The organism is Methylocystis sp. (assembly GCF_050246715.1).
GTDB lineage: Bacteria > Pseudomonadota > Alphaproteobacteria > Rhizobiales > Beijerinckiaceae > Methylocystis.
Map to the genome: position 1 here is coordinate 1 of NZ_JBFWVN010000027.1, position 41,267 is coordinate 41,267.

Consider the following 41,267-nt stretch of genomic DNA (forward strand, 5'->3'; position numbering starts at 1 on the left):
ATTGGCGGGCGTGGCTGGCGCGGAATGCGCGTAAGGTTGGCTTAGACACCCGAATCCTACGCCGTATCAGCGCTCTATGCCACGCTCGCCAGCCTCAAACATTCGCTTCATGAATAATTGCGGCTAGGAGCTCTCTGCGGCGTTCAGCCGACCAGCACGCCGACGCACGTTTCGCGCGCCGCTTCGATGCAATCGCGGACGATGCGGGCGGCGAAGATTTCGCAATCTTTGTTTGGCTCGGGCGTCCACGGCTCTAATCAGTTCGAAAACCTCGCCGCTGGGCAGACGGTTCGCCAAGCCGAAGCCGTCGCCGTGAAGCATGGCGTCGATCGCCAGTTGCTTTCGAAGGTCGCTCGAAGACGTCCAATCGTTTGCCGCGTCGGCGATGACCTCAAACGCGGGATGATCGGTTGCTTCGACCTTGCCCTGCCCTTCCTCGCGGTAGAGCGCCAGCGGGAGCGGGAGCGGGAGCGAGCCCACGGCACCGGAGATCAGCGAGACCGCATTTTCGCGACGGCTCAGGGCGCGCTGGGGCGTGGCAGATACGCCGGCGAGCATCGGCTCCGCGAGTAGCGATTCCGGACAAGCAGCTAAAACGTGTAGACAATCTCGTTATGTTCCATTGGTTTTCCGTAGGCGTGTAGACACATTTTGTTACGCTAATTAACTGTTTTAAAAGAGATTATAGCGCGACTGTTAATCGCTAGGTCGTAGGTTCGAGTCCTACTCGGGGAGCCAATATCGTTAAACACTCACGCTACATTTTCAGGGCACGAGGGCTTCATCTCGCCAGCGGCAAGCGTGCTGTATGCGGAAATTGGATTTTCGGGCATGATGCTTTCATGGCGCTTTCACGGAGCGCTTGCTGTCGCCACGGTGAAATGCGGGGGACGCGCGCTGTGACGCGGACGATGGGGGCGCTGGTTGCGGGCGGCGCCGTTTGAGCTAATTTGGCCTCTTACCTCATATCGCCGCAATGGATTTGCTCGTTGTGCCGGCCATCGGTTTCGCCCTGCTCTATGCTTTCGTCGTCGTCCGGCTCGACCGGAGAATCCTTGTCTGGATCAATGTCGCCAGACATCCGACAGCGGACCGGATTGCGCGTCAGATCACCGAGGCTTTCCCGTGGGATGAGGCTCTCCGCTATCTGATCCGCGATCGGGATAGCGTCTTTGGCGCCGGCGTCACGCGTCAGCTACGCGCCATGGGCATACGAGACAAGCCGATTGAAAGCGCAATTCGCAAATGTCACCGTCGCGGACTACCAGCCAGGTCTTAGGCTCCCCGTAGGAGGACCAGATGCGCAGCCTAGCAAAGATGAACTATGCAGGGGCGCTCTTGTGGATAACGATTTCAGCGTCCCTCATGCCGGCCCAGTCATTTGCAGACCCGGCGCGCTCTGTGGCCAGATATTTGCGATGCTTCGAGTGTGCAGATTACGCCGCCGCGTGCCCAATCTGCAGGCCTCGCCCCTGCATTCGTGCCAACGGCGGTCTTGCGTGGTGTACTTGCAGCGCTTGGGACTACCTATACGACAGTCCGTTTTGGTCGAGCCCCAGCTTGTTTTGAAACTGGCTTGTTTTGAAAGTAAAGCCACCGTGGTGCGGGGGCCTTGCGGGCGGCTGCCCGCACAGTCGCCGTTAGCGCTCACGCATTTGCTAGCCCGATGACGCTCGAAAGCCGGCTCCTCATTCATGCCCGGTTCAAGGCCTGTTTCGCATCGTCGCGCCATAGCCCGAATTCGGAGCCTGCCGACATGCGCCATCCCGCCATCTTGATCTCCTTCACGCTCGCTTCCTGCGTCGCAACCGCCGCTCCCGCTTACGCCGCGCCAATCGAACGATCGCTGGCGTCCCACGCACAGATCGAGCTTGCGAGCGGCGGCAATCAGCGCTGCTGGATGGTGGAAACCCCGTGGGGACCGCAGCGCCGCTGCCGCGGCGGCGGGGGCGGTTACGGAAGGGGCGGCGGCTATGGGGGAGGCGGTTACGGGGGCTGGGGCGGTTATGACGACTCCGGACGCCGCGGCGGCTGGGGCGGCGCCTATGGCGGCTGGAACGGCGGTTATGGCTCTGGACGCGGCGATTGGAATGATCGCTACTGAGCGCGCTCATGCCATCGCCCGAAGCTCGACGGCCTCGAATGCAATCACGTCAAAACACGCCGCGCCAATCCCTGCGCGTGCGCTATCGCCACTGGATTTTCAAGCTGCCCCTCGCGCGGAGTTACCGCGGCATGGTGTTGGGACGAACGATCCTCTTCAAGGGCGCGGAGTCGGAAGTTTCTCAAACGCTCTTACGGCATGAACTCATTCACCAGGAGCAGATCGACCGGCATGGAATCGCGCGTTTCTATCTCATCTATCTGCGCGACTATTTCATAAACCTCTACCGCCTGCGCGATCACGACGACGCCTACCGCAATATTCCGTTCGAGAAGGAGGCGTTCGAACGCGAGAGCGAAGCCGGAAGAAACGATGATCGACGGATATGATCTTGCCCTGTCATTCTCGACAGGCCGAAGGCCTGATCGGGAATCCAGGGCCGATCCAACAATGCTGGTTTCGCGCTGGATTCCCGATCGCGCTTCGCGCGTCGGGAATGACATCCGAGCAATTCAAACGGTCATGGTATGATCTGAACTTCGGTTGATCGTTTCGCTGGGTCTGTCATTCCAGCGCCGATCGCGCTCCGTGTTGGGAATGACTGCGCGCATTTCAGGAGGCAGCGTTGCAAGCGCCGGAACTCGCCGTATCGCAATGGTTCAATACGCCCGCGCCGATCACGCTCGCGAGCTTACGCGGCCGCGTCGTCATGCTACACGCCTTTCAGATGCTCTGTCCCGGCTGCGTCGCGCATGGCACGCCGCAGGCGCAGCGCGCTGATGCGCTCTTTCGCAATTCCGATCTTGCCGTCATCGGCCTGCACACGGTGTTCGAACATCATGCTGCGATGACGCCGGTGTCGCTCGAAGCCTTCATTCATGAATATCGGCTGACCTTTCCGATCGGCGTCGATCAGGCGGCGGAAGACGGGCCGATTCCCCTCACCATGGCGCGCTATGAGATGCGCGGAACGCCAACCGCGATCCTCATCGGCCGCGACGGCCGCGTTCGACATCACGGCTTCGGACAAGAGGACGACATGGCGCTCGGCGCCATCATCGGCGCGCTGCTCGCCGAGCCCGCGCCCTGATCCTATCCGGCGCGCCGTTCGATCTCTTCCATATCGTCGTCGGTCAATCCGAAATGATGGCCGATCTCATGCACGAGCACATGGGTGACGATCGCTTCGAGCGTGTCTTCGCTCTCCGCCCAATAGTCGAGTATCGGCCGCCGATAGAGCCAGACCATGTTCGGCTGTTCGCCAGTCTCGGAAAGATGCGCGCCTTGCGTCAGGCCGCGACCGCGAAAAAGACCCAAGAGTTCGAACTCGGTCTCGCATTGCATGTCGTCGAGCGTTTCCTCGTCGGGAAAGTCCTCGACGCGAATGACGAGTCCTTGGCAGAGCCGAGTGAACCGCTGTGGCAAAGCGGCATAGGCCGCATCGGCGAGCGCTTCGATATCGGCGAGCGTCGGCGGTCTTAAGCGGCTCCATTCCTGTCGAGTCATCGTCACATCACCAAGCGCGCGAAACCGCGCGGCGCAGGAACAATCGGCGGGATGCAATGTTCAGACAATGATGATTAGGAGAGGAGATACTCATGACCAGATTGTTGATCGCCGCGCTCGCGCTTGGCGTCGCCGGATTCGTGAACTCCGCAATTTCGGCGCCCACCGCCGCGCGCCTGACGCCTAGCTCTGACGGTCTCATCCAACAAGCGGACAATCGCGAGCAGGACCAGAAAGTCAATCGCAATGATCAGGGCGACTGGTGGGGCCGCGCCGGTCCCACCTGGCGCGACACGCGTCCGTGGAGCGATGACGAATGGCGCCGCGGCCCTGATTGGAACGAAGAAGGGCCACGTACGGACGAGGACTGATCGCTTCTGCGTTAGCGCCGCCAGCTTAACGCCAGTTGCGCACGTCGACGAAGCGGCCGGCGATCGCCGCCGCCGCCGCCATCGCGGGCGACACGAGATGCGTGCGGCCCTTGAAACCCTGACGGCCTTCGAAATTGCGGTTCGAAGTCGAGGCGCAGCGCTCGCCCGGCGCCAGACGATCGGGGTTCATCGCCAGGCACATTGAGCAGCCGGGCTCCCGCCATTCGAAGCCGGCGGCGGTGAAAATCTTGTCGAGGCCTTCGGCTTCGGCCTGCGCCTTCACCAGACCAGAGCCCGGCACCACCATCGCATTGACGCGCTCGGCGACCTGCTTGCCTTCCACCATCTTCGCCGCGGCGCGCAGATCTTCAATGCGGCCATTGGTGCAGGAGCCAATGAAGACGCGATCGATCTCGATGTCGGTCATCCGTTCGCCGCCCTTAAGGCCCATATATTCGAGCGCGCGTTCGATCGCCGCGCGCTTTTGCGGCGTCTTGGCGCTCTCCGGTTTCGGCACGAAACCGTCGACCGTCGCCACGTCTTCAGGCGACGTGCCCCAGGTCACGATCGGCGGCAGTCTGCTCGCGTCGAGGCGGATGATCTTGTCGAAATGCGCGCCCTCGTCGGAGTAGAGCGTCTCCCAATATTTGCGCGCCATGCCGAAGGCTTCGCCCTGCGGACCCTTCGGACGATCCTTGAGATAAGCGAACGTCTTCTCGTCGGGCGCGACGAGGCCGGCGCGGGCACCGCCTTCGATCGACATGTTGCAGACGGTCATGCGCCCTTCCATCGAAAGGTCGCGGATCGCCTCGCCCGCATATTCGATCACATGGCCGGTGCCGCCCGCCGTGCCGATCTCGCCGATGATCGCGAGGATGATGTCTTTCGCTGTGGCGCCGTCGGCGAGCTTGCCGTCGACCTGCACCAGCATATTGGCGGCTTTCTTCTGGATCAGCGTCTGCGTCGCCAGCACATGCTCGACTTCCGACGTGCCGATGCCATGCGCCAGCGCGCCAAAGGCGCCATGAGTCGACGTGTGGCTGTCGCCGCAAACGATCGTCATGCCGGGCAGCGTGAAGCCCTGCTCCGGCCCGATGATATGCACCACGCCCTGGCGCTTGTCGTGCTCGTTGAAATATTCGACGCCGAATTCCTTGGCGTTGATCGCGAGCTGTTCGACCTGCGCCTTGCTTTCGGGGTCTTCGATCGGCAGCGAGCGATCGGTCGTGGGCACATTATGGTCGACGACGGCGAGCGTGCGTTCGGGCGCGCGCACCGAACGGCCCGCCATGCGCAGGCCCTCGAAGGCCTGCGGGCTCGTCACCTCATGAATGAGATGGCGATCGATATAGAGCAGGCAGGCGCCGTCATCCTGGCGGTCGACGACATGGTCGTCCCAGATTTTGTCATAGAGCGTGCGGGGCGCGGCGTTCGATGCCATAGACTGTCGCTTCCTCATGTCCCAACACTCCCCTCTAAGGGGAGGCGAGACGCATTCCTATTGAATTGAGGGTCTTCTACCCGTTACGCAAGCGCCATGGAAGAGCGCCCTTTTTCGAGGTCCTGGTGAGCCTCCCCTCTGCGGAGCTGCCTGCGCCGCTTTCGGCGGCGATCGAGGCGCGGCTCGAGGGCCGCGCGCAAACCATGCTGCGCGAAAGGGCGCGGCGGCTGTCGGAGGGTTATCGGGCGCGCCAGTCGACGCTTGAGACGATCCGCGACGAGGCCGACGCTTTGGCCTATGCGGCGACGCGCATGCCGGCGACTTACGCCGCGATCGTCACCGCGCTCGGACGACTCAAGGAGGCTTGCCCCGTTTTCGCGCCGAGGCGCATGCTGGACGCCGGCTGCGGCCTTGGCGCGGCCGCCGCCGCCGCCGCGACGGCGTGGCCCAGCGTCGACGAGATTGCGTTCCTCGACCGCAGCGCGCTGTTCCTGCGCTTCGCGACGGAACTGATGAAGGAAAGCGGCCCGGCCTCGACGATCGAAGCGATCCAGGCCGACTTCGCCGAAGCGCAGGCGATCGAAGCCGCTCCCTTCGACCTCGTCGTCGTCGGCTACGCTCTCACCGAGATCGCCGAATCCAAGCTGCCGGCCGTCGTCGATCGGCTCTGGGCGCAGACTAGCGGCGCGCTGGTCATCGTCGAGCCGGGAACGCCGCGCGACCATGCCCGGCTGATGGGCGTTCGGAGCCGGCTTCTGGCGCTCGGCGCAAATATCATCGCGCCCTGTCCGCATCAGGCGCCCTGCCCCTTGATGGCGCCCGACTGGTGCCATTTCTCGGTCCGGCTGCCCCGGCGGCGCGCGCACCGGCTGGTCAAGGGCGCCGACGCGCCTTTCGAGGACGAAAAATTCGCCTACCTTGCCGTCGGACGGTTCGGGCCGGATGCTCCCCCTTCGGCGCGGATTATCGGCCCGCGGCGCGCCAACAAGATCGGAGTTTCCTTAAAACTCTGCGCCGATAAAGCATTCCGCGAGACATTCATTCCCAAGCGCGACAAGCCGCGCTACGAACAGATTCGAAGAAAGGATTGGGGCGATCCGCTGCGCGCCCCGGCGGAGGAAATTTGATGAAACAGCCACGTCCGAGGGTTGCGCCCTATCTGACCGTCAGCCCCGCCGCGGCAGCGATCGCCTTTTATACCGGCGCCTTCGACGCCAAGCAGCGCGCCCTGATGCCGTCCGTCGACGGGCTGCGCATCGCCCACTGCGAACTCCTGATCAACGGCGGCTCCGTGATGCTCGCCGACGTTTTTCCGGAATTCGGACAGACCCGCGTGCCGATGCCGGGCGAACACGCGACCGTCTCCGTCAGCCTGGAATATGACAAGGCGCAAGAGGTCGACGACGTCTGCTCCCGCGCCACCAAGCTCGGCGGCAAGATCGAGACGGCGCCGACCAATTCCTTCTGGGGAACGCGCTACGCCTCGTTGCGCGATCCCTTCGGCCATCGCTGGATTCTCAACGCGCCGTTGGAGAGCTAAACAAAAACCGCCCGAAACCTCGCGGCTGCGGACGGCTGCGTTTCCCAACAATACCGGTGTTATTCGCTCGAGGCCGCCTTCGGCTTCGTGTCGACGCGCTCGGCGATACGGGCGGATTTGCCCCGGCGGTCGCGCAGATAATAGAGCTTGGCGCGGCGCACCTTGCCGCGGCGCACGAGCTTGACCGAGTCGATCAGCGGTCCGTGAACGGGGAACACGCGTTCGACGCCCTCGCCATAGGAAATCTTGCGGACGGTGAAGCTCTCATTGAGCCCAGAGCCCTGACGGGCGATGACCACCCCTTCATAGGCCTGAACGCGGCTGCGTTCGCCTTCCTTCACCTTGACGTTGACGACAACCGTATCGCCGGGCCGAAATTCCGGGATTTTCTTGCCTTCGATGAGCTTGGCGGCGTGTTCCGCCTCGAGCTGCTCGATGATGTTCATCACAAAAACTCCTGCCGTTTCGTCTTGGCCTTGTGGCTGACGAGCGTTTCGGGACGCTGTTCTAGTTGAGGCCCGCTCCATAGCCGAAAGCCCGCCGCTTGTCGAGCCAGCGGCCGCCGTCCGATCGATATGCTCCTGCTGCGCGCTTCAGGGGACAATCGTCACAGACATTCCTTATGATCATCATATATAGTCGCCCCGGGGGCGCTGGCGTTTCAAGCTAAGTCGGAGAGACGCGCATGACCCAACAGGAAGAGCGGCGCAACGAAACCCTGCAGGCCGGCGTAGCGGCCGCAGGTGCGAACGGCCGGAAGCGGCTTGAGGATTTTACTGAGGCGCGGGACGAGATCTGGGATTGTCTGAGGGACGCCAATCGCGTCTGGGTGGAGCGCATGCAGCAGGAGGCGAACCTGACTGCTGAGCTTGCCTCAAAGCTGACGGCGTCGCGTTCCCTCACCGATACCGCGACCGCGTTGCAGGATTGGACCAGCAAACATATCGAATTGACGACCGAGGACACGCGCCGCCTGTTCACCGACGCGCAACAAATGTTCAGCGCCGGCGCGCGATTCTGGTCAAGTTCCGCCCCGGTCGGCAGTCCTGAAACCGCCGCGCGGTTTGCGTCTTAGCGCACCACGAAGCTGAAGCCCTTGATGCTTCGCGCCCCTCGCCGCCGATACTGGCGCGCCGGCCGACCGCCGGCGCATCCGCGACCTGCGACTGAAGGCGAAGGGCGACTTAGCGCGCCCTCATCCTTGCCGGGAGATGTCGAAAGTTTAATCGGCGGCGCTTGCGCTAGGGACCTTGGCGGCGTTTTGTAGCGGGACCATATGTTGGGCGCCGCGCCTTAACGGGCGGCGACGATGGAGAAACCTATGTCACCGGAAGAACGCCAACTTATCGCTGGTCTGTTCGAGCGCACGAAGAGCGCCGCCTCGACCCCGCGCGACCAGGAGGCGGATACCTTCATCAACGAACAGATCAAGGCACAGCCTGCCGCGCCCTATCTTTTGGCGCAGACCGTTATCGTGCAAGACCAGGCGCTGCAGGGCGCGAATGCGCGCATCGAAGAACTCGAAGCGCGCGTGCAGGAACTTGAGTCGAAGCCTTCGGGCGGTTTCCTCGGCGGCCTGTTCGGGGGACCCCGTCCCGCGCCGCAGCGCCCGATGCAGCAGCAGGCCCGCCCCTCTGGTCCCTGGAGCCCGCAGCCGGGCATGAATCCCGCGGCTGGCGGTTACGCGCCGCAAGGCTGGGGACAGCAGCAGCCGCCCGTCTCTGACGGCGGCGGCTTCCTGAGGGGCGCTCTTGGGACCGCCGCGGGCGTCGCTGGCGGCGTGCTGCTCGCCGACGGCATTCGCAGCCTGTTCAGCCATGGCGCCGGTTATGGCGGCATGGCGAATCTTGGCATCGGCTCGGGATTCACGCCGACCGGCGGCGACACGATCGTCAACAATTATTATGGCGACCAGTCGGGCGCTACCGACGCCGGCTACGACCCCGGCGGCTACGACTCCGCCTATGACGACCGCTCGGGCGCGCAGGAGGCCGATTACGACCCCGGCTACGACGATGGCGGCGGGTTCGACGGCGGCTTCGATAGCGGCGGCGACGGCGGCTTCGACGTTTAGCGAGATTGGGCTCCCGGCTCTTAAAAGGCCGGGAGTTCTCGCATTTGGCGTCCTGTGCGCCAGCGCACCGCGACCCCCGCGCGGGCGCTCTAGGGTCCGATCATTCGCTGATGGAGCGGCAAGGCCAAAGCGCCAGATCGGCTCGACCGACGGGGGAAATCGAATGAACCGCAGGATGAACGGCATCGCCAAATCTGGTTTCGCGTCGCGACCGGTGCGCGTCGCTCTGGCGATGAAAATCACCTTCGCGATTCTCGCCGCCAATGTCGGCTTCGCCGCCGCCAAGGCGCTGATCGTCAAAACGCCAGAACCCCAGCCCGTGCGCGTCGTCGCCGACCACTCGCCGGTCAAGCCCTTCATCCTACCAATCGACTGGCGCGAGTCAGCGACTGTCGCGCAGTCAGACCCGACGCAGGGCTGTTACGGCGTCGCGGTCGATACCGGCGAAGGCGCGCGCGGGCAGGTCGTCCGCTTCGTCTGCCGCAGGGCGCTGTAGGCGGTCACGGGCGTTCGAGCTTCAATTCGCGCGTCGCCCCACGGCTACGCCGACGAGGCGAGCCGCGCCACCTGCCGGCGCAATTCGACTTGCGCACGCGCGAGATTTTCATGCGCGCGCCGATTCCAGAGCTTGCGCGTCTCGTCGCGCCTGTAGAGGCGGTCTCCGCGCGCGGCGAATGTGTCGATCATCTGCAGTCGGCCGAGGCAAAACAGCGGCTCGGACACCCAGCCATATTCGAACCGAATCTGCTCGAGATTTCGTGCGAATGTCGGCCACGGCGCGCCGAGCGAAGAGAGATCGAGATCGAGAAACAAATCGAGGTCGCTGGCGAAGCCTGGATAATACTCGGTCGTCGCGCGCGCATTGAGGTGATTGGCCGTCGCCATGATCAGATCGTGAATGGCGGCGGATTCCATATGATCGAATTTGGAATAGCGCTCGAACAGCTCAGCGCTGGCGCGAACATTTTCCGCGTCGGGACGAAGCAGGTCGTCGCTGTCGCGCGTGACGTAAACGGAATCGTGCCAGAAGATCGCCGCCGCGATCAGATCGGGCCGCGCAGCCAATGATTTGAGGTCGTCGAGCTTTTCGAGCAAATCGTCGACATGGCCCCAATCATGGTAGGCGCGTTGCGGTTCGCGATAGGCGGCGTCGAGCGCCGCGAAGGCGTTAGGGTCGTGACGCGATGCGACCAAGTCCCAATAAGTCTGTACCAGAGTTGAGATCATGCGCGAGTAGCGGTCCTGAGATGAAGACGTAATGCATGCGATGACACGGCGGAAAGCAGTCGCGCTTGGACGAAAACGTCACTTGCTCGAAAGATTCCATACCGAAGACCAGTTAACCTGCAACCCCTCCCGCGCCAGTATCCGATATCGCTCCTCCAAGGCGACATAGAGCGCAGGCCAGGGCTCCGGAACCGATTGCGCCAATGCCGAAGCGCGCTCGGCGGCGGCGTCGAATCCGCCCGATTCATACTCCTCGCGCATCAGATCATGCGCTTTGCGCCAGCGCACATACGAGTCGGAATTCGCCACGCCGACATCGCCGGCAATCGCAAAAACTTGAGTCGCCTCGCTTTTCCCGACCACCCGGACTTGACCGAGATCAATCCAGGCGAAGTCGGGCGCGGCGTCGCGCACTGCGGCTGACGCCACAATGTCGGTCTGAAAGGCCTTGCTTGCGCCTTCGAGCCTTGACGCGAGGTTCACCGTGTCGCCGAGGATCGAATAGTCGAAGCGCCGGATCGATCCCATATTGCCGACGCTACACGGGCCGAGATGGAGGCCAAGCCCCATCGCCGCCGGCCGAGCGTCATGGTCGGACGCCGCAGCGGCCTCGGCTCGCCGTCTGTTGAGCCCGATGAGAGCCTCGCGCATCATCAGCGCGGCCCGCACCGCCTTGCGGGGATGGTCGTCGATGTCGAGCGGCGCGTTCCAGAAGGCGAGCACAGCGTCGCCCATATATTTGTCGACCGTCCCTTCCTCTTCGAGGATGGCGTCGGTCATCGGCGTCAGATAATCATTCATGAACTGCGTGAGTTCGCGCGCGCTCATCCCCTCCGAAATGCCGGAAAAATTGCGCAAGTCCGAAAACAGCACGGTCAATTCGCGCGTCTCGCCGCCAAGCACCAGCCGATCCGGATGTTCCGCGAGACGATCCACGACGGCGGGGGCGACGAATTTGCCGAAAGCCTGACGCACATGGCGGCGGGCCGATGTTTCGGCGCGCCAGAGCGTGACGGCGCCGAAGACATAGCCTCCGATGATCGCGAGACTTGGATAGGCCGGATCGAGCAGCAGGCCGTGGCGGTCGAAAAGATAAAACGCGCCTGCAAACAGCCCGACGACGAGGAGCGGCGCGGCCGCCGCCGAGACCAACGGCGGCGCGACGTAAAGCAGGCCCATGACCAGCAGGAATGCGAAGGCGGCGACGACAAACTCCAGTCCCGGCGCCCAGTCCGGCCGCGCCAGCAGCGCGCCGGAAGCGATCGATTCGACGATCTGCGCATGCACGTCCACGCCGGGCGCCACCGGCTCCAATGGCGTGGCGCGGACATCGCCGAGACCGGTCGCCAGCGCGCCCACGAAAATGATGCGCCCCTCGATTTCTTCACGCCCCACGCCACCATCGAGAATGTCCTTCGCGGAAATATCTCGCGCCTCGGCGCGATGCGAATAGCGCGGCCGAACCTCTGCGTTGGGCCCGGTATCGATTTCGAAGGCGCCGACCTTGATCGCGTTCACGCCGGTCTGCTTGCCGAAGGCCGTTTGTCCACTGGCGTTTGAAGAGCGGATCACGATCGCAGACTCGCCCTGCGCGACGCGCAAGGCTTCAAGCGCCAGGGACGGCATGAGGATGTCGCCGGCGCGCGTGACGAGCGGCACCCGGCGAACGATCTGGTCGTGATCCGGCAGCCAATTTGTCGCGCCGAGTCCCTTGGCCGCTTCCGCGAGCCGCCGTTCCGGGCCGACCGCGCCGGCGAAGGAGACAAGGAAGGGCGCAGGATCGTCGCCGGCGGTCACGAGCCCCGATTTCGCCGGCAGCGGCGCGACGACCGCATCGGTAAGAGTGACGCCGAGGGTCGCCGGCGCCTGGGTCAGCGCCTCGGCAAAAATCTGGTCGCCGCTCGGCATCCTGGCGACGAGCTTGCCTACCTCGGCGCGGGCGCGGGCGTCGGGGATCGCGTCAAGAAGCTGAGTCGCTCCGGCGCGGTCAGCCTCCGCGAAGATGAAGTCGAAGGCGATCGACGCCGCGCCGAGTTCGCGCAGCCGGTCGACAAGCTCGGCCAGCCGCGCCCTCGGCCAAGGCCATTGCCCGTGCGCCTTCAAACTCTTCTCGTCGATGCCGACGACACGCGTCGGCGCCTCCGGATCATAGGCGCGCGGCGCGAGACGCTGGAAGGTGTCGAAGACGAAGTTGCGCAGATCGTCGAGCGCCCGAGGCTGAGCGACGCCCCAAGGGAGAATGAGAGCCGCAGCGGCGATAAGCGCGAGAAGATAAGCGCGAGGCCGCCTCAGCATCTGCGCCTCGCGTCGCGATCACGCGGTCGCGACAGCGCTCGGGGAAGCTGGCCAAGTCGTAAAAATGGAGCGCCCTGCGAAAAAGCCGATCCCGGCATATTGCGTAAAGAGCTCTCCAAACTTTTGAGATCAATCACGTTATCCGCCTTTGGGCGATTCCGCCCAATCGCAGCGTGATTTAGCCGCCAACTCCATGGGACGCAGCAGGTTAATCGAAGGGACCGCGTCCCTGACCCTCATTTTCGGTGCCGTTTCCGCCGCCGCCGCCTAAGCCAATGCCGCAGTTGCCTCCACATGGATGGCCGCCATAGCCGCCCTGCCCGCCGTAACCGCCCTCATAGCCGCCGCCATATTGTCCGCCGCCGCCATAGCCGCCTTGGCCGCCTTGGCCGCCCTCGCCGCCGCCATAACCGCCCTCGCCGCCGCCCTGGCCGCCGCCCTCGCCGCCGCCCCCGCCGCCTTGACCTTGATGGCCGCGATCTTGGGGCGCCGGCGTCAGGTGCGGCGCAGGCTGATTGTCCACATTGGCGCGGCTCTGCACCAGCGCATTGCCGAACCATATCGGGCCCAGCGCGTCGAGCCCCGGCGGGCTTACAACGTTCGCCGGACGATCATTGCCCAGCGCGAGATGCGCTTCTTCGCTCGTCGGCTGGCGCGTGGCGCCGCCGCGCTGCCTTTTGCCGCTCTCCAACGCGGCGATGATTTCCGCGATCTTCTCCGGCGGAACGAGGAAAGGCTCCGACACCGGCCCGCCGCGCGGCGCGCAAACGCCATAGCCGGCGCGGGTCAGCGTCTGACCGCCTACATCGATCGAGCCATATTGATGCACGATGAGCGTGCCGCACGCGCCGCCGATTTGTATCAGCGCCGTCCCGCCGCGCACGCCGATCGACGCTGTCGGGGTCCGCAACCTCGTTCCGCCCTCGTGGCTGACGCCGCCGCCGACGAAGCGCATCACGCCTTTCGCCATCGTCACGCCCTGCTGGCCGCGCCCGCCGGAATAGACGAAGTCGTCGACCGTGACCGCGCTGTTGCGGCCGACGGTCATCGTCGACGAATCGTTAAAGATAATCTGGGCGCTGCCTTCTGGACTCGTCTCGACGCGTTCGCGCCGCTGCACGCCCAGACCGACCGAAAGCGAACGTTTCGCGGCGCCTGGCGGCGTGCCATGCGCGCTTTGATTGACGGCGCCCACATTGCCGACCTTTTCAGCGAGGGCAGGGCCGGCGACCAGCGCCAGGACGGTTGCTGCGGTCACGGAGAGCTTTTTCATCTGTCGTCTCCGTCAGAATTTCGCCGTCGGCCCGAAGCTGACGGACAGGTTTTCAGTCTTGAAATTCTGGATATTCGAATCGTTGCGCGCGAATTCGGCGTTGCCGGCGAAACCGAAAGTGGCGGAGACCGGCAAGTCGACCAGCAAGCCGCCGATCCAGACATTGTCGCGACGCGCAGTGAACGGATTGATCAGCAGATTGGCGGCGTCGAAGGCAAGATGCGTGAAGCGGCCATATGGCGCGACGCTCCATCGGCGAGGGATGATCTCGAACGGCGGATCGAATTCGTACCGCAACATCGCTTGAACGTCGACCTGATTTGAAGATTGTTGCGGATTGCCTGCCCAAGCGCGGGAATAGGCGACGCGACTCTCGAAACGGAGATCATTGGTCAGCCTGTATGATCCGCTCAAATAGCCGGTCACGACGTCGCCCGTCGCTAAAGTCGACACAGTCTGGTAGGGCGACGCGCCCAGAAAGTTGAAGGAGCCCGGCAGGGGTTTGACGCTGATCGTCCGCCATTCGGCGCCCGGCTCGAACCAAATATCCGGGTTGAGTTGGGCCCCAAAACTCACGCCCCCGCCGCCGGCGTTCAGATAATTGTTCCCGCCGAGCATAGACACGGCGCCGGTCAGGTAGGGCTTGATCGACAGGCCCGGATAAAGATCAGGCGCGATGTGGATGCGCGGCCCGATCGAGCCGGCGAACAGCGCGACGCTGTATTGCGGCAGGCGAAACTGCTCGGTGGCGTAGCCAGTGACCCGCGTCTCGAGCTGGTCCCCACGCGCATTCTGAAAATCGAGATCATGCGCGGCCTGCACCAACTGGAAGCTGTTGACGTCGGACTTGCGCGCGGCGGCCGACGCCACGCCGACGCCGCCGACCTGGAACAGACTGTTGGTCGGAAAGAAATTGGCGTTCGATTGCGCCCGCAGACCGGTGTGAATTCTCAGATAGAGCCGGTTGGCCTGGGTGCGCTTTTCAATATCGGGCAGTTGCGCTTCGATCTGCGCGACCTGGACCGCATCGAGGCCGCCTTCGGCGAGCGCCTTGCGCAAATGCTGGGCTGAAAGCTCATAGGACCCAAGCCGCGCATAAAGGAAGCCGAGCTCCTTCCTGGCGCGGGATAGATTGGGGTTGAACATCAGGATGCGTTCGAGCGCGCTGATCGCCGCCTCATAGTCGCGCAGCTCGGTCGAAAGCAGCACATAACGATAGGTCGCCTCATAGTCAGTCGGATTAACCTGAATATGAGCCGCGAGGCGCGCCTGTTCGGCGCGCTGGTCTTCCTGCGCGATCGCCGGACCGAAAAGTGCGAAGGCAAGCAAGACGCCAACGAGCTTCGTCGCCACTCTAGATGCGAACATCAAAGGCAAGCCCCTGAAAGTTTGGATGAGCGGCTCCCGCAGCCTGACCGTCAACTCAACGGGAAGCTGACTCATGTCGCCTGGAGCGGCAAGCTTTCGCGCGGCTCGCGCCTTCGTTCCAAAGCGGGGACGGCGCGACGCCCGAGCTGCAGATTCCTCGATGCAGCAAATACTTACCACTTTATCCAGCGTCCTTTGCGCCCAAGCGGCGGACGAAACAAATTCTCCGGTGTTGCGCTAAAATCACAGACGGCGACCGCTCGGCTAGCGGCGCTGTCGCCCGCTATCGGAGAAGAGGACGATTTCGCCGCCTCTCTTCGATGATTCCTGCGCGAGGGCGGACGGATCAGTCGCTCGGCGCCAGCGGGCCGAAGGGATTCGCCGACGCGGGCGAGCCGCCGTCCGGGAATCGTCGAGAGACGCTCCCGGGGCGAGTAGCCAGCGCAGCACAATCAGCAAGTCGGCGGCGCGCCGCGCCGCGCCGATTTTTACGGCGCTGCGAATCTCAGCGACGACTAACCCCCTCGCCGCATCGAGCGAGACGGCGCGGCGGTAGAGCGCCAGCATGTGCTGGTGCTTGTCGCTCGGGCTCACGCCCAAGACAAGTTCATGGCTGCGTAGACCAGCCATTTCCGCGCAACGCCCGATCGGCATCAGTTCGGGATTCATTTGGCCTCTCCCAATCGCTTGCTCTGCCGTGGGTCCTTCGCCTCTAACCGGCAGCATAGCGACGGTAGCTCGCCGTTCGTCATCTGTTTGTGCGAGAGCGCACACGCTTCATTCGACGTCGTTGAGCGCCTCTTGAACGCGCTTTTCCAGGATCGACGGCCGCAAAAGCACGAGCCCGCCGCGGATTTTTTCCGCAAGGCCTTCGTCGATCATCGCCGAGAGTTCGCGGCTGACCTGCTCTCGCCGGCAGCCGATTCGCGCGGCGAGATCGTGCTGAAAGGGCGGCGGCGAGACGATCGCCTGCTCCGACGCGCCTTTGCGCGGCGCCGACATGCGCAACAATTCCGAATAAAGCCGATGCTTGAGGTCGAGCACCGAGCGCTCGAAGAGCCGCGTATTCAGCTCGCGCACCCGCAAGGTCAGCAGACGCAACAGCCGCTCGCATATCTCCGGCTCGCCGAACACGATCTCCTTGAAGACCGCCGGCGGCACCAGCAAAAGTTCGGCGTTCGTAAGCGCTGTGACGTTGGCGGAGCGCTTCGCCCCGTCGATCGCCGCCATCTCGCCGAAGAATTTGCCCGGTCCGAAGTCGCCAAAAATCATTTCCTTGCCGGCGGCGGTCCGAATGAGCACCCGAACGTCGCCGCTGACGATGAAATAGACGTCGGTCGAAGGATCGTCGAAGTCGAGGACCAGTTCATGCTCGGCGTAACGCCTGCGCACGCATTGTCGCGCAAGCTGTTCGCCGCGGGCGAGGTCGAGGCCTGCAAAAAAAGGGATCCCGTCGAAAAGGGACACGTCGCGCTCCCGGATTGGAAATTGCGACGATATTGCCGGTAAACTTCGATGCCGTCGAGGCGCAATCTGCTGGCGCATGCAGACAGTTCGGGCGATGATCGCCAATGCAGGCGTTCCGGCTCGCGACGTTCAATCTTGAAAATCTCGACTGGTCGGCGACTAGGCCGGACGCTTTCGCGCGGCGAACCGGCGCGCTGCGCCCGCTGCTGGAGGCGCTGGACGCCGACATCCTGTGCCTGCAGGAAATCCATGCGCAGCGCCTGCATAAGCACGGCGCACGGCAATATATCGCGCTCGACCAGCTGCTCGCGACCACGCGATACGCGGCCTTTCATCGGGCGACGACGGTGAGGCCCGGCGCCGACGCCCCCGCCGACGTGCATAATCTCGCGATTCTTTCCCGTTGGCCGATGCGCGCGCAAAGACAAATCCATCACGACATTGTCGCGCGGTGGGACTGGCGGCCGCCGCGCGAGGCGGACGGCTCCGAAGCCGAGCCGGCGCCGATCGTCTGGGACAGGCCCCTGCTCTACGCTTCGGTCGAACTTCCCAATGGACTCGCGCTCCACGTCGTCAATCTGCATCTACGCGCGCCCCGCGCCATTCCTGTCGCGACGGCGCGCGGACTGGGGTCAAGCCGGGCGCAGATCGAAGGCCAGTTCGTGGCGGCGCTCAAACGCGAGGGCCAGGCGCTGGAAGCCCGGCTGTTCGTCGAGACGCTGTTCGACGCTGAGCCGGACGCGCTCATCGCGGTTGCGGGCGACTTTAACGCCGACGAGCATGACGCCCCGACGAGGCTCCTTCGCGGCGGGCGGGATGAAGGCGCGGCGGGCGCGCGCGTTCTCATCCCGCTGGAAGAACGGGTCGAGCCGTCGCGGCGCTTCACCGTCATCCATGCGGGCCGGCCGACGCTGATCGACCATCTCTTCGCATCGCCTGCGCTCGCCGCCGCATGGCGCGAAACCTCGATCCTGAATGAAGGGCTTCAGGACGAAGTCTATGCGCCCGATCCGATCGACGCGTCGCTTCACGCGCCCGTGGTCGCCAAATTCGAGCTGTCCTCGAAGTAAGGTTCGAACCCGATCCGCTCGATGCTAAGGCTCCCGACGATTCAACCAGGACGCGCACCGCATAGAGAGCGCCGCGAAAAAGTGGATGCCGGTTTTTCGCGCAAACCGCGCTCCAAACTTTTAGAATCGATCACGTCATCTGCGTTTAGGCGATTCCACCTAAACGCAGCATGATCTAGCCGCCGAGTAGCGCGCGCAAGTCTTTCATCAGGAGGAAGAGATGATGCGGATCGGTCGGGCTCCGCTCGAAGTCGAACGCCTCATACCAGGCGCGCGCCTGATCGTCTTGGGCATGGACGAGAAGCGCTCGAATGCCGGCAATGTCCGCCGCCTGGCCGGTGCGGAGCAGCGCATTCTTGAGCAGCGCCTTGCCAAGGCCGCGCCGCTGGTGGCTCCTGTCGATCGCCAGCCGGGCAAGAAGCATGACTGGGACTGGATGGCGTGCGAGTCCTTTGCCGACGCGGCTTGGCGCCGCCGCGTGTTCGACCGCGCCTACGGAGAGGCTGTAATAGCCGACGACCCGCCGCTCGCCGAGACAAACCACATAGGTTTGAGCGCTACCGGCCTTTTGGTTGACGAGCGCGTAGCGCTTTAGAAAACGATCGAGAGATTCCTGGCCGCATTCGAAAGAGTCAATTTCATGCTGGGAGTTGAGTTTTTGGATTGCCGAGAAAGTTTCGTCATCCGCCGTCACTCAAGCACACTCTTCTTGGCGAGAAGTTCGGCAAGACGCGGCTTGACGGTCACTGGAGCGTCAAGACTGTCGAGAAAGGCACGCCACCGGGCGTCGTCGAGCCGAAATAGACGACGATCGATCAGCGTCTCTTCGGCTGCGTTAATGCCGGCTTCGAGCAGAAAGTCCGTAACATTTCTGTGCGAGACGCCGGCGGCGCGCTGCAGCAGCGCCTTCATGCTCGGCGTCGTGCGAATCTCAATTCGCTCAGTTTTCTGAGCCTTCGCATCGAGCGTCCGCGGCTGCCCCGATTTGATCGCGCCGCGCGAGTTTCGTCCTTTTAGAGGCATAGGGGACGCTCGCGTTTTGGTCTCCCGCCGCTTGTCCTGATTTTTCATTGCCGACGCTGCATCCCCTGCAATAGCTATTTATCCATAACATCCGTACAGCATCCGGACAATATCTTAGACCCGCCTTGGCCTTTCTCCTCTCGGCATTTCTCGCCAACGTGCTCGGCGCCTTTCTTGAATGACCCTCATCGGGCGATCGGCTGGCAGTCATGGCGCGCTTCATATCTCGCCACGTCACGAGCCTGCGATCGAACAGCGGTAGAGCTTTGGCGATCGGCGTCGGTCGCGCAAGCATGAGAGCCAAATGAACGACAAGCGCATCTTCGCGTCATCGACCGCGCGCAATCGAGGACCGATTCTGGACGTTCTGCGCGAAATCCTGCCCACGACGGGGCTGGCGCTCGAAATCGCAAGCGGCGCCGGCGAACACGTCACATTTTTTGCGGCGGAATTCCCCGACCTGACCTTCTATCCGTCGGACCCGAGCGCCGAAGCGCGCGATAGCATCGCGGCCTGGATCGCGGCCAGCGGAGCCGCCAATGTCCGCGCGCCGCTGACGCTCGACGTTCAAAAATTTCCCTGGCCGATCGGCGCCGCTGACGCCATGATCTGCATCAATATGATTCACATTTCGCCGTGGCGCGCGACGGAAACCCTGTTCGAGGGCGCGCGCCGGACCTTGCCTGCAAACGCGCCGCTCTATCTATACGGACCATACAGACGGGGCGGCGCCCACACCGCGCCAAGCAACGCGGAATTCGACGCGAGCCTTCGCGCGCGCAACGCCAACTGGGGCATCCGTGATCTTGAGGAGGTCGCAGAACTCGCACGCGGGCAAGGATTCGGGGACCCTCGGGTCGTGGAAATGCCCGCCAACAATCTTAGCGTGATCTTTCGCCGCGGCTCCGAAGCGGCATGAGCGCAGCCATTCCGGTGGCGCTCAATAGCGCCATCGGCGTTACGCGTCAGCGTCAGTGAAGCCTGAAGTGAAGCCACTTGGAGAGAAACCATGCAACGTCGTGAATTTATTGCCGTCGGATCCGCCGCCGCGGTTGCAACCGCCACTCAAGCGTTCGCTACTCAAGCATTCGCCGAGACCGCCGGCGGCGCCAAAATGGAGGATATGCATCCCGCTCTCTACAAGCCGCTCGAGAAGGCCACGATCGACTGCGTGTCCACCGGCAATGACTGCCTTCGGCATTGTCTCGGCATGTTCGCGATGAAGGACACGAGCATGGCGGAATGCGCGGACGCCTCAATGCAGCTTGTCGCCGCATGCAACGCGCTCGCAACGCTGGCCGCGATCAACTCTTCGCATGTTCCGGCGCTGGCGAAAGTGGTCGCCACGATTTGCGAGGACTGCAAGAAGCAGTGCGACAAGTTTCCGAAGATCGCTGAATGCGTGGCCTGCGGCAAGGCGTGCCAGGAATGCGCCGACGAATGCCGTAAGGTCTAACTGACGCCAACAGGGATGGGAGCTGCGATGAAGACCATGCGCTTTACATTTTGGCTCGTCGCGGCCGGCGTCGCCGTTTCCTTTGGTATCGGCGGCGCCTACGCCAACGACTCGGCCAACTCGGCGGGCCCCAAGGCGCCAGCCTTCGTCATCGCCCAGGCCGCGGAGGCGGGCAAGACGACCGGTCACGGCGACGGCGTCATCAGGGCCGTCGACGCTGACGAGCGACGGATCATGCTCACGCATGGTCCGGTCTCGGGACCCTTGGAAATGTCGCCGATGACGATGGCGTTTCGCGTCGCGCCGAACGTCGATCTCTCAAGCCTGTCGAAGGGCATGAAGATCAAATTCACGATCAGTCGCGACGCAAAGGGCCTTTACGTCATCGAGGACATTCAGCCCGAGAAGCCTTAAATCGCGCTTTCGCTTCGGCGTTATTTGCAGACGCCGTCGATGCCGATGCGATGCATCAAATAGCACAGGCAGTCATGCTCGACCGCCCGGCGGTCGATCGTCAGCATCGCGGGGATCGCTGAACGCGCGAGTCTGATTTCGCCGTCGGCGTAATCGAAGTAGTCGAGCGGCTGCGTATCAGAACCGTCGCCCGGCAAGACTTCGAGCCGCGCATCGCCGTCGCCGAGCGCGCCGAACGAGGCGCCCGCATTCAGTTCGCTGAAGTTGAGATGATCGATGTCCGGACGGAAGAGAAAATCCGCCGGCGTTCCGTCGAATGAGAAACTCGCGCCGGCCGGCGGCTTCACGATGGCGTGCGTGCGCAGCAACTCCACATCGTGCGACGCCGGCGGGTGGCCGGGAAGCTCCGCAATCGAGAGGCAGGCGTCCAGCAATTCGATGGCATGTTCGGCGCCCGCTTCCAGTCCAGACTTGCCGCATTCGACCGTGATCGCGGGGCAGAGCTCAGCGAAAGCCGCGGCGCAAGTGCCACGCGGGCGCTGAAACAACACCACGATGCGAGAATAGAGCTGCGCCAGCGCGACATATTTCGCGTCGAGCTTGCTGATGCAGCTGTAATGGGGATTGAAGCCGGTGTTGTTGTGGATGTCGACTGCGGCGAAAGCGTCGCGCTTTGCGACATAATCGTAAATCCATCGCATCATATGCGCGAGCGGATCGTCCGGAAACGCCGTGCCCGGCCATACCCGGTTGAAGTCGCGCTGACCGGGCAGCGTCCGCACATTCTCCGCGGCGGCTTCGACATTGCCGATGAACAGAATGACCGATCTGCTCAGCCCGCGCTCGGCATGCCGGCGCAGCGCCTTTTGCACGGCCGCTAGGCCGCTGGTTTCGTTTCCATGCAGCAGGGTCGACACGAACAGCGGTTGCGGATTGCGGCCTGGGAGGTCGAACAGCGTCGGTCGAGGCAGGATGTCCTTCAGGCGATTGGCGGGACAGTCGAGAAATCCGTCAGGCAGCCGGTCGAGCAGGGCGCAGGGCGCGTCAGTCACATTACCTCTCATATTTCCCACTGATGGACGGGCGCGCCGCTCCGCTGGCGCTCGCAATAGGCCGCCATCAGGCCATAAAGATCGCCGCCGCGCGCCTCAAGAGCTTTTCTCTGCCAGGCTGCGCCCGTTTGGCGCGTTCGCACCCGCGCCTCGATGATGTCGAGAAAGCCCTCTTCGGCGACCCCGAGGTCGCGAAGCCCCGCGCTGGCGTCAGGAATGAGACGCTCCAGCAGCAGTCGATCCGCTGCGATTTGCCCCACCCCTGGCCAATTGAGCTTCGCATCCAGGCCAAAACGCGCCGCGGAATAGAAGTTGCGTTTGGCGTCATTGAAAGAAAGGCCGCCGGCGCCGTCTCCCGACATGGCGAGCGTGCGCGCAAGACCGAGATAAAGCGCCGCATTCGCCATCATGTCGATAAAGGTCGGCCCCGCCGGCAGAATGCGGTGCTCGATGCGCAAATGCGGCGCGCCGCTCTCGTCGAAGCCGATCAGCGGGCGATTCCAGCGCCAGATGACGCCATTATGCAGGCGAAGATGCCGCATCGCCTCGGGCGGATCGTCAAAAGCCATCGGCAGAAGCGCATCATAGTCGCGCAAATTCTCCTCGAATATTTCGATAAGAGATCGCGTCGCATAGTCTGAGCCCATGGAGACCCTGGCCGGGCCAGGCACTTTCACCGCCTGTTCAAAGAGCGGAATGCGCGTTTCCTCCCATAGCGCCCTGCCGAACAGAAAAGGGGCGTTGCCGCAGGCCGCGAGAATCGGCCCGGAAGCCGCTACCGAGGCGTTGTAATAGAGATGCGCGAGATCGGCCGGCGCTTTGAGATGAATTTGAAACGAGGTCGTCGCCGCCTCGAGCATCACATCCTTATGGACGGAAGCGAGCCGATCGCGGCCAATGATATTTACATGCAGCGGTTGACCGCCGCGAAGCCGCAGCACTTCCTGGTTCAGCGCATAATAGCGATTGAGCGGCGACATATTGGCTAGCGTGAGATCGGAGTCGCGGATCGTCGGCAGCGTGCCGATCAGCACGAGATTGGCGTCGAGCTGGTGGGCGACGTCATTGCATGTCGCCCAGAGGCGCGTCAGAGATTCATGGGCTTGCGTCAGCGCGTCGCCCGTAAGGCGGAAAGGCGGGCAGTTCAGTTCGAGATTGAATCGCGACAATTCCGGCACGACGAGCGGGTGATCGAGAGTTTCGAGCAAATTCTGATTAATCGACGAAGGCGCATAATTATGGTCGACGATCCAGGTTTCGATTTCGAACCCCACCATGTGGCCGTCGCGCGAAAATCCATCCTCCTCGTAAAGACGGCGGGCGATCCCGGTTTCCTCGGCGAGGCGGTCCGCAAAACGCGCCTTGTCGGCCGGGGTGAAGCCGGTCGTCGTGATTTCTTCGCCCAAGGCGCCCCCTTCCGGCCGTATGCGCGGCGGCGTTTCGCGACCACGGTCGCAAGGCGCCTAAGGCTGATCGAAGGCCGATTCGCCGCGGATCACTCTAATGTAGGTCGTCAGCCTTATCGATAAAACCAAGCGCATGCGCGCGACAAGCCGCAAGCGCTGCGGTAGATTTGCGCGCATTCGCCAGGAGCCGAACTTGTCTGACATCGCATATGTGAATGGCGCTTACCTTCCTCTTGCAGAGGCGCGCGTGTCGATTTTGGACCGTGGCTTCCTGTTCGCGGATGGCGTCTATGAAGTCGCCGCCGTCGTCGGCGGAAGGCTCATCGACAATGACGCGCATCTGTCGCGGCTTGAAAATTCGCTGCGCGAACTTCGGATCGACAACGCCCCTCCGATACAGACGATCGCGAATGTCGAGGCCGAACTCGTCGCAAGAAACGGGTTGAGCGAAGGCCTCGTCTATCTGCAGATCACCAGAGGCGCCTCCAACGATCGCGACTTCGGCTTTCCCAGCGGGACGACGCCGACAATCGTCGCCTTCGCGAAGAAGAAAAACATCGTCGCCTCACCCGCCGCCGAAACCGGCGTGAAGGTCCTCACCGTCCCCGATTTGCGCTGGGCGCGGCGCAACATCAAGACCGTCGCGCTGCTTGCCCAGGTGCTGGCGAAACAGGCGGCGCTCGACGCCGGCTGTCAGGAAGCCTGGATGGTAGATCGCGACGGATTGGTGACCGAAGGTTCGTCCTCGACCGCCTTCATCGTCACCAAGGCGGATGCGCTCGTGACCCGTCCGAACTCGCCCGCGATTCTACCGGGCTGCACCCGCAAAGCCGTGCAATCGCTCGCGGCGCGCGAAGGTCTGACCATTGAGGAGCGCGGCTTCTCGGTCGCCGAAGCCTATGAGGCGAAGGAGGCCTTTCTGACAAGCGCCTCCAATCTCGTTCTGCCGGTCGTCTCGATCGACGAGCGTCCCATCGGGTCGGGCGCGCCAGGCGAGAGGGCTCGCCTGCTTCGGTCGCTCTATATCGAATGGGCGACGAAACCTGTCGCGACGCGTTAGCGCTGAATTTGTAGTTCGTCGTAGTCGGAGCTGCGCTCTTCCTCGATCGCAAACGCGATGACCAGGCTGAAAACCGCCGCGGCGAGACACCAGACGGAATACCAGGCCGGACGATTGAATGCGAGCGCCAGGAAAAACGTGATCAACACCGCGACTCCAAAAACATTGATCGCCCGACGATCGCTGAGCATGAGCGGCGTCACGGTCAGCAGCAGATAGAGAAAATCGGCGATGAGCGGCGGCCGTTCAAATAATGGGTCGTAAGCGAGAGAATGCCGATAAACCGACAGGTCGATGCCGTCGGCGCCGGCAAGCTTGGCGATGAGATAGGCGGCCAGAACAAAGCCGACGCCGCCCATGGTCAGCCAAATGCGCTTTCGTTCCGGATCGAATTCCGCATAGGCGGCGGCCAAAGGCGTCAACACCGGCCACATCGTAAAGGCGATCAGCGTATAAAGATAACGAAACGGCTGGCCCGCGATCGGATCGCTGCGGGTAAGCCACACCGCGGCCTCAACGAATTGATGCGCCGAAAACACCACCGGAAACAGAGCGAAGAGCAACATGCGCCGATCATGGCGCAGCGATTTCGAAACCATGCCGTAGCCGGCCAGTCCCAGGCCAAGCCCAGCGGTGATGCTTGCCTCAAGCGAATAGCACATGACGTCCAACAGCAAGTGATGTTGATCAAGAGCGAGCGACGTTGATGCTTTGAGCTATATTAACGCCGATTTCGGCGGCGTCGAGACCTGAGCAATGCGCCCCGCTGTTCCGCGTCCTCTGGCTTTGGAACATCTGTGCAGTAACCGCGTTCTATGACGTGAGTTCGAACACGGAGGTTAAAATGGGCAACCTTCTGTATTGGGCCGTCATCTTTCTGATCGTCGCGCTCATCGCCGCCTTTCTCGGCTTCGGCGGAGTCGCAGGCGTCGCGGTCGAAGGCGCGCGCATCCTGTTCTGGATCGCGCTGGTCCTGCTGATCGTTTCAGTCGTCGTCAGTTTCCTCCGGCGCGCCTGACATCGCCGGCTGCACGCAACGAGCCGGCTGTTCGTGAGCGGCCGGCTCGTCGGCGTCATGGAATGTCGTCGAGCGAGCGTATCCAGGCGTCCGCGACGGAATCCGATGGCGCGCGCCAATCTCCACGCGGCGACAGCGATCCTCCCGAGCTGACTTTCGGGCCGTTCGGCAGCGCCGATCGCTTGAACTGACTTCCCTCGAAAAAGCGCTTCACGAAAACGCCGAGCCAATGCTTGATCGTTGGAAGCTCATAGGCGACCTTGTCCTTATCCGCGATGCCTGTCGGCCATGACCCGGCAGCCGGATACCGCCAGGCGCGCCAGGCGAGAAAAGCGATTTTCGCCGGCGCGAATCCGTAGCGCGTCGCGTAATAGAGATTGAAATCCTGCAGCGCATATGGCCCGACGATCGCCTCGGTGCGTTGGGTCGCCTCGCCGGGCACAAGCTCTGGCGAAATTTCCGTCGCCAGAATGTCCTCGAGCACGGCGACTGTCTCCGCGCCAAAACGCGCGTCGCGGGCGCACCAGCGGATGAGATGCCGGATGAGCGTCTTAGGGACTGAGGCGTTGACGTTGTAATGCGACATCTGATCGCCGACGCCGTAAGTGCACCAGCCGAGCGCAAGCTCCGAGAGGTCGCCGGTGCCGAGGACGAGCGCGCCATGGCGATTGGCGAGACGAAACAACAGCGACGTTCGCGCGCCCGCCTGCACATTCTCGTAAGTCGCGTCGTAAACCGCTTCGCCGCGCGCCGCCGGATGGTCGATATCGGCGAGCATCTGCTTGCAGGCGGCGGTCACGTCGATTTCCTGCGCGGTGACGCCAAGCGCGCGCATCAGCCGCCAGGCGTTCGCCTTGGTGCGTTCGCTCGTGGCGAAGGCCGGCAGCGTGAAGCCCAGCACATTTTCGCGCGGGAGGCCGAGCGCGTCCATCGCCGTCGCCGCCACCAACAGCGCCTGGGTTGAATCCAATCCGCCGGAGACGCCGATCACGACCTTCTTGATCTTCGTGGCGCGCAGGCGCTGTTCGAGCCCGTGCGACTGTATATTGAACGCCTCGAAACAAAGTTCGGCCAGTCGCGCTTCATCGGACGGCACGAAGGGAAAGCGGCCGACTTCGCGCAGGAAGCCAAGATCGCGATCGCAGGTCGGGGCAAGCTCGAAAGCGATGCGGCGATAGTGCGTCGCGCCCTGCTCCACGTTAGCGCAGGCCCCGAATGTCCCCTGCCGCATGCGTTCGGCCAGAAGGCGGCCGTTATCAATGTCGGCGAGAGTCAATTGCGGTTCGTCGGAAAAGCGCGGCGCCTTGGCGAGAACGTCGCCCCTTTCGCAGATCAGCGCTTCGCCGTCCCAGGAGAGATCCGTCGTCGACTCGCCCTGCCCCGCCGCCGAATAGAGATAGGCCGCAAGGCAGCGCGCCGAATGGACGGCGCAGAGCGTCTCGCGATAATCCGATTTACCGACGATCGCGTTCGAAGCGGAGAGATTGAGCAGCATGGTCGCGCCCGCCAGCGCGGCGCGCGCCGAAGGCGGAATCGGGACCCATACGTCTTCGCAGACTTCCATATGGATGACGAGACCGCGAAAATCCGTCGCTTCGAGAAGCGTGTCCGAACCAAAAGGCGCAATCTGTCCGGCGATCTCGATGTCTTCGCCGGCGACGAAGGCGCCGGACGCGAAGTGTCGCTGTTCGTAAAATTCGCGGTAGTTCGGCAGATAGACCTTCGGCGTCGCCGCGAGCACGCGGCCGCGCAGGATCGCGACGCCGCAATTATAAAGGCGGCCGCGATGACGCAGCGGCGCGCCGACGACGATCAGCGGATGAATGCCGGATGACGCTTCGACGAGTTCGGCGAGCGCCGCCTCGACGGCGTCGAGCAACGCCTCCTGATGCAGAAGATCGTCGATCGCATACGAAGACAGTCCCAGCTCGGGAAACAACACGAGAGAGGCGCCATGCTTCTCGGCGTCCCGCGCCAATTCGATCGTCCGCGCCACATTGAACGCCGGATCGGCGACTCTCACATTCGGCGTCGCGACCGCGACCCGGACAAAGCCATGCGTGTGCAGACAGTAGAAGGGGTGGGTCATAAAGTCCGCCTGCGCCGCCGAAACGCTCGTCCGCCGCGATAATGCAAGACGCCCGCGCGAAAGTCACACGACAGGGCCAACTGTCGTCGAGGGCGCACAATTGTCTCTAGAGGTGAGTTTAGCGCATTCATCGGCAATTCCGGCGTAGCCATGTCTCCAGCGCCTCAAAACGAAATGCGCCGCTCTCGTAGAGGGCGGAAACGAAGGTCCATGCTTCATCCGCGGTCGCCATAAGTGTAACGCCGTTAATCGTGAGAAAAGCAAACATGGCCGCAAAGGCGACTCGCTTGTTCCCGTCGACGAAAGCATGGTTCTGCGAAAGACTTTCCCACAGCGCGGCCGCTTGCGCGATCACGTCGACGTAATAGCCGGTTTGCGGCCGAAACAGAGCCGCTTCAAGCTGACCGGGATCGCGCACGCCCGCAGCGCCGCCATATCGTTCGATGAGATCGTCATGAATGGCTAATATCTCGGCGACAGTCAGATAGTCGGTTGGCCCGCCGCTCACTTGGCGAGTTTTTCATAGAGCACGCCAAAGCGCGGCAGGCTCGACCGATAGGCGTCGATGACATGACGGCGCGGCTTCGCCCTATTGCGTTCCTCGACATGGGCGCGCAACGCGTCTTCGACGACGGATTGAAGCTGCCGGCCTTCATCCTTCGCAATCCTTCGGATTTCGGCGAGCAGGTCCTTGTCGACCTGAGTGGCGAATTTCTCGCGAACGTGAGTCATATTCCTTACCCGGCGCCCAAGCCCTAATATCTAGTTTCAGCTTGATTTATCAAGATGGCATAAGAAAGAAAAAGGGCGGGGTCTCCCCCGCCCTCATTTTTTCGCTTCGCGCTTCGCTTAATGCGCGAGGATCGCCAGCATCAGCAGCGCGACGATATTGGTGATCTTGATCGCCGGATTCACCGCGGGACCGGCGGTGTCCTTATAGGGGTCGCCGACCGTATCGCCGGTCACCGCCGCCTTATGGGCGTCAGAGCCCTTCTCATGCTTGACGCCGGCCTCGTCGACAAAGCCGTCTTCAAACGACTTCTTGGCGTTGTCCCAGGCGCCGCCGCCCGACGTCATCGAGATCGCCACAAACAAGCCATTGACGATGACGCCCAGCAGCAGCGCGCCGAGCGCCGCAAAGGCGTTGGCCTTGCCGCCGAGAATCCAGGCGACGATGAAGGCGACGATCGGCGCCAGCACCGGCAGGAGCGAGGGCAGGATCATTTCCTTGATCGCGGCTTGCGTGAGCATGTCGACGGCGCGGCCGTAATCCGGCCGGTCCGTGCCCGCCATGATGCCGGGTTTTTCCTTGAACTGCCGGCGCACCTCGACGACGACCGAGCCGGCGGCGCGGCCCACCGCCGTCATGGCGATGCCGCCGAAGAGATAGGGGATCAGGCCGCCGAACAGGAGGCCCGCCACGACATATGGGTTCGACAGGTCGAAATCGACCTTGTCGATGCCCTTGAAGAAGGGCACGCCCGCCTCGATGAAATGCTTCAGATCGTTAGTGTAGGCGGCGAACAGCACCAGCGCGCCGAGGCCTGCCGAGCCGATGGCGTAGCCCTTGGTCACCGCCTTGGTGGTGTTGCCGACCGCGTCGAGCGCGTCGGTCGACTGGCGCACTTCCTTGGGCAGGCCCGACATTTCGGCGATGCCGCCGGCGTTGTCGGTGACGGGGCCGAAAGCGTCGAGCGCGACGATCATGCCGGCGAGGCCGAGCATCGTCGTCACCGCGATGGCGGTGCCATAGAGGCCGCCGAGCTCGTAAGTGAGAATGATGCCGAGAACGATGACGAGCGCCGGCGCCGCGGTCGATTCAAGCGACACGGCGAGACCCTGAATGACATTCGTGCCATGGCCGGTCACCGACGCCTGAGCGATCGACACCACGGGACGCTTGCCCGTTCCGGTATAATATTCGGTGATGTAGACGATCGCGCCCGTGACGATCAGTCCGAGAACGCCCGAGAGGAACAGGCCATAGCCGTGGATGGCTTCGCCATTGGCCTTGCCGATCTCGCCCCAGCCGACGGTGAAGGTCGTCGCCAGGAAGAGGCCCGCGACCGACAGAACGCCGGTGGCGATGAGCCCCTTATACAGCGCGCCCATGATCGAATCGTCGATGCCGAGCTGCTTGAAATAGGGCGCGGCGAATTTGCCCCATTCGGTGTCGTCATCGCCCATCTTGACGAAATAGGTGCCGGCGATCGAGGTGAGGATCGACAGGCCGCCGATGGCGAGCGGATAGATCATCGCCGACGCCAGCCCTTCCTGGCCAGCAAAGAAGATCGAGGCGAGCACCATGGTGGCGACGACCGTCACCGCATAGGTCTCGAAGAGGTCGGCCGCCATGCCGGCGCAATCGCCGACATTGTCGCCGACATTGTCGGCGATGGTCGCCGGATTACGCGGATCGTCTTCCGGAATGCCGGCTTCAACCTTGCCGACGAGATCGGCGCCGACATCGGCGCCCTTGGTGAAAATGCCGCCGCCAAGGCGCGCGAAGATCGAGATCAGCGAGCCGCCAAAGCCGAGCGCCACAAGCGCGTCGACGACCGTACGATCAGAGGGCGCATAGCCCGCGTACCAAGTGAGGATCGCGTAATAAACAGCGACGCCAAGCAGCGCGAGACCGGCGACAAGAAGTCCCGTCACCGCGCCGGCCTTGAAGGCGATGTCGAGGCCGCCGGCGAGCGATTTCGTCGCCGCCTGCGCAGTGCGGACATTGGCGCGCACCGAGACGTTCATGCCGATATAGCCGGCCGCGCCGGAGAGAATGGCGCCGAGCAGGAACCCGAAAGCGACCGCCCAGCCGAGCAAAATGGCGAGGACCAGAAAGATCACGCCGCCGACCATGGCGATGGTCTTATATTGGCGATTGAGATAGGCCTGCGCGCCTTCGGCGACGGCGCCCGAAATCTCCTGCATCCGCGCCGACCCCGGATCGGCGGCAAGCAATTCCTGAGAAGTCTTGACGCCGTAAACGATAGACATCAGTCCGAAGACGATGGTTAGAAACAGAACCATTTTGGCTTCGCCTTTTCGTTCCTCGACCGGGGTATGGCCGAATTGGTCGCGTCGCCGCGAAGGAATGTCGGCAACGAAAAAAGGAGTAGCGGCCCCGCCGAGCGACTCGGGCGAGGACAGCGTCTTTCCGGCGCGCTTTCTGCCAGAAACATAGCCGCCCGGCAATGCCGCGCCGCCTCGATTTTTCAGAAGTGTTGGAAGGACAATTTTTTGAAAAAAACCGGCTTTCTGTGGGCGTCGAGAAAGATCGGCGGCGCTTCTCCCGCCACAATCTCGCCGATGCGGCGAGCGGGCGCCGGTAGAACCGCCCCATTGCCGCAGGCGACCAGGATTTCGTAATCGTCTCCGCCTGTTATCGCCGTTTCGAACAGCGCGGGATCAATCGCGATCGCCGCCTGCGCGGCGTCGGAGAGCGGCACGCAAGAAAGATCGATAGTCGCGGTCACGCTCGAGGCGCGGCAGAGCTTGGCGAGATCGCCAGCGAGCCCGTCGGAAATATCCATCGCGGCGCTGGCGTTGGCGGCAAGCCACCCCGAAAGATCGAGTCGCGGCTGAGGCAACAGATAGCGCCCGATCAGATGGTCGCGCGCCTCGGCGGAAAGACGCTTCGCGAGCGCGACGTCGCGCCGAACGGCAAGACCCAGCGCGGCGTCGCCGATCGGTCCCGAGACGAAGATCGCGTCTCCCGGCTTCGCGCCGCTGCGCGGCACGAAACGCTCCGCCCGCCCGAGCGCCGTGATCGCGATCGTCAACGGTCCGGGCGTCGCCCCGGTGTCGCCGCCGATGAGCGGCGCGCCGTAAGCGCGCGCATCCTCGGCGAGACCCGCGGCGAAGGCGTCGAGCCAGTCATTGGTCCAGTCGCCGGGCAGCGCCAGGCTCAGCAGAAAGCCGATCGGCGCGGCGCCCTTGGCGGCAAGATCGGAAAGGTTGACGCGCAGCGCCTTTTTGGCGATCAGCCCCGGCGCGTCGTCGGCAAAAAAATGCACGCCCGCGACGATCATGTCGGTGGTAACCACGAGCGCCGCGCTTTGAGGCGCCAGAAGCGCCGCGTCGTCCTTGAGCCCCAGCGCCGCAGCGCCGGCAATCGGCGCAAAAACGCGGGCGATGATTTCGTCTTCGCTATAGCGCGGCATGGCCTCGCCCTCGTGCTTCGAGACGCGAGCCAAGCCTTCTTGGCCCTCGTGCTTCGAGACGCGAGCTTCGCTCGCTCCTCAGCATGAGGGCGAGGGATGCGCGCCGCCGGCTTCCTCATCCTGAGGAGCCTGCACCCAAGTCGGGCTTGCCCGACTTGGGCTTCCAAAGCCGATCTCGGGTAAACCCGAGATCGAAGCACGCGTCTCGAAGGACGAGGAAGCCGCAGGCCCCGTTCCTGTCAACTCAGCTCCTCGGCGCGTTCCTCATGGGCGATCCTGTCGAGCACGGCGTTCACCATGCCTGACTCGGTCGGTCCGAAGAAGGCGCCGGCGACATCGACATATTCCTTGATCACAACCCGCGCCGGGACATCCTTGCGCGCACGCAGTTCATAGGCGCCGGCGCGCAGAGCGGCGCGCATCACCGACTCCAGCCGCGACAGCGGCCAGCCGCCGGCAAGGGCGCGGTCGATCTGCCGGTCGATCGCGACCTGATCGGTCAGCACGCCTTGCAGCACGTCGCGAAAGAAGGACGCGTCCGCAGGTTTATATTGCGCGCCCTCGATCTCGCGGCCGATCCAGTGAGATTCGAACTCAGCGAAAATCTCATTGAGGCCCTTGCCGGCGACTTCCATCTGATAGAGCGCCTGCACGATGGCGAGACGCGCCGCCGAGCGTTGATCGACGCTCATACGACGCTCCGTTTGAGGCGCACCAGCGCCAGCGCCGCGCGCGCCGCGTCGGCGCCCTTATTGCCCTGTTTCGGGTCGGCGCGCACGATCGCCTGCGCTTCATTCTCGACGGTGAGCACGCCATTGCCGAGCGGCAGGCGGCGCGACACGGAAAGATTCGTCAGCGCCCGCGTGCTCTCATTGGCGACGAGTTCAAAATGATAAGTCTCGCCGCGGATCACGCAGCCGAGCGCGACGACGCCGTCAAAAGGCGCGCCGGCAAGCTCCGCGTCGTCGAGCGCGATCGCCGTCGCAGTGGCGAGCTCCAGCGCGCCGGGGACATGAATCACCGTCGCCTGCGCCTGCAGCGCCCGCAAGGCGTCAAGCGCGCCTTCGCGCAGCATGGCGACGATATCGGCGTTGAACTTCGTCGCGATGACGAGAATGCGCGCGCCGGGAACAGGCGCGGAATCATCATCGTCGGGTGCAAAACCTGCCATGGGGACTCCTGGAATGCGTGCAACCCTCTCCCATCGGGAGAGGCAAGACGATCGGGTGAAGGGCTTCCTCATCCTGAGGAGCGTGCGCAGCACGCGTCTCGAAGGACGAGGAAGCCCGAGATCGCGTAATTTTCCTCACCCTCGTCCTTCGAGACGGCCTCTTCGATCTCGGGCTTGCCCGAGATCGACATTAAATGCGCAAGTCGGGTAAACCCGACTTGCGGGCCTCCTCAGGATGAGGGTGAGGAAAACAATCCGCTAGCCAATTTTGTGCGCGGGTTATGTCACATGAGCGGCGCGTTGTCAGCGCTCCAACTCTTTCACGCATTCACGTCGAGCCGCAGGCTATCGCGCCTCGCTCAACCTTGCAGCATAGCGCGCCATCAGATCGACTTCGATGTTGAGCGCGTCGCCCGCCCTGCGCACGCCGAGAGTCGTCACCGCCAGCGTATGCGGAATGAGCAGAACGGAAAAACGATTCTCCTCGACGTCGTTTACCGTGAGCGACACGCCGTCGAGCGCGACCGAACCTTTTTTCGCGATGAAGCGCGACAGGTCGTGCGGCGCCTCGAACCAAAAGCGGCACATGTCGTCGAAATCATCGCGCGACAAAATTTTCGCGACGCCGTCGACATGGCCGGTGACGATGTGGCCGCCGAGTTCGTCGCCGATCTTCAAGGCGCGTTCGAGATTGATGCGCGTTCCTTCAGCCCATGTTCCGACCGTCGTCACGGCGAGCGTTTCGGCGGCGGCGTCAACCTCAAAGACTGTTCGCGCGCCTTCACGCGCGACGACGACGACCGTCAGGCAGACGCCCGAACACGCGATCGAAGCGCCAAGCGCGATGCTTTCCGCGTCATAGGAACAGGCGATGCGCAGGCGCCGCAATTCGCCGCGCGGCGCGACCGAAACCACTTCGCCCATATCGGTGACGATGCCGGTGAACATCAGCCGACCCGCGCGTAACGGGTCATGGTGTCGGCGCCGAGCGTGCGCGTGTCGATCAGGCGATAGCGCGAGTCGTCTTCGAGCGCGGCGCGCGCCGCCGGCGTCAGCGCGGGGCGCCCCTCCCTGCCCAATGGCTTGACGCCGGTGTACAGGATCACTTCGTCGGCGAGATCGGCGGCGAGCAGACTTACGGCGACCCGCGGACCGCCTTCGCTGAACACGCGGGTGACGCCGCGATCGGCGAGAAGCCTGAGCGCGCTCGTCAGATCGAGCAGGCCGTCATGCGTCGCGACGCAGGCGACCTCGGCGCCGGTGGCGCTTTCGAACGCCTTGACCGCTTCATCTGAGACGGTGGCGCCGGTGATCACCAGCAGTGGCGTCTCGCGCGCGGTGGACGCCAGACGCGAACGCGGCGACAGCGACAGTTTCTCGTCGAGCACGACGCGCAGCGGCTTGCAATTCTGCATGCCCGGCAGGCGCACGGTCATCAGCGGGTCGTCCACACGCGCGGTGCCGCCGCCGATCATGATCGCGTCATGCAGCGAACGCTGCACATGGGTGAAGGCGTCGGCGACCGGTCCGGTGATGTGCAGGCGCGGATCATGCGCGGCGCCGGCGGCATAGCCGTCAGCGGTCCGCGCCAGTTTCAGCGTGATCATCGGCCGGCGGCGGGTGACCCGCAGAATATGCCCGAGGTGATCGGCGCGCGCGGCCGCCCCGCCCGGCCCGACCAGCACCTCGATGCCCGCGCTCCGCAAGCGCGCATGGCCATCGCCGGAGACGCGCGGATCGGGGTCTTCCAGCGCCGCGACGACGCGCGCGACGCCGCCGGCAATGATGGAGTCGACGCAGGGCGGCGTCGCGCCGTGATGCGCGCAGGGCTCGAGCGACACGTAGAGCGTCGCGCCGCGCGCCGCCTCGCCGGCCGCCGCCATGGCGATCGCCTCGGCGTGCGGGCGGCCGCCCGGCGCGGTCCAGCCGCGGGCGATGACGATCCCGTCGCGCACCAGCAGCGCGCCGACCGCGGGGTTCGGCGCGGTGCGGCCAAGATTGCGCCGGCCGAGCGCCAGCGCCGCCGCCACATAGGCGTCGTCGGTCGCGGTCTGCGGAAAGGATTTGTGGAGCGTCATGCCTTCTCGGGGTCGCCTTCATCCGACGCAAAGACCGCGCCGTCGCCGCCGCTCTCCAATTCGTCGATTACCGCCGAAAAATCGCTGACCTCGCGAAAATCGCGATAGACCGAGGCGAAACGCACAAAGGCGACGGCGTCGAGCGAGCGCAGGCCTTCGATGACCAGTTCGCCGATGCGCTGGCTCTCCACCTCGACTTCGCCGAGGCTCTCCAACTGGCGCACGATTCCGGAAATCATCTGCTCGACGCGTTCCGGCTCGACCGGACGCTTGCGCAGAGCGATCTCGACCGAGCGGGTCAGCTTGTCGCGATCGAAGGGGGCGCGGCGGCCCGACTTCTTGACGACGATGATTTCGCGCAGCTGCACGCGCTCAAACGTCGTGAAGCGCCCCCCACAGGTCGGACAGACGCGCCGGCGACGAATGCAGGACGAGTCCTCGGCGGGACGAGAGTCTTTCACCTGCGTGTCGGCGGAGCCGCAATAGGGACAGCGCATGTTGGGCGCCTTTCCCCTCTCCCGCTTGCGGGAGAGGGTGGCCCCGCGAAGCGGGGTCGGGTGAGGGCTATCACAATTGATGCGACGGAGAGAAACCTCATCCGTCGCGCCTTCGGCGTGGCCCCTTCTCCCGCAAGCGGGAAAAAGGGGACGTCCCGCCCTTTAATAAATCGGGAACTTCGCGGTGAGCGCGTGAACCTTTTCCTTCACCGAAGCTTCGGTCGCGGCGTTGCCTTCCTCGCCCTTCGAAGAGAGACCGTCGAGCACTTCGACGATCATCTTGCCCACCGCTTTGAACTCGTCCTGGCCGAAGCCGCGCGAGGTCGCCGCCGGCGATCCGAGACGAATGCCCGAGGTGACGAAGGGCTTTTCCGGATCGAAGGGAATGCCGTTCTTGTTGCACGTGATGTGGGCGCGGCCGAGCGCGGCTTCCGCCGCCTTGCCGGTGATTTTCTTCGGGCGCAGATCGACGAGCATCAGATGATTGTCGGTGCCGCCCGAGACGATCGCGAGGCCGGCGTCGACCAGCGTCTGGGCCAGTGTCTGGGCGTTGTCCTTCACCTGCTGCTGATAGGTCTTGAACTGCGGGGTCAGGGCCTCGCCGAAGGCTACCGCCTTGCCGGCGATGACATGCATCAGCGGGCCGCCCTGCAGACCGGGGAAGACCGCCGAATTGATCTTCTTGGCGAGGTCTTCGTCATTGGTCAGCACCATGCCGCCGCGCGGTCCGCGCAGCGTCTTATGCGTCGTGGTGGTGACGACATGGGCGTGCGGGAAAGGCGACGGATGCAGACCAGCGGCGACGAGACCGGCGAAATGCGCCATGTCGACCATGAAAAAGGCGCCGACGCTGTCGGCGATCTTGCGGAAGCCTTCGAAGTCCCAGATGCGCGAATAGCCCGAGCCGCCGGCGATGATCATCTTCGGCTTGTGCTCCTTGGCGAGCTCGGCGACCTGCTCCATGTCGATCCGCTGGTCCTGCTTGCGCACCGTATAGCTCACCGGCTTGAACCAGCGGCCGGAGACATTGACCGGCGAGCCATGCGTCAGATGGCCGCCGGCGGCGAGGTCGAGGCCCATGAAGACGTCGCCCGGCTGCATCAGCGCGAGGAACACCGACTGATTGGCCTGCGAGCCGGAGTTCGGCTGAACATTCGCGAAGCCGCAGTCGAACAGCTTCTTGGCGCGGTCGATCGCGAGGTTTTCGGCGATGTCGACGAACTGGCAGCCGCCGTAATAGCGCTTCCCGGGATAGCCCTCGGCGTATTTGTTGGTGAGAACCGAGCCCTGGGCCTCCAGCACCGCCTTGGAGACAATGTTCTCCGACGCGATCAGTTCGATCTCATGCCTCTGGCGGCCGAGTTCGAGTTCGATCGCCTTGGCGATTTCCGGATCGGAAGCGCTGACGGAGGCGGTGAAGAAACCGGAATGGCTCATGGAATTGGACCTCTATGCCTAACGGCGCTGAACGAAAGCAAAAACCGGCTCCCGGCGTAAAGCGGCGAAGCCGGTCGTTGCGACGCGCATCGTGAGAGGGGTCGCTTATCACGACGAAGACGTGACGGGAAGAGCGGCCGCGGTCGCGGGCCCAAGCCAGGGCCCCAAGCGCCAAAATGACGCATACGGGCTCCGGCGTCTTTCGCGGCGCCATAATTTCGCTTCAAACAGGCGTTTGAAATTCAATCAGACGTTTTAAACGGAGGTTCGCCATGGGGAACCATTTGGAAGAAAAATTTGCCGCCGCCAGCGCGAGGTCGCGCCGGCTTCTCGTCGACGCCGCCGTCTGCTTCGTCGCCACCTCGCTCGTCGCCGCCTTGCCGGCGCAATGGAAGAATGGCGAAGCGCTGAAGCAGATCGTGTTCACCACCGACCCGGTGAGCGGCAAGATCATCGACAGGCTCCTCGCCGACGAACCTGAGCGCGAGGTAGCGGAGCGCGACAGCGCTGCGCCGGCGCCGGCCGTCTTTGCGGTCTATCCACGGGAGCACGTCTATGATTGGTCGAAAGAAATCGCCCCTGTGACGACGGGGACGCGCCCTGTAAAGCCGACGAAAGTCGCAGCTTCGCGCAAGCCGTCTCCGGAAACGAGAAACCCTGTCGAGTCGACGCCCCGAACGCCCCCGACCAAGAACGCCGAACCGGTCGCCCAGATTGGCGAAAGCGCGGACCAGCCGGAACGGAGTTTATTGGCCAAGCTCGACCCGACAGGGCTCCCATCGAAACTAGCCCCGCTCGGCCAAAAGGTGTGGAATGGGGCGACGTCGCTGACTGGCGCGGTGTCGAACTTCGTCAACGCCTACCGTTTTTGAGGACGAGGATTGAGCAATCTGGATCAGGCGCGCGTCGCCTCTCGCACGGCGGAGACGACGCGCGCGGCGCTCATCAAGGCCGCGACCTCCGTCTTCGCCGAATATGGATATGACGGCGGCTCGGTGCGGCTCATCACCCAGCGGGCGATGGCCAATCAGGCCGCCGTCAATTATCACTTTGGCGGCAAGGACGGCCTCTATCGCGAAGTGTTGATCGCGGCGACGCACGCCTTCGAAGAGAATGCGTTTTTGGACTCCGAAGAACTCGATTCGCTTTCGCCGGACGACGCGCTCCGACGCTATCTGCATCAATTTCTTCTGCCGCTCGTCAAGCGCGATCGCGTCAGCCGCTATCTACGCATCTTCGCCTGGGAAAGCGTGCAGCCAAGCCAGGTCTTCAGCGCTTTCATCACCAATTCGCCGCCGCGTATCTTTCGCTTGGCGGAACGCGTCGTGCGGCGTTTCCTGCCGCAAGACGCCTCCGCGGAGACTGTTACCTTCGCGACGCTGTGGCTTGCGCAACAGCCGATGTTCCTCGTGCGTGAAGCCGAGCGGCTGGCGCAGCCGCCCTTCTCGCTGAAGTTCGACGATGAAGCGCTCGAGCGGCTCGTCGACACGCTCTCGGCTTTGAGTCTTCGCGGACTGGCCGGCGTCTGACCCTTTCTGCACTCGCAGCTTCGCGCGCCTTGGGAGCGTACATGAGCTTTCTGCCGAGCAGCAACTATCTTTCCGCGGTTTTGACCGAGGCCCAAAAGGCGCTGGAGCTCGCCGAGACTGTCATCATTGTCGCCGCGACCCTCGCGCTCATCGCAGCGTTCGTGGCGCTGATCAAGGGCGCTTGATCCGTTCGCTTCGAGCATTGTCATTCCCGGCAGGCCGAAGGCCTGACCGGGAATCCAGAGCCGATGCCGAAATGATGGTTTTGCTCTGGATTCCCGATCGCGCGTTGCGCGCGTCTGGAATGACAGCCCGCCGAGCCGTTCAAACGGATCTCGCTTGACGCCAAGCAGAAGCGCTAGGCCGCTTTTTTCTGATTGTCCTTCAGAGCGAAGGTTTTGCATCAAGAAAAAAGACGGCTTTGGAACAATAACTTATCGGCTCAACGTCGCTTCCTGACTGTGTCAGATCGGTGCGTATAAGCGCCCTATAAGCAGATGGAGAAGCCGCCATGAAATCCGAAACAGACTCCCCTTCCCGCCGCCTCCTTCTCGCCGGCGCCGCCGCGATCGGCGCAACGGCCGTCGCAGCGCCTGTCGCGATGGCGGGCGCGCCGCTGTCGCCGGCGCTCGCCGAGGCGATCCAGCGCCACAAGGCGGCCTTCGCCGTGGGAAAGGAGCTCTGCGGGCCGCATGCCGCCGCTATGGCCATCGCCCAGGCACCAGTCAAAAGCGAAGCTGATCTCATGGCGAAGCTGCGCGTCCTAATGGACTACGAGACGCACCTTTGGGGCGAGCCGAACCACAGTCAGCAATTCGGCCTCGTCGCCATCGCGCTTGACCGTCACTTCAACAACGATAGCGAGGGGCGCTCATGAGCCGCGGCCTCTCAAAACCGAAGTCTAAAATTAGACGACGGCAAAACATCTCTCGCCTCCGCCGCGCAGCAAATGAAGCGTTCCAGAGCGAGCGTCGCAGATCAGCAAGGCGCCGCGGAAGCGGTGCGCGCGAGGCCGAACTCGTGACCGCCGCCCCGGGCCCGGATTGGGCGGAACGGATGCTGTCGGCGCTCGACAGCGCCGGTTTGTGCGAAGCTGACCTTGCCGCGCTCCTCGGCGAGACGCCGGAAACGGTCGCCGGCTGGCTCGAGGGCGAGGAGGAGATGAGCGGGGTCGATTTGGTCAACGCGCTGGCGGCCGCAAGAGACGCGACCGGCGTCTGCCCCTACTGGATTGTCACGGGCAAGAAGTGGGCCGGTGGCGGCGACCGTCGCTTGCATTGAACGATTCGCGCGCGTAGATTCAACCAAGCGACGGCTTCACCTCCGTCAAAGAAACGCCTCGACCGTGGATGTAACGGCGGGGCGTTTTTGCGGCGCAGCGCCAGTCGATGTGCGCGCCCATTTGGTCGCCCTCTGATCACGTTAAGGGTTCGAACGACAGAGCATAGGCTCCTGGGGTCGTCCGTGCCTGGAAAATCGCCACATCCTTGTTGAGTGCACGCGCTGCCGCGACAATCTCGTCGCGGTCGCCCTCAGATACACGACAGCCGAGATAGAGTTCTGCGAGTTCGGTCGCATAGTAAGGCATGAATACTTCCGATTGCCCTTCCGGGACATAGGATGGGATGACGATGCGCAGCTCCTCCTCGTAAGCCCATTCCTTGCTTTTCACAGCCGTCAGCGAGCGGGTGAAGGCGCGCATAGCTTCAGGGGTCGGGGCAGGCAGTTCCCCCACCAGCGGGTCAAAGGGTTTGTAGAAACTCGGCCGGACGTCGCTGTAGGTGACGGGTTCAAGCAGGCACAGAAACGAGTCCCGTGCAGCATCCGGCCGGAACCCGAACACCACCCCGCGGTGCGCGTCAGCATAATGCGACCACATCAGCAAATTGATCTTGTTCCGAGTGGCGCAGAATATCCCCGAGTTGCGGAACTGCGCGACTATCGCGGTCCTTTGGATTTCGAGCTCTTGGCGGACAGCCTTCAATTGCGGATACAAGGCCTCGACGATCGGCGAGGTGATCAACGCAAGGAACTGGTCGCGCTGCGCAACCGTTCCTGCGTTAATCGCCGCCGAATTCACAATTGCCTGTTCCAGCGGCGTGCCAGTCCGCTTGGCGTATTCCGCGGGGTCACGGGACAGCATGTCGACCAGCCTCTCGCTAGCCGCGTTAAGCAGGTCCCTCGGATCGTCCTCGAAAAGGTCGTCTAGATAGACGTCAAACGGGTCGTTCATCTCGGTCGGCCGGCCGATACGAAGGGAACGGTTGGCAATGATGAGCCGCGCCGCTTTCTCGTTGGTGTATTTGTAGACGATGTCTGGTAGCTCTGGACGGCTCATAGTTATTGTGACCAGATCGGGGACTCGCGGTTCGTAGGTGCGATATTGTAACGCGGCGGGACGAGTTGCGGGCCTGCCCGATCAGATCGCGCGGGAGCGCCCATTGCGCGAGAGGCCCCAACACCGCCGGCAGTGCGAAAGACTCATCAGCGGCCCGCGCTGGTTCGCCATGAGCGTTTCCGCTTGCGGTCGGGAGGCCTTGCGCGCCCGGTGAGAAAGATTCTTGTCTATCCCAGCCTACGCAAGCGTAGGCTTAGAAACCGGGTTTTCTGGTAACCCGGTTTTCGGCGGGCGACCGCCGCCTATCGCGGCTCTCCCTTCCGGCGAGACCGTTTTTCGTCTGGGTCTGTGTCCGATCCAATCTCGGCCTGGGTATCGGTTCCGGCACTTGAAGTCCTCAAGCTGGAGGCTTTTTGTGCCTCTCCACCCAACTGCGTGACAAATCCGAGCACTATCACGCCCACCCAGAAAATGATCGGGATAATCGAAGTCGCATCAAGTTTGATCATCATGGGCGCCATCCATCTCCCGGACCCTACAGGGTACAGAATCGAGACCGTAGGGGCGGGGTGCGGGTGAAAAAAGGCCCACGGCTGTCGGGCCGGAGGCAAGGCTCGCTGCCGTCGCATCGATCAAGGCGACACCGCGCAACTAGAGCCGAGGCGCCCCGTGGCAAGGTAAGCGTGATCTTATGACCAGGGGTGGCTAAGCGGCGACGGCGTGAGGCGCGGCTTTCTCCCATTTCCAAGGGAGCAGTTCGTCGAGCTTTGAGATCGGGTGATCGGCGATGCGGGCGATGA

Annotated in this window: 48 protein-coding genes; 21 read left to right on the top strand and 27 right to left on the bottom strand. The window is 63.4% G+C overall.

The genetic code is table 11. The annotated features are described in order from the left end of the window. Positions 1–123: 123 nt before the first annotated feature. Complete coding sequence (locus tag AB7I51_RS09995) at positions 124–558, bottom strand: phage portal protein (protein WP_428404197.1); 435 nt, start codon at positions 556–558, stop codon at positions 124–126. A gap of 418 nt (positions 559–976) precedes the next feature. On the opposite strand from AB7I51_RS09995, the gene AB7I51_RS10000 reads away from it, so the two are divergent. The 4 genes from AB7I51_RS10000 (at position 977) to AB7I51_RS10015 (ending at position 3,194) form a co-directional block, all read left to right on the top strand. After that, positions 977–1,279, top strand: a complete 303-nt coding sequence (locus tag AB7I51_RS10000; protein ID WP_428404196.1) for a hypothetical protein — start codon at positions 977–979, stop codon at positions 1,277–1,279. Between the two features lie 477 nt (positions 1,280–1,756). Then, entirely contained in the window at positions 1,757–2,104 is a 348-nt protein-coding gene (locus tag AB7I51_RS10005; RefSeq protein ID WP_428404195.1) for a hypothetical protein, read from the top strand. A 38-nt stretch (positions 2,105–2,142) separates the two neighbouring features. Beyond that, positions 2,143–2,493, top strand: coding sequence for a hypothetical protein (locus tag AB7I51_RS10010; RefSeq protein ID WP_428404194.1), 351 nt, complete (start codon positions 2,143–2,145; stop codon positions 2,491–2,493). Positions 2,494–2,729: 236 nt separating this feature from the next. Beyond that, positions 2,730–3,194, top strand: coding sequence for a peroxiredoxin family protein (locus AB7I51_RS10015; RefSeq protein ID WP_428404193.1), 465 nt, complete (start codon positions 2,730–2,732; stop codon positions 3,192–3,194). Positions 3,195–3,196: 2 nt separating this feature from the next. Here the strand turns inward: AB7I51_RS10015 and AB7I51_RS10020 are convergent, their stop codons facing one another. Continuing rightward, a complete protein-coding gene (locus tag AB7I51_RS10020) occupies positions 3,197–3,610 on the bottom strand; it encodes a metallopeptidase family protein (RefSeq protein WP_428404192.1) in 414 nt (137 codons plus the stop codon). Positions 3,611–3,702: 92 nt separating this feature from the next. Here AB7I51_RS10020 and AB7I51_RS10025 point away from each other — a divergent pair, with 92 nt between their 5' ends. After that, positions 3,703–3,981 (top strand): hypothetical protein, encoded by a 279-nt coding sequence (locus tag AB7I51_RS10025; protein WP_428404191.1) that lies wholly within the window; start codon positions 3,703–3,705, stop codon positions 3,979–3,981. Positions 3,982–4,006: 25 nt separating this feature from the next. Here AB7I51_RS10025 and leuC read toward each other — a convergent pair whose 3' ends face one another. Then, a complete protein-coding gene (gene leuC / locus AB7I51_RS10030; RefSeq protein ID WP_428404190.1) occupies positions 4,007–5,422 on the bottom strand; it encodes a 3-isopropylmalate dehydratase large subunit in 1,416 nt (471 codons plus the stop codon). A gap of 125 nt (positions 5,423–5,547) precedes the next feature. On the opposite strand from leuC, the gene AB7I51_RS10035 reads away from it, so the two are divergent. After that, positions 5,548–6,549 carry a small ribosomal subunit Rsm22 family protein gene (locus tag AB7I51_RS10035; protein ID WP_428404189.1) on the top strand — a complete coding sequence of 334 codons (1,002 nt, stop codon included), beginning with the start codon at positions 5,548–5,550 and terminating at the stop codon, positions 6,547–6,549. After that, positions 6,549–6,962, top strand: a complete 414-nt coding sequence (locus tag AB7I51_RS10040) for a VOC family protein (RefSeq protein WP_428404188.1) — start codon at positions 6,549–6,551, stop codon at positions 6,960–6,962. The genes AB7I51_RS10035 and AB7I51_RS10040 overlap by 1 nt, the downstream gene beginning before the upstream one ends. Positions 6,963–7,021: 59 nt before the next feature. Here the strand turns inward: AB7I51_RS10040 and rplS are convergent, their stop codons facing one another. Continuing rightward, positions 7,022–7,408 carry a 50S ribosomal protein L19 gene (rplS, locus tag AB7I51_RS10045; protein WP_428404187.1) on the bottom strand — a complete coding sequence of 129 codons (387 nt, stop codon included), beginning with the start codon at positions 7,406–7,408 and terminating at the stop codon, positions 7,022–7,024. A gap of 239 nt (positions 7,409–7,647) precedes the next feature. On the opposite strand from rplS, the gene AB7I51_RS10050 reads away from it, so the two are divergent. The 3 genes from AB7I51_RS10050 (at position 7,648) to AB7I51_RS10060 (ending at position 9,532) form a co-directional block, all read left to right on the top strand. Beyond that, entirely contained in the window at positions 7,648–8,037 is a 390-nt protein-coding gene (locus AB7I51_RS10050) for a hypothetical protein (RefSeq protein ID WP_428404186.1), read from the top strand. A gap of 246 nt (positions 8,038–8,283) precedes the next feature. Beyond that, positions 8,284–9,036 carry a DUF2076 domain-containing protein gene (locus AB7I51_RS10055; RefSeq protein ID WP_428404185.1) on the top strand — a complete coding sequence of 251 codons (753 nt, stop codon included), beginning with the start codon at positions 8,284–8,286 and terminating at the stop codon, positions 9,034–9,036. A gap of 163 nt (positions 9,037–9,199) precedes the next feature. Next, positions 9,200–9,532, top strand: a complete 333-nt coding sequence (locus AB7I51_RS10060; RefSeq protein WP_428404184.1) for a hypothetical protein — start codon at positions 9,200–9,202, stop codon at positions 9,530–9,532. Between the two features lie 44 nt (positions 9,533–9,576). Here the strand turns inward: AB7I51_RS10060 and AB7I51_RS10065 are convergent, their stop codons facing one another. The 6 genes from AB7I51_RS10065 to AB7I51_RS10090 all read right to left on the bottom strand — a co-directional run bounded on the left by AB7I51_RS10065 (position 9,577) and on the right by AB7I51_RS10090 (position 16,666). Further along, a complete protein-coding gene (locus AB7I51_RS10065) occupies positions 9,577–10,263 on the bottom strand; it encodes an HD domain-containing protein (RefSeq protein WP_428404183.1) in 687 nt (228 codons plus the stop codon). Positions 10,264–10,341: 78 nt separating this feature from the next. Continuing rightward, positions 10,342–12,558: a CHASE2 domain-containing protein gene (locus AB7I51_RS10070; protein ID WP_428404182.1), complete on the bottom strand. Its 2,217-nt coding sequence runs from the start codon at positions 12,556–12,558 to the stop codon at positions 10,342–10,344. Between the two features lie 208 nt (positions 12,559–12,766). Then, positions 12,767–13,831, bottom strand: a complete 1,065-nt coding sequence (locus AB7I51_RS10075; protein ID WP_428404181.1) for a FecR family protein — start codon at positions 13,829–13,831, stop codon at positions 12,767–12,769. A 12-nt stretch (positions 13,832–13,843) separates the two neighbouring features. Beyond that, the gene (locus AB7I51_RS10080) at positions 13,844–15,199 is read right to left on the bottom strand and encodes a tetratricopeptide repeat protein (protein WP_428404180.1); all 1,356 of its coding nucleotides are present in this window, start codon (positions 15,197–15,199) and stop codon (positions 13,844–13,846) included. A 264-nt stretch (positions 15,200–15,463) separates the two neighbouring features. Further along, complete coding sequence (locus AB7I51_RS10085; RefSeq protein ID WP_428404179.1) at positions 15,464–15,868, bottom strand: polysaccharide deacetylase; 405 nt, start codon at positions 15,866–15,868, stop codon at positions 15,464–15,466. Positions 15,869–15,976: 108 nt separating this feature from the next. Continuing rightward, entirely contained in the window at positions 15,977–16,666 is a 690-nt protein-coding gene (locus AB7I51_RS10090; RefSeq protein ID WP_428404178.1) for a Crp/Fnr family transcriptional regulator, read from the bottom strand. Between the two features lie 104 nt (positions 16,667–16,770). Between AB7I51_RS10090 and AB7I51_RS10095 the strand changes: the two genes are divergently transcribed. Continuing rightward, a complete protein-coding gene (locus tag AB7I51_RS10095) occupies positions 16,771–17,736 on the top strand; it encodes an endonuclease/exonuclease/phosphatase family protein (protein ID WP_428404177.1) in 966 nt (321 codons plus the stop codon). 175 nt (positions 17,737–17,911) lie between these two features. Here AB7I51_RS10095 and AB7I51_RS10100 read toward each other — a convergent pair whose 3' ends face one another. Next, positions 17,912–18,430 carry a GNAT family N-acetyltransferase gene (locus AB7I51_RS10100; RefSeq protein WP_428404176.1) on the bottom strand — a complete coding sequence of 173 codons (519 nt, stop codon included), beginning with the start codon at positions 18,428–18,430 and terminating at the stop codon, positions 17,912–17,914. Further along, complete coding sequence (locus AB7I51_RS10105; protein ID WP_428406189.1) at positions 18,427–18,807, bottom strand: DUF1778 domain-containing protein; 381 nt, start codon at positions 18,805–18,807, stop codon at positions 18,427–18,429. Before AB7I51_RS10105 ends, AB7I51_RS10100 begins: the two co-directional genes overlap by 4 nt. A 256-nt stretch (positions 18,808–19,063) precedes the next feature. On the opposite strand from AB7I51_RS10105, the gene AB7I51_RS10110 reads away from it, so the two are divergent. The 3 genes from AB7I51_RS10110 (at position 19,064) to AB7I51_RS10120 (ending at position 20,629) form a co-directional block, all read left to right on the top strand. Then, a complete protein-coding gene (locus AB7I51_RS10110) occupies positions 19,064–19,678 on the top strand; it encodes a DUF938 domain-containing protein (protein ID WP_428404174.1) in 615 nt (204 codons plus the stop codon). 90 nt (positions 19,679–19,768) lie between these two features. After that, positions 19,769–20,215: a four-helix bundle copper-binding protein gene (locus tag AB7I51_RS10115; RefSeq protein ID WP_428404173.1), complete on the top strand. Its 447-nt coding sequence runs from the start codon at positions 19,769–19,771 to the stop codon at positions 20,213–20,215. A 27-nt stretch (positions 20,216–20,242) separates the two neighbouring features. Further along, positions 20,243–20,629, top strand: a complete 387-nt coding sequence (locus AB7I51_RS10120; protein WP_428404172.1) for a copper-binding protein — start codon at positions 20,243–20,245, stop codon at positions 20,627–20,629. Positions 20,630–20,649: 20 nt separating this feature from the next. Here AB7I51_RS10120 and AB7I51_RS10125 read toward each other — a convergent pair whose 3' ends face one another. After that, positions 20,650–21,681: a M14 family metallopeptidase gene (locus tag AB7I51_RS10125; protein WP_428404171.1), complete on the bottom strand. Its 1,032-nt coding sequence runs from the start codon at positions 21,679–21,681 to the stop codon at positions 20,650–20,652. Between the two features lie 8 nt (positions 21,682–21,689). Then, positions 21,690–23,087 carry a hypothetical protein gene (locus tag AB7I51_RS10130; RefSeq protein ID WP_428404170.1) on the bottom strand — a complete coding sequence of 466 codons (1,398 nt, stop codon included), beginning with the start codon at positions 23,085–23,087 and terminating at the stop codon, positions 21,690–21,692. Positions 23,088–23,280: 193 nt separating this feature from the next. Between AB7I51_RS10130 and AB7I51_RS10135 the strand changes: the two genes are divergently transcribed. Next, entirely contained in the window at positions 23,281–24,147 is an 867-nt protein-coding gene (locus tag AB7I51_RS10135) for a D-amino-acid transaminase (RefSeq protein ID WP_428404169.1), read from the top strand. Here the strand turns inward: AB7I51_RS10135 and AB7I51_RS10140 are convergent. Next, positions 24,144–24,809 (bottom strand): DUF6629 family protein, encoded by a 666-nt coding sequence (locus AB7I51_RS10140; RefSeq protein ID WP_428404168.1) that lies wholly within the window; start codon positions 24,807–24,809, stop codon positions 24,144–24,146. The genes AB7I51_RS10135 and AB7I51_RS10140 overlap by 4 nt on opposite strands. 182 nt (positions 24,810–24,991) lie before the next feature. On the opposite strand from AB7I51_RS10140, the gene AB7I51_RS10145 reads away from it, so the two are divergent. Then, positions 24,992–25,165, top strand: coding sequence for a DUF1328 domain-containing protein (locus AB7I51_RS10145; RefSeq protein WP_428404167.1), 174 nt, complete (start codon positions 24,992–24,994; stop codon positions 25,163–25,165). A 55-nt stretch (positions 25,166–25,220) separates the two neighbouring features. Here AB7I51_RS10145 and AB7I51_RS10150 read toward each other — a convergent pair whose 3' ends face one another. From AB7I51_RS10150 to glyA, 11 genes are all read right to left on the bottom strand, one after another. After that, on the bottom strand, positions 25,221–27,254 hold the full coding sequence (locus AB7I51_RS10150; RefSeq protein WP_428404166.1) for an NAD(+) synthase: 2,034 nt from the start codon (positions 27,252–27,254) through the stop codon (positions 25,221–25,223). 127 nt (positions 27,255–27,381) lie between these two features. Further along, on the bottom strand, positions 27,382–27,762 hold the full coding sequence (locus AB7I51_RS10155) for a type II toxin-antitoxin system death-on-curing family toxin (protein ID WP_428404165.1): 381 nt from the start codon (positions 27,760–27,762) through the stop codon (positions 27,382–27,384). Further along, complete coding sequence (locus tag AB7I51_RS10160) at positions 27,759–27,986, bottom strand: hypothetical protein (protein ID WP_428404164.1); 228 nt, start codon at positions 27,984–27,986, stop codon at positions 27,759–27,761. Before AB7I51_RS10160 ends, AB7I51_RS10155 begins: the two co-directional genes overlap by 4 nt. Before the next feature lie 117 nt (positions 27,987–28,103). Next, complete coding sequence (locus AB7I51_RS10165) at positions 28,104–30,284, bottom strand: sodium-translocating pyrophosphatase (protein ID WP_428404163.1); 2,181 nt, start codon at positions 30,282–30,284, stop codon at positions 28,104–28,106. A 185-nt stretch (positions 30,285–30,469) separates the two neighbouring features. Further along, positions 30,470–31,417 (bottom strand): thiamine-phosphate kinase, encoded by a 948-nt coding sequence (gene thiL, locus AB7I51_RS10170; protein ID WP_428404162.1) that lies wholly within the window; start codon positions 31,415–31,417, stop codon positions 30,470–30,472. 239 nt (positions 31,418–31,656) lie between these two features. After that, positions 31,657–32,109: a transcription antitermination factor NusB gene (nusB, locus tag AB7I51_RS10175; protein ID WP_428404161.1), complete on the bottom strand. Its 453-nt coding sequence runs from the start codon at positions 32,107–32,109 to the stop codon at positions 31,657–31,659. Then, complete coding sequence (ribH, locus tag AB7I51_RS10180) at positions 32,106–32,588, bottom strand: 6,7-dimethyl-8-ribityllumazine synthase (protein WP_428404160.1); 483 nt, start codon at positions 32,586–32,588, stop codon at positions 32,106–32,108. Before ribH ends, nusB begins: the two co-directional genes overlap by 4 nt. 345 nt (positions 32,589–32,933) lie before the next feature. After that, positions 32,934–33,536, bottom strand: a complete 603-nt coding sequence (locus AB7I51_RS10185) for a riboflavin synthase (RefSeq protein WP_428404159.1) — start codon at positions 33,534–33,536, stop codon at positions 32,934–32,936. Beyond that, a complete protein-coding gene (gene ribD, locus AB7I51_RS10190) occupies positions 33,536–34,666 on the bottom strand; it encodes a bifunctional diaminohydroxyphosphoribosylaminopyrimidine deaminase/5-amino-6-(5-phosphoribosylamino)uracil reductase RibD (RefSeq protein WP_428404158.1) in 1,131 nt (376 codons plus the stop codon). The genes AB7I51_RS10185 and ribD overlap by 1 nt, the downstream gene beginning before the upstream one ends. Further along, positions 34,663–35,163 carry a transcriptional regulator NrdR gene (nrdR, locus tag AB7I51_RS10195; protein ID WP_428404157.1) on the bottom strand — a complete coding sequence of 167 codons (501 nt, stop codon included), beginning with the start codon at positions 35,161–35,163 and terminating at the stop codon, positions 34,663–34,665. Before nrdR ends, ribD begins: the two co-directional genes overlap by 4 nt. 162 nt (positions 35,164–35,325) lie before the next feature. Continuing rightward, complete coding sequence (gene glyA / locus AB7I51_RS10200) at positions 35,326–36,600, bottom strand: serine hydroxymethyltransferase (RefSeq protein ID WP_428404156.1); 1,275 nt, start codon at positions 36,598–36,600, stop codon at positions 35,326–35,328. A 272-nt stretch (positions 36,601–36,872) separates the two neighbouring features. Here glyA and AB7I51_RS10205 point away from each other — a divergent pair, with 272 nt between their 5' ends. The 5 genes from AB7I51_RS10205 (at position 36,873) to AB7I51_RS10225 (ending at position 39,410) form a co-directional block, all read left to right on the top strand. Then, positions 36,873–37,472, top strand: a complete 600-nt coding sequence (locus AB7I51_RS10205; RefSeq protein WP_428404155.1) for a hypothetical protein — start codon at positions 36,873–36,875, stop codon at positions 37,470–37,472. Positions 37,473–37,481: 9 nt separating this feature from the next. Further along, positions 37,482–38,129 carry a TetR/AcrR family transcriptional regulator gene (locus AB7I51_RS10210; RefSeq protein WP_428404154.1) on the top strand — a complete coding sequence of 216 codons (648 nt, stop codon included), beginning with the start codon at positions 37,482–37,484 and terminating at the stop codon, positions 38,127–38,129. Between the two features lie 41 nt (positions 38,130–38,170). After that, complete coding sequence (locus tag AB7I51_RS10215) at positions 38,171–38,314, top strand: hypothetical protein (RefSeq protein ID WP_428404153.1); 144 nt, start codon at positions 38,171–38,173, stop codon at positions 38,312–38,314. 326 nt (positions 38,315–38,640) lie between these two features. After that, the gene (locus AB7I51_RS10220) at positions 38,641–39,006 is read left to right on the top strand and encodes a hypothetical protein (RefSeq protein WP_428404152.1); all 366 of its coding nucleotides are present in this window, start codon (positions 38,641–38,643) and stop codon (positions 39,004–39,006) included. 143 nt (positions 39,007–39,149) lie between these two features. Further along, positions 39,150–39,410 carry a hypothetical protein gene (locus AB7I51_RS10225; protein ID WP_428404151.1) on the top strand — a complete coding sequence of 87 codons (261 nt, stop codon included), beginning with the start codon at positions 39,150–39,152 and terminating at the stop codon, positions 39,408–39,410. Between the two features lie 136 nt (positions 39,411–39,546). Here the strand turns inward: AB7I51_RS10225 and AB7I51_RS10230 are convergent, their stop codons facing one another. Further along, positions 39,547–40,467, bottom strand: coding sequence for a DUF2971 domain-containing protein (locus AB7I51_RS10230; protein WP_428404150.1), 921 nt, complete (start codon positions 40,465–40,467; stop codon positions 39,547–39,549). Positions 40,468–41,267 lie beyond the last annotated feature (800 nt).

What these genes read in the sequence shown, in the direction of transcription:
- AB7I51_RS10095 (WP_428404177.1), top strand. Translation starts at nt 16,771, where the DNA reads ATGCAGGCGTTCCGGCTCGCGACGTTCAATCTTGAAAATCTCGACTGG.
- AB7I51_RS10165 (WP_428404163.1), bottom strand. Translation starts at nt 30,284, where the DNA reads ATGGTTCTGTTTCTAACCATCGTCTTCGGACTGATGTCTATCGTTTAC.
- AB7I51_RS10025 (WP_428404191.1), top strand. Translation starts at nt 3,703, where the DNA reads ATGACCAGATTGTTGATCGCCGCGCTCGCGCTTGGCGTCGCCGGATTC.
- AB7I51_RS10205 (WP_428404155.1), top strand. Translation starts at nt 36,873, where the DNA reads ATGGGGAACCATTTGGAAGAAAAATTTGCCGCCGCCAGCGCGAGGTCG.
- AB7I51_RS10145 (WP_428404167.1), top strand. Translation starts at nt 24,992, where the DNA reads ATGGGCAACCTTCTGTATTGGGCCGTCATCTTTCTGATCGTCGCGCTC.
- AB7I51_RS10105 (WP_428406189.1), bottom strand. Translation starts at nt 18,807, where the DNA reads ATGAAAAATCAGGACAAGCGGCGGGAGACCAAAACGCGAGCGTCCCCT.
- AB7I51_RS10120 (WP_428404172.1), top strand. Translation starts at nt 20,243, where the DNA reads ATGAAGACCATGCGCTTTACATTTTGGCTCGTCGCGGCCGGCGTCGCC.
- AB7I51_RS10010 (WP_428404194.1), top strand. Translation starts at nt 2,143, where the DNA reads ATGCAATCACGTCAAAACACGCCGCGCCAATCCCTGCGCGTGCGCTAT.
- thiL (WP_428404162.1), bottom strand. Translation starts at nt 31,417, where the DNA reads ATGCCGCGCTATAGCGAAGACGAAATCATCGCCCGCGTTTTTGCGCCG.
- AB7I51_RS09995 (WP_428404197.1), bottom strand. Translation starts at nt 558, where the DNA reads ATGCTCGCCGGCGTATCTGCCACGCCCCAGCGCGCCCTGAGCCGTCGC.
- rplS (WP_428404187.1), bottom strand. Translation starts at nt 7,408, where the DNA reads ATGAACATCATCGAGCAGCTCGAGGCGGAACACGCCGCCAAGCTCATC.
- glyA (WP_428404156.1), bottom strand. Translation starts at nt 36,600, where the DNA reads ATGAGCCATTCCGGTTTCTTCACCGCCTCCGTCAGCGCTTCCGATCCG.
- AB7I51_RS10150 (WP_428404166.1), bottom strand. Translation starts at nt 27,254, where the DNA reads ATGACCCACCCCTTCTACTGTCTGCACACGCATGGCTTTGTCCGGGTC.
- AB7I51_RS10140 (WP_428404168.1), bottom strand. Translation starts at nt 24,809, where the DNA reads ATGTGCTATTCGCTTGAGGCAAGCATCACCGCTGGGCTTGGCCTGGGA.
- AB7I51_RS10215 (WP_428404153.1), top strand. Translation starts at nt 38,171, where the DNA reads ATGAGCTTTCTGCCGAGCAGCAACTATCTTTCCGCGGTTTTGACCGAG.
- AB7I51_RS10080 (WP_428404180.1), bottom strand. Translation starts at nt 15,199, where the DNA reads ATGTTCGCATCTAGAGTGGCGACGAAGCTCGTTGGCGTCTTGCTTGCC.
- AB7I51_RS10050 (WP_428404186.1), top strand. Translation starts at nt 7,648, where the DNA reads ATGACCCAACAGGAAGAGCGGCGCAACGAAACCCTGCAGGCCGGCGTA.
- nrdR (WP_428404157.1), bottom strand. Translation starts at nt 35,163, where the DNA reads ATGCGCTGTCCCTATTGCGGCTCCGCCGACACGCAGGTGAAAGACTCT.
- AB7I51_RS10060 (WP_428404184.1), top strand. Translation starts at nt 9,200, where the DNA reads ATGAACCGCAGGATGAACGGCATCGCCAAATCTGGTTTCGCGTCGCGA.
- nusB (WP_428404161.1), bottom strand. Translation starts at nt 32,109, where the DNA reads ATGAGCGTCGATCAACGCTCGGCGGCGCGTCTCGCCATCGTGCAGGCG.
- AB7I51_RS10075 (WP_428404181.1), bottom strand. Translation starts at nt 13,831, where the DNA reads ATGAAAAAGCTCTCCGTGACCGCAGCAACCGTCCTGGCGCTGGTCGCC.
- AB7I51_RS10115 (WP_428404173.1), top strand. Translation starts at nt 19,769, where the DNA reads ATGCAACGTCGTGAATTTATTGCCGTCGGATCCGCCGCCGCGGTTGCA.
- AB7I51_RS10020 (WP_428404192.1), bottom strand. Translation starts at nt 3,610, where the DNA reads ATGACTCGACAGGAATGGAGCCGCTTAAGACCGCCGACGCTCGCCGAT.
- AB7I51_RS10040 (WP_428404188.1), top strand. Translation starts at nt 6,549, where the DNA reads ATGAAACAGCCACGTCCGAGGGTTGCGCCCTATCTGACCGTCAGCCCC.
- leuC (WP_428404190.1), bottom strand. Translation starts at nt 5,422, where the DNA reads ATGGCATCGAACGCCGCGCCCCGCACGCTCTATGACAAAATCTGGGAC.
- AB7I51_RS10160 (WP_428404164.1), bottom strand. Translation starts at nt 27,986, where the DNA reads ATGACTCACGTTCGCGAGAAATTCGCCACTCAGGTCGACAAGGACCTG.
- AB7I51_RS10065 (WP_428404183.1), bottom strand. Translation starts at nt 10,263, where the DNA reads ATGATCTCAACTCTGGTACAGACTTATTGGGACTTGGTCGCATCGCGT.
- AB7I51_RS10000 (WP_428404196.1), top strand. Translation starts at nt 977, where the DNA reads ATGGATTTGCTCGTTGTGCCGGCCATCGGTTTCGCCCTGCTCTATGCT.
- ribH (WP_428404160.1), bottom strand. Translation starts at nt 32,588, where the DNA reads ATGGCAGGTTTTGCACCCGACGATGATGATTCCGCGCCTGTTCCCGGC.
- AB7I51_RS10230 (WP_428404150.1), bottom strand. Translation starts at nt 40,467, where the DNA reads ATGAGCCGTCCAGAGCTACCAGACATCGTCTACAAATACACCAACGAG.
- AB7I51_RS10110 (WP_428404174.1), top strand. Translation starts at nt 19,064, where the DNA reads ATGAACGACAAGCGCATCTTCGCGTCATCGACCGCGCGCAATCGAGGA.
- AB7I51_RS10220 (WP_428404152.1), top strand. Translation starts at nt 38,641, where the DNA reads ATGAAATCCGAAACAGACTCCCCTTCCCGCCGCCTCCTTCTCGCCGGC.
- AB7I51_RS10185 (WP_428404159.1), bottom strand. Translation starts at nt 33,536, where the DNA reads ATGTTCACCGGCATCGTCACCGATATGGGCGAAGTGGTTTCGGTCGCG.
- AB7I51_RS10005 (WP_428404195.1), top strand. Translation starts at nt 1,757, where the DNA reads ATGCGCCATCCCGCCATCTTGATCTCCTTCACGCTCGCTTCCTGCGTC.
- AB7I51_RS10070 (WP_428404182.1), bottom strand. Translation starts at nt 12,558, where the DNA reads ATGCTGAGGCGGCCTCGCGCTTATCTTCTCGCGCTTATCGCCGCTGCG.
- AB7I51_RS10085 (WP_428404179.1), bottom strand. Translation starts at nt 15,868, where the DNA reads ATGAATCCCGAACTGATGCCGATCGGGCGTTGCGCGGAAATGGCTGGT.
- ribD (WP_428404158.1), bottom strand. Translation starts at nt 34,666, where the DNA reads ATGACGCTCCACAAATCCTTTCCGCAGACCGCGACCGACGACGCCTAT.
- AB7I51_RS10055 (WP_428404185.1), top strand. Translation starts at nt 8,284, where the DNA reads ATGTCACCGGAAGAACGCCAACTTATCGCTGGTCTGTTCGAGCGCACG.